At 70.8% G+C, this 57,173-nt stretch carries 47 protein-coding genes (2 of these 47 only partly in view); 20 read left to right on the forward strand and 27 right to left on the reverse strand.

What is annotated here, in order from left to right:
* Both ACWD2L_RS23055 and ACWD2L_RS23060 read right to left on the reverse strand, forming a co-directional pair.
* A protein-coding gene (locus ACWD2L_RS23055) for an MFS transporter (protein WP_451190960.1) crosses the window boundary here: on the reverse strand, nucleotides 1–531 show its 5' end (the start). It extends 903 nt beyond the left edge of the window; the window shows 531 of its 1,434 coding nt (coding positions 1–531); its start codon is at nucleotides 529–531; its stop codon lies off the left edge, out of view.
* Nucleotides 528–1,559, reverse strand: coding sequence for a nucleoside hydrolase (locus tag ACWD2L_RS23060; RefSeq protein WP_451190963.1), 1,032 nt, complete (start codon nucleotides 1,557–1,559; stop codon nucleotides 528–530). The genes ACWD2L_RS23055 and ACWD2L_RS23060 overlap by 4 nt, the downstream gene beginning before the upstream one ends.
* A gap of 216 nt (nucleotides 1,560–1,775) precedes the next feature.
* On the opposite strand from ACWD2L_RS23060, the gene ACWD2L_RS23065 reads away from it, so the two are divergent.
* Nucleotides 1,776–2,558, forward strand: coding sequence for a GntR family transcriptional regulator (locus ACWD2L_RS23065; protein ID WP_451190966.1), 783 nt, complete (start codon nucleotides 1,776–1,778; stop codon nucleotides 2,556–2,558).
* A gap of 19 nt (nucleotides 2,559–2,577) precedes the next feature.
* On the opposite strand, the gene ACWD2L_RS23070 is transcribed toward ACWD2L_RS23065, so the two are convergent.
* Complete coding sequence (locus tag ACWD2L_RS23070; protein ID WP_451190969.1) at nucleotides 2,578–3,486, reverse strand: LysR substrate-binding domain-containing protein; 909 nt, start codon at nucleotides 3,484–3,486, stop codon at nucleotides 2,578–2,580.
* Between the two features lie 195 nt (nucleotides 3,487–3,681).
* Between ACWD2L_RS23070 and ACWD2L_RS23075 the strand changes: the two genes are divergently transcribed.
* The 10 genes from ACWD2L_RS23075 to ACWD2L_RS23120 all read left to right on the forward strand — a co-directional run bounded on the left by ACWD2L_RS23075 (nucleotide 3,682) and on the right by ACWD2L_RS23120 (nucleotide 16,886).
* Complete coding sequence (locus ACWD2L_RS23075; protein WP_451190972.1) at nucleotides 3,682–5,007, forward strand: MFS transporter; 1,326 nt, start codon at nucleotides 3,682–3,684, stop codon at nucleotides 5,005–5,007.
* Nucleotides 5,008–5,071: 64 nt separating this feature from the next.
* On the forward strand, nucleotides 5,072–7,219 hold the full coding sequence (locus tag ACWD2L_RS23080; RefSeq protein ID WP_451190975.1) for an acetate--CoA ligase family protein: 2,148 nt from the start codon (nucleotides 5,072–5,074) through the stop codon (nucleotides 7,217–7,219).
* A 23-nt stretch (nucleotides 7,220–7,242) separates the two neighbouring features.
* Entirely contained in the window at nucleotides 7,243–8,388 is a 1,146-nt protein-coding gene (locus ACWD2L_RS23085) for an acyl-CoA dehydrogenase family protein (RefSeq protein ID WP_451190978.1), read from the forward strand.
* On the forward strand, nucleotides 8,385–9,155 hold the full coding sequence (locus ACWD2L_RS23090) for an enoyl-CoA hydratase/isomerase family protein (protein WP_451190981.1): 771 nt from the start codon (nucleotides 8,385–8,387) through the stop codon (nucleotides 9,153–9,155). Before ACWD2L_RS23085 ends, ACWD2L_RS23090 begins: the two co-directional genes overlap by 4 nt.
* Nucleotides 9,156–9,215: 60 nt before the next feature.
* Complete coding sequence (locus ACWD2L_RS23095; RefSeq protein WP_451190985.1) at nucleotides 9,216–10,481, forward strand: CoA transferase; 1,266 nt, start codon at nucleotides 9,216–9,218, stop codon at nucleotides 10,479–10,481.
* Nucleotides 10,482–10,488: 7 nt separating this feature from the next.
* Nucleotides 10,489–11,229, forward strand: coding sequence for a 3-oxoacyl-ACP reductase FabG (gene fabG / locus ACWD2L_RS23100; RefSeq protein WP_451190988.1), 741 nt, complete (start codon nucleotides 10,489–10,491; stop codon nucleotides 11,227–11,229).
* 56 nt (nucleotides 11,230–11,285) lie between these two features.
* Nucleotides 11,286–12,509: an acetyl-CoA C-acetyltransferase gene (locus ACWD2L_RS23105; RefSeq protein WP_451190991.1), complete on the forward strand. Its 1,224-nt coding sequence runs from the start codon at nucleotides 11,286–11,288 to the stop codon at nucleotides 12,507–12,509.
* Nucleotides 12,506–14,116: an acyl-CoA dehydrogenase family protein gene (locus ACWD2L_RS23110; protein WP_451190994.1), complete on the forward strand. Its 1,611-nt coding sequence runs from the start codon at nucleotides 12,506–12,508 to the stop codon at nucleotides 14,114–14,116. Before ACWD2L_RS23105 ends, ACWD2L_RS23110 begins: the two co-directional genes overlap by 4 nt.
* 76 nt (nucleotides 14,117–14,192) lie before the next feature.
* Nucleotides 14,193–15,284 (forward strand): sulfite oxidase, encoded by a 1,092-nt coding sequence (locus ACWD2L_RS23115; RefSeq protein ID WP_451190997.1) that lies wholly within the window; start codon nucleotides 14,193–14,195, stop codon nucleotides 15,282–15,284.
* Nucleotides 15,285–15,401: 117 nt separating this feature from the next.
* Nucleotides 15,402–16,886 carry an aldehyde dehydrogenase family protein gene (locus ACWD2L_RS23120; protein ID WP_451191000.1) on the forward strand — a complete coding sequence of 495 codons (1,485 nt, stop codon included), beginning with the start codon at nucleotides 15,402–15,404 and terminating at the stop codon, nucleotides 16,884–16,886.
* Nucleotides 16,887–16,968: 82 nt separating this feature from the next.
* On the opposite strand, the gene ACWD2L_RS23125 is transcribed toward ACWD2L_RS23120, so the two are convergent.
* The 3 genes from ACWD2L_RS23125 to phnA all read right to left on the reverse strand — a co-directional run bounded on the left by ACWD2L_RS23125 (nucleotide 16,969) and on the right by phnA (nucleotide 20,845).
* Nucleotides 16,969–18,114, reverse strand: coding sequence for a TIGR03364 family FAD-dependent oxidoreductase (locus ACWD2L_RS23125; RefSeq protein WP_451191003.1), 1,146 nt, complete (start codon nucleotides 18,112–18,114; stop codon nucleotides 16,969–16,971).
* A 50-nt stretch (nucleotides 18,115–18,164) separates the two neighbouring features.
* Nucleotides 18,165–19,463, reverse strand: coding sequence for an MFS transporter (locus ACWD2L_RS23130; protein ID WP_451191007.1), 1,299 nt, complete (start codon nucleotides 19,461–19,463; stop codon nucleotides 18,165–18,167).
* 101 nt (nucleotides 19,464–19,564) lie between these two features.
* Nucleotides 19,565–20,845, reverse strand: a complete 1,281-nt coding sequence (phnA, locus tag ACWD2L_RS23135) for a phosphonoacetate hydrolase (RefSeq protein ID WP_451191010.1) — start codon at nucleotides 20,843–20,845, stop codon at nucleotides 19,565–19,567.
* A 187-nt stretch (nucleotides 20,846–21,032) separates the two neighbouring features.
* On the opposite strand from phnA, the gene ACWD2L_RS23140 reads away from it, so the two are divergent.
* Nucleotides 21,033–21,971, forward strand: a complete 939-nt coding sequence (locus ACWD2L_RS23140) for a LysR substrate-binding domain-containing protein (protein WP_451191013.1) — start codon at nucleotides 21,033–21,035, stop codon at nucleotides 21,969–21,971.
* A 32-nt stretch (nucleotides 21,972–22,003) separates the two neighbouring features.
* Here ACWD2L_RS23140 and ACWD2L_RS23145 read toward each other — a convergent pair whose 3' ends face one another.
* Nucleotides 22,004–23,035, reverse strand: a complete 1,032-nt coding sequence (locus tag ACWD2L_RS23145; RefSeq protein ID WP_451191016.1) for a LacI family DNA-binding transcriptional regulator — start codon at nucleotides 23,033–23,035, stop codon at nucleotides 22,004–22,006.
* A gap of 212 nt (nucleotides 23,036–23,247) precedes the next feature.
* Between ACWD2L_RS23145 and ACWD2L_RS23150 the strand changes: the two genes are divergently transcribed.
* A complete protein-coding gene (locus tag ACWD2L_RS23150) occupies nucleotides 23,248–23,946 on the forward strand; it encodes a ThuA domain-containing protein (protein WP_451191019.1) in 699 nt (232 codons plus the stop codon).
* A complete protein-coding gene (locus ACWD2L_RS23155; protein ID WP_451191022.1) occupies nucleotides 23,931–25,067 on the forward strand; it encodes a Gfo/Idh/MocA family protein in 1,137 nt (378 codons plus the stop codon). Before ACWD2L_RS23150 ends, ACWD2L_RS23155 begins: the two co-directional genes overlap by 16 nt.
* Here the strand turns inward: ACWD2L_RS23155 and ACWD2L_RS23160 are convergent.
* The 7 genes from ACWD2L_RS23160 to ACWD2L_RS23190 form a co-directional block, all read right to left on the reverse strand.
* Entirely contained in the window at nucleotides 25,064–26,134 is a 1,071-nt protein-coding gene (locus ACWD2L_RS23160; protein WP_451191025.1) for an LLM class flavin-dependent oxidoreductase, read from the reverse strand. The two genes, ACWD2L_RS23155 and ACWD2L_RS23160, sit on opposite strands and share 4 nt — an antisense overlap.
* 91 nt (nucleotides 26,135–26,225) lie before the next feature.
* Nucleotides 26,226–27,422: an SfnB family sulfur acquisition oxidoreductase gene (locus ACWD2L_RS23165; RefSeq protein WP_451191028.1), complete on the reverse strand. Its 1,197-nt coding sequence runs from the start codon at nucleotides 27,420–27,422 to the stop codon at nucleotides 26,226–26,228.
* Nucleotides 27,419–27,976 (reverse strand): NADPH-dependent FMN reductase, encoded by a 558-nt coding sequence (gene ssuE / locus ACWD2L_RS23170; protein ID WP_451191031.1) that lies wholly within the window; start codon nucleotides 27,974–27,976, stop codon nucleotides 27,419–27,421. The genes ACWD2L_RS23165 and ssuE overlap by 4 nt, the downstream gene beginning before the upstream one ends.
* A 69-nt stretch (nucleotides 27,977–28,045) precedes the next feature.
* A complete protein-coding gene (sfnG, locus tag ACWD2L_RS23175; protein ID WP_451191034.1) occupies nucleotides 28,046–29,179 on the reverse strand; it encodes a dimethylsulfone monooxygenase SfnG in 1,134 nt (377 codons plus the stop codon).
* 60 nt (nucleotides 29,180–29,239) lie between these two features.
* A complete protein-coding gene (locus ACWD2L_RS23180) occupies nucleotides 29,240–29,320 on the reverse strand; it encodes a putative leader peptide (protein ID WP_386495781.1) in 81 nt (26 codons plus the stop codon).
* 101 nt (nucleotides 29,321–29,421) lie between these two features.
* Entirely contained in the window at nucleotides 29,422–30,711 is a 1,290-nt protein-coding gene (locus tag ACWD2L_RS23185; protein ID WP_451191037.1) for a sulfite oxidase, read from the reverse strand.
* A gap of 650 nt (nucleotides 30,712–31,361) precedes the next feature.
* On the reverse strand, nucleotides 31,362–33,350 hold the full coding sequence (locus tag ACWD2L_RS23190; protein ID WP_451191040.1) for a glycoside hydrolase family 3 protein: 1,989 nt from the start codon (nucleotides 33,348–33,350) through the stop codon (nucleotides 31,362–31,364).
* 264 nt (nucleotides 33,351–33,614) lie between these two features.
* Here ACWD2L_RS23190 and ACWD2L_RS23195 point away from each other — a divergent pair, with 264 nt between their 5' ends.
* Complete coding sequence (locus ACWD2L_RS23195; protein ID WP_451191042.1) at nucleotides 33,615–35,159, forward strand: FMN-binding glutamate synthase family protein; 1,545 nt, start codon at nucleotides 33,615–33,617, stop codon at nucleotides 35,157–35,159.
* A gap of 62 nt (nucleotides 35,160–35,221) precedes the next feature.
* Here ACWD2L_RS23195 and ACWD2L_RS23200 read toward each other — a convergent pair whose 3' ends face one another.
* From ACWD2L_RS23200 to ACWD2L_RS23210, 3 genes are all read right to left on the reverse strand, one after another.
* Nucleotides 35,222–36,439, reverse strand: a complete 1,218-nt coding sequence (locus ACWD2L_RS23200; protein ID WP_451191045.1) for an alpha-hydroxy acid oxidase — start codon at nucleotides 36,437–36,439, stop codon at nucleotides 35,222–35,224.
* A 46-nt stretch (nucleotides 36,440–36,485) separates the two neighbouring features.
* Nucleotides 36,486–37,184, reverse strand: a complete 699-nt coding sequence (locus tag ACWD2L_RS23205) for a GAF and ANTAR domain-containing protein (protein WP_451191048.1) — start codon at nucleotides 37,182–37,184, stop codon at nucleotides 36,486–36,488.
* A 73-nt stretch (nucleotides 37,185–37,257) separates the two neighbouring features.
* Nucleotides 37,258–38,016 carry an ANTAR domain-containing protein gene (locus ACWD2L_RS23210; protein ID WP_451191051.1) on the reverse strand — a complete coding sequence of 253 codons (759 nt, stop codon included), beginning with the start codon at nucleotides 38,014–38,016 and terminating at the stop codon, nucleotides 37,258–37,260.
* A 252-nt stretch (nucleotides 38,017–38,268) separates the two neighbouring features.
* Here ACWD2L_RS23210 and ACWD2L_RS23215 point away from each other — a divergent pair, with 252 nt between their 5' ends.
* Nucleotides 38,269–39,603 carry an NAD-dependent succinate-semialdehyde dehydrogenase gene (locus ACWD2L_RS23215; RefSeq protein WP_451191054.1) on the forward strand — a complete coding sequence of 445 codons (1,335 nt, stop codon included), beginning with the start codon at nucleotides 38,269–38,271 and terminating at the stop codon, nucleotides 39,601–39,603.
* A gap of 188 nt (nucleotides 39,604–39,791) precedes the next feature.
* Here the strand turns inward: ACWD2L_RS23215 and ACWD2L_RS23220 are convergent, their stop codons facing one another.
* Nucleotides 39,792–40,820 carry an asparaginase gene (locus tag ACWD2L_RS23220; RefSeq protein WP_451191057.1) on the reverse strand — a complete coding sequence of 343 codons (1,029 nt, stop codon included), beginning with the start codon at nucleotides 40,818–40,820 and terminating at the stop codon, nucleotides 39,792–39,794.
* Nucleotides 40,821–41,053: 233 nt separating this feature from the next.
* Between ACWD2L_RS23220 and ACWD2L_RS23225 the strand changes: the two genes are divergently transcribed.
* From ACWD2L_RS23225 to nhaC, 3 genes are all read left to right on the forward strand, one after another.
* The gene (locus ACWD2L_RS23225) at nucleotides 41,054–41,770 is read left to right on the forward strand and encodes a GntR family transcriptional regulator (protein ID WP_451191060.1); all 717 of its coding nucleotides are present in this window, start codon (nucleotides 41,054–41,056) and stop codon (nucleotides 41,768–41,770) included.
* Nucleotides 41,767–42,906 (forward strand): DmpA family aminopeptidase, encoded by a 1,140-nt coding sequence (locus tag ACWD2L_RS23230; protein ID WP_451191063.1) that lies wholly within the window; start codon nucleotides 41,767–41,769, stop codon nucleotides 42,904–42,906. The genes ACWD2L_RS23225 and ACWD2L_RS23230 overlap by 4 nt, the downstream gene beginning before the upstream one ends.
* 115 nt (nucleotides 42,907–43,021) lie before the next feature.
* Nucleotides 43,022–44,515, forward strand: coding sequence for a Na+/H+ antiporter NhaC (gene nhaC, locus ACWD2L_RS23235; RefSeq protein WP_451191066.1), 1,494 nt, complete (start codon nucleotides 43,022–43,024; stop codon nucleotides 44,513–44,515).
* A 3-nt stretch (nucleotides 44,516–44,518) separates the two neighbouring features.
* On the opposite strand, the gene ACWD2L_RS23240 is transcribed toward nhaC, so the two are convergent.
* The 5 genes from ACWD2L_RS23240 to ACWD2L_RS23260 all read right to left on the reverse strand — a co-directional run bounded on the left by ACWD2L_RS23240 (nucleotide 44,519) and on the right by ACWD2L_RS23260 (nucleotide 50,330).
* Nucleotides 44,519–46,150 (reverse strand): HAMP domain-containing sensor histidine kinase, encoded by a 1,632-nt coding sequence (locus ACWD2L_RS23240; RefSeq protein WP_451191069.1) that lies wholly within the window; start codon nucleotides 46,148–46,150, stop codon nucleotides 44,519–44,521.
* Nucleotides 46,147–46,908 (reverse strand): response regulator transcription factor, encoded by a 762-nt coding sequence (locus ACWD2L_RS23245; protein ID WP_451191071.1) that lies wholly within the window; start codon nucleotides 46,906–46,908, stop codon nucleotides 46,147–46,149. Before ACWD2L_RS23245 ends, ACWD2L_RS23240 begins: the two co-directional genes overlap by 4 nt.
* A gap of 130 nt (nucleotides 46,909–47,038) precedes the next feature.
* Nucleotides 47,039–48,736, reverse strand: coding sequence for a CotH kinase family protein (locus ACWD2L_RS23250; RefSeq protein WP_451191074.1), 1,698 nt, complete (start codon nucleotides 48,734–48,736; stop codon nucleotides 47,039–47,041).
* Entirely contained in the window at nucleotides 48,736–49,413 is a 678-nt protein-coding gene (locus ACWD2L_RS23255) for a DUF4956 domain-containing protein (protein ID WP_451191077.1), read from the reverse strand. Before ACWD2L_RS23255 ends, ACWD2L_RS23250 begins: the two co-directional genes overlap by 1 nt.
* Nucleotides 49,410–50,330, reverse strand: coding sequence for a VTC domain-containing protein (locus tag ACWD2L_RS23260; RefSeq protein ID WP_451191080.1), 921 nt, complete (start codon nucleotides 50,328–50,330; stop codon nucleotides 49,410–49,412). Before ACWD2L_RS23260 ends, ACWD2L_RS23255 begins: the two co-directional genes overlap by 4 nt.
* A gap of 156 nt (nucleotides 50,331–50,486) precedes the next feature.
* Here ACWD2L_RS23260 and ACWD2L_RS23265 point away from each other — a divergent pair, with 156 nt between their 5' ends.
* The gene (locus tag ACWD2L_RS23265) at nucleotides 50,487–51,455 is read left to right on the forward strand and encodes a WD40 repeat domain-containing protein (protein ID WP_451191083.1); all 969 of its coding nucleotides are present in this window, start codon (nucleotides 50,487–50,489) and stop codon (nucleotides 51,453–51,455) included.
* 75 nt (nucleotides 51,456–51,530) lie between these two features.
* On the opposite strand, the gene ACWD2L_RS23270 is transcribed toward ACWD2L_RS23265, so the two are convergent.
* The 4 genes from ACWD2L_RS23270 to ACWD2L_RS23285 all read right to left on the reverse strand — a co-directional run.
* Nucleotides 51,531–55,190, reverse strand: coding sequence for a S8 family serine peptidase (locus ACWD2L_RS23270; RefSeq protein ID WP_451191086.1), 3,660 nt, complete (start codon nucleotides 55,188–55,190; stop codon nucleotides 51,531–51,533).
* A 134-nt stretch (nucleotides 55,191–55,324) separates the two neighbouring features.
* Entirely contained in the window at nucleotides 55,325–55,819 is a 495-nt protein-coding gene (locus tag ACWD2L_RS23275) for a hypothetical protein (protein WP_451191089.1), read from the reverse strand.
* A gap of 231 nt (nucleotides 55,820–56,050) precedes the next feature.
* Nucleotides 56,051–57,154: a M20 family metallopeptidase gene (locus tag ACWD2L_RS23280; protein WP_451191092.1), complete on the reverse strand. Its 1,104-nt coding sequence runs from the start codon at nucleotides 57,152–57,154 to the stop codon at nucleotides 56,051–56,053.
* Nucleotides 57,155–57,167: 13 nt separating this feature from the next.
* Nucleotides 57,168–57,173: the end of a LacI family DNA-binding transcriptional regulator gene (locus ACWD2L_RS23285; RefSeq protein ID WP_451191095.1), read on the reverse strand. It continues 1,005 nt past the right edge of the window; 6 of the gene's 1,011 nt are visible here — the last part of the coding sequence; its start codon lies beyond the right edge, outside the window; the stop codon is at nucleotides 57,168–57,170.

The raw sequence follows: 57,173 nt of genomic DNA on the forward strand, positions 1-57,173 counted from the left end.
GGTGTCCGCGACGATGCCGCCGACCAGGCCGTCGAGCCCGCCGACGCCACCGTTGATGGCGGTGACGAGCCCGAGGGCCGGGCCGAACCTGGCGGGGCTCATGGTGTCGCGCAGCAGCATGTACGTGACGGGGAAGGTGGCACCGGAGGCGCCCTGGAGGATGCGTCCGGCGATGAGCACGGGAACGCTGGGGGCCAGGGCGGCGATCAGCGCACCGAGGCACATCGTGACCATCGCGGCCAGCAGGATGCGGCGGCGGCCCACGCGGTCGCTGAGCCGGCCGAGTACGACGCCCGCGACGCCGCCGACGAGGAAGAACAGGTCCTGGGCGCCCGCCACTTGGGACGCAGAGACGTCGAACTCCCTGGCGATCTCGGGGAGCGCGGGGGTGACCATGGAGGCACCGAGCTGGAACGCGATCACCGCGACGATGAGCGCAGTGAGCAGCAGTCCGCGCGACCGCCCGCCGAGGCCTGCGTCCCCGGCGGTCGCGGCGGTCGCCGCGGTCGTGGCGGGAGCCGGGCGGCTCACGAGAGGGCCCCGGATTCAGCAGCGGGCAAGGGGGTTCCGGCGGCGGGCAGAGGGGTTCCAGCCGGTGTGCCGAGGGAGACGATCCGGTCCACGAGGCGCTCCGGGAACGTGCCGTCGGTCTCCAGGAGTACGCGGGCGTTGGCCTCCGGCGTGCGGGGGTAGCCGCGGTACATGCCCCGGGTGTCGGTGACGAGTTCGCCGCGCGCGGGGCCCTGCGTGGCGTCGACGGTGACATGCAGCACGGGCGCCTGGACCGGCGCGAGCTCGCCGACGGCCATGGCCGCGGCCAGCGGGTCGTGGCAGGCGGATGCGCGGAACGGGAAGACGATCCGCTCGTGGAAGTCGAAGTAGACGTCGAGGGCGTCGGCGGCGAAGCGGGCGGCCGGGGTGCCGTGGGCGCGCAGCCGGTCCTGGTGGGCGGGGGTGAGGCGCTCGCGCATGGTCACGTCGAGGGGGACGATCGTCAGCTCCCACCCCGCGGCGAGGACGCGTGCGGCGGCCTCGGGGTCGTTGCCGATGTTGGCCTCGGCGCGGGGGCCGATGTTTCCGGGGTGGTGGACGGCGCCGCCCATCACCGTGACATGGCGGACGAGTTCGGGGAGCCGGGGTTCGCGCTCCAGGGCGTGGGCGAGGTTGGTGAGGGGCGCGGTGGCGAGGATGTGCAGGGCTCCGGGGGCCTCGTGCGCGGCGTCGATGATGAGCTGCACGGCGTCGCGCCGGTCGAGGTCCCCGGTGGGCGGCGGGAGTTGGATGTCGCCGATGCCGTTGTCGCCGTGCACGTGGGTGGCGTACGCGGGGTCGGTGCCGGTGAGATGGGTGGCGGCGCCGGCCGCGACGGGGATGTCGGTGCGGCCCGCGAGTTCGAGCACCTGAAGGGTGTTGATGGCGGCCTGTTCGGCGCTGGTGTTGCCCGCGACGGTGGTGACACCGCGCAGCTCCACGCCGGGGGTGCCGGCGAGGTAGAGGAGAGCGAGGGCGTCGTCGACGCCGGTGTCGCAGTCCATGAGCAGAGGCAGGGGGGCGTTCATCCGGGGGCCTTTCCGCGACAGGAGAGAGTTCGCATCCGACTCGATCCCAGTTGTCTGACAACTGAAGTTCTGCGATGGAGCGTAAATACGGATCGCCCCGCTGACAAGAGGTTGATTCTCGCTGTTGACCGGCGTATTGGCTCTGGTGCATGCTCGATGTGAACCCGCACCGGGCTCGGTGGATGTATGATCACTGCCACCCGGACAATGGTTGACATGACCGAGAGGCACCGCCCCATGACCGCACGTGCGGCTCACCGCCGACCGCCCCGCGTCGAGCTGTACGAGCGGATCGTCGCGGCGATCCACGACGGCACGTTCCCGCCCGGCTCCGTGCTTCCCTCCGAGCCGGCGCTCGCCGTGGAGCTGGGTGTGAGCCGCCCCGCGCTGCGCGAGGTGCTGATCCTGCTCCAGGAGGACGGCGTGATCACCCGCAAGCACGGGGTGGGCAGCCGGGTCAGTCATCAGCTGCCGCCGCGCGGCCTCGAACGCCTCTCACCCGTCGAGGACCTGCTCGACACCGCGCACGTCGAAGGCCGCCGGCTCGCCGCCGGCCGGGACCTGCCCACCGACTTCTCCGCCCACCACCTGCGGCTCTCCGGAAGCGACAGCACTTGGTTCTGGGAGACCCTGCTGACGGCGGACGGCGTGCCCGCGTGTTTCGCGCACGAGTGGGCGGCCGATGACGCCACCCTCGCCGAGGTCGTCCCCGAAGGACCGGCGCTCCTCGACCGCACGGCCGACGCGCGCCGTGACGGGTCGTCCGACCGCAGCATGAGCGCCGTCCTGCTCGCCGCCACCGACGCCCCGCTCACCGGCCGCTCCACGGTCGGCGCGACCCTGCTCGGCGAGGAGCGCGGCGCGGCGATGGAGCGGTCCGCGCAGACTCCGGCGACGCTCGTCACGCAGGTCGTGTCCTGGGGCAGCCGCCCGCTGTTCGCCGCCAAGTACCTCTACCCGGCGGGCGCCCCGCCGCTGCACGTCCGCCAGCGCCGCTGACCACGCGCGGGCCGCCGCCTCACGCGGTCGCCGCCCCCGGCGCGCAGTCCGCCGCGATCTCGTCCAGCAGACCGATCAGCGCGTGCAGCGCCGGATTCGGGTCGCCCGCCCGCCACGCCAGGGCGAGCGGCAGCGGCGGGATGTCACGGGCCGGGATGAGGACCACGCCGGGGACCTTGAGGTGGCCGGCGGAGGACGGCACGAAGCCGATGCCCACACCGGCACCGACCAGCGTCAGGATCGTGTGGGTGTCCGGCGCCTCCTGGATGATGCGCGGGCTCGACCCGTGGGCCAGATAGGCGCTGTGGATCAGTGCCACGATGCCCGCGCCCCGGTTGGTGGGATGGCTGACGACGGGCTCGTCCCGGATGTCGTCCATCCCGATGTCCTCGCGCGTGGCGAGCCGGTGACCCGCGGGGAGGGCCACCACGATGGCGTGCCGGCTCAGTTCACGGGCCTGGATGCCGGTGCCCGAGACCGGCAGCCGCATCAGCCCCGCGTCGATCTCGTCGTCGGTGAGCCGGGTCACCAACTCGCCGCCGTACAGCGGGCCGTGGATCTCCAGGCGGACCCGCGGGCGGTGTTCGCGAAACTTCCGGGTCATCAGGATCAGGACCTCGTGGGACGTGGGCCCGCTGAACCCGAGCCGCACCACCCCGGTCTGGCCGCTCGCGGCCCGGCGTGCGGCGAGCGGCGCCTCCTGCACGGCCCGCAGGGCCCGCCGGGCCTCCGTCAGGAACGCCTCCCCCGCCGCCGTGAGGGCCACCTGCCGGGTCGTGCGGCGCAGCAGCGCGACGCCGACCTCGTGTTCAAGGCGTTTGATCTGCTGGGACAGCGGCGGCTGCGACATCTGCAAGCGCTCCGCCGCCCGCCGGAAGTTGAGCTCCTCCGCGACCGTCACGAAGGACCGCAGGTGACGCAATTCCACGTGAACTCCCGTTTCCTCGCAGGTCATCGGCGATTATGTCGCGCTGCCGAATCAACGGTACGGAACTTTGGTGTTAGACGAAACCAGTCGGCAGCCATAGCTTCCCTGTGAGCGCGATCACGTTGTTTTTCCGCAGAGTTCCCCTGCCCACGCCCGGACGACGACGTCCGTGGCCGACCGGAAGGACGGGACGAGATGCCGAGCAGACGGCTTCCCGCAGAGGAGAAGATGGCCCGCAGAGCGGGCTGGGCCTCCTACCTCGGCTCGACGATCGAGTGGTACGACTTCTACGTCTACGGCACCGCTTCCGCCCTGGTGTTCGCCCCGCTGTTCTTCGCCGACGTGCCTCCGGCGATCGGTGTGCTGCTCTCCTTTGTCACCTTCTGGGTCGGTTTCCTGGCCCGGCCGCTCGGCGCGATCCTCTTCGGGCACCTCGGCGACCGCCTCGGCCGCAAGAAGGCACTGGTCGCGACGCTGCTGCTGATGGGTGTCAGCACGGTCGGCATCGGGTGTCTTCCGACGTACGGGCAGATCGGTGTGGCCGCGCCGATCCTGCTCACCGTGTTCCGTACCGTGCAGGGCATCGCGCTCGGCGGTGAGTGGGGCGGTTCCGTCCTGATCACCACCGAACACGCCAAGAAGGAACGCGGGTTCATGTTCGCGGCCTTCGCCCAGCAGGGCTCGCCCACGGGCCGCATCCTGGCCACCCTCTCCTTCCTCGCCGTCGGCCGGCTCTCCGACGATGCCCTCCTTGCGTGGGCCTGGCGGATCCCGTTCCTGGCCTCCGCCCTGCTGGTGATCATCGGCCTGGTGATCAGGCTCAGCCTGGAGGAGTCCCCGGCGATGGTGTCCCTGAGGGCCGCCGACCAGACCGTGAAGATGCCGGTCGTCACCCTGTTCCGGGAGCACTCGAAGCTGCTGCTGCTCGGTGTCGGCGCCGCGTTCACCGTCTTCGCCATCGTCTACGCACGTGACACCTTCGCCCTGTCCTGGGCGACCGGCGAGGTCGGCATGGGCCGGCAGGACTTCCTCACCGTCATCCTCGTCGCCAGCATCGTGCAGTTCTTCGTGCAGCCGCTCGGCGCCGTGCTGGCCACCCGCTGGGGTGTCCGCAAGGCCGTCACCGTCATCCTGGCCTGCCAGATCCCCACGATCCCGGTCATGTTCGCCCTCATCGGCACCGGCAGCTTCCCGCTCGCCGTGACCGGCGCGGTCCTCGCGACCATCCCCGACGTCATGTACTACGCGATCGTCGCGGGCATGTTCGCCCAGGCCTTCCCCGCCCACGTCCGCTACACCGGCATCTCCACGGCGTACGGACTCGCGGGCGTGCTCGGTGGCCTGGCGCCGGTGATCCTGCAGTCGCTGCTGTCCGCGTCCGGCACGATCGTACTTCCGGTCCTGTTCGTGGTCGTCCTCGGCGTCATCTCACTCATCGCGGCCCGCGCGTTCCTCACCCTGTCGGCCAGAACCATCGACAAGGAGCGGCAGACCGAAGCGCCTCCCGCTGTCGTCAACTGACCTTCCCCTCATCGCACTTCGCGTCGCAGTCCCGAGCAGTCCCGAGCAGTCCCGAGGAGAAACCGTGCAGCAGCACGCAGCCCACCCCCGCACCGACGACGCCCTGAACTCGCTCCTTCACCCCCGCTCCATCGCGATCCTCGGCGCCTCCGACACCCCCACCAAGCTGTCGGGGCGGCCCGTCGACTACCTCAAGCGGTTCGGGTTCACGGGCCGGATACTGCCCGTCAACGCCAAGCGCGATCAGGTGCAGGGCCTCACCGCCTACCGCGGCCTGGACGACATCGACGGGGACATCGACCTCGCCATGATCATGCTCTCGGCCGAGCAGTCCGCCGACGCCGTCCGCGCCTGCGGCCGGCGCGGCATCCCCGCCGCCATCCTGGGCGCCTCCGGCTTCGCCGAGGTGGGCGGCCGGGGCGTGGAGCTGCAGGAGGACCTGAAGGCGGCGATCGCCGAGAGCGGGGTGCGGGTCCTCGGCCCCAACTGCCTCGGCATGATCGCCTCCCGCGAGCGGGCGCTGCCCACCTTCACCTCCGCGCTCGACGAGGACGCCGACCTCGTCGAGGGCCCGATCGCCTTCCTCAGCCAGAGCGGCGCCTTCGGCGGTTTCGTCTTCAACGCCGCCCAGAACCTCGGCATCGGGATCTCCCACTACCTCAACACCGGTAACGAGGTGGACCTTTCGGTCGCCGAGCTGGTCGACGGACTGGTCCGCAGCGAGGATACGAAGGTGATCCTCGCCTACCTCGAAGGTGTCACGGGCGGCCGCCGTCTCCTGGACGCCGCCCGGGAGGCGCACGAGCGGGACAAGCCGATCATCGCCGTCAAGGTCGGCCGTTCCGAGGCGGGCGCCCGCGCCGCCCAGTCCCACACGGCCTCGCTCGCCGGTGAGGACGCGGTCTTCGACGGGGCGGTCGGCCAGTACGGCATCCTGCGCGTGGACGGCCCCGAGTCCATGCTGGAGGCCGCCCAGATCTTCGCCACCGGCCGCCGGGCGGCGGGCCGCAGGCTCACTTCGCTGTCCGTCTCCGGCGGCGCGGGCGCCCTGATGGCCGACGCGGCGGCGGGTCACGGCATCGAGGTCCGTGCCTGGGACGAGGAGTGGCAGCGCACCATGGCCGCCGCCATCCCCGTCTACGGGTCCCCGCGCAATCCGGTCGACCTCACCGGCAGCCTCATCGCCGAACCCGACATCCTGCGGCGCTCGTTGAAGGTCGCGGTCGAGCATCCGGGCACCGACATGATCGCCGTGCTGCTCGGCTGCGCGGACAACTGCGCCGACACACTCATCGAGGCCCTCGACGAGGCGTGCCGCTCCACCGAGCGCCCCTTCGTCGTCGTGTGGACGGGTGGCAGCGGCCGGCCCCGCGCCCGGCTGCGCGAACTGGGCATCCCCTGCTACACCGATCCCGCCCAGGCCGCCCGCGCCCTCGGCCTGCTCGCCGACTTCAGCCTGCGGCCCGCACTCCCGACCCCCGAGCGGCCCGCCGACGTCGACACGGAGGCCGCCCGCGCCGTCCTGACCCGTGCCCGCGCCGAGGGCCGCACCCAGCTCGACGAGTACGAGTCGACGCAGCTGATCGCCGCCTACGGCGTGTGTGCCGCGGCCTCACGACCGGCCGCGAACGCGGATCAAGCGGCTGCCGTGGCAGAGGAGTTGGGCGGCCCCGTCGCCGTGAAGCTGCTGTCCGAGCGGATCGGGCACAAGAGCGACATCGGCGGCGTCCGGCTCGGCCTCGACGGCGCGGAAGCGGTCCGCGAGGCCGCCGACGACGTGCTGCACATCGCCCGCGAGGCCGGTGTGGACGACGCCCGCGTCCTCGTCCAGCGGATGGCCGAAGGCGGCGGCACCGAGCTGATCGTCGGCGTCAAGAACGACCCGGTGTTCGGCCCGGTCGTGGTCACCGGGCTGGGCGGCATCCTCGTCGAGGCGCTCGCCGACAGCCGGGTCGCCGTCGCCCCGGTGGACATGGCGGGCGCCCGGCGCATGCTGCTGTCGCTGCGCGGCAGCCGGCTGTTCGGCGAGGTGCGCGGCAAGCCGGCCCGCGACGTCGAGGCCGCCACCGACACGATCACCCGCCTGTCCTGGCTGGCCGCCGACCTCACGGACGAGCTCGCGGAGCTGGACGTCAACCCGCTGCTGCTCGGCGCGGCGGGTGAGGGCGCCGTGGCCGTCGACGCGCTGGCACATCTGACGGCCCGTAACTGACTTACGTAGAAGGGAGATTGACGATGGAAGCCGAGGAGTTCCAGGCGGTCGTCGCCGCGGTCCACACCCTCGTACGGGAGGACGTCGTCCCGCGCGAGGACGAGATCGAGGAGACGGACGCCATCCCGGAGGACATCCGCCGCAAGGCCGTCGAGATGGGCCTGTTCGGGTACACGCTGCCGGAGGCGTTCGGCGGGCTCGGGGCGAGCCTGTCCGAAGATGTCCGGCTGGCCTTCGAGTTCGGGTACACGACGCCCGCGTTCCGCTCGATGTTCGGCACCAACAACGGCATCGCGGGCAAGGTCCTCGACAACGCGGGCACCGAGGAACAGAAGAAGCACTGGCTGCCCCGGCTCGCCGAGGGCGCCGTCGCGTCGTTCGCGCTGACCGAGGCGGAGGCGGGCTCCGACCCGTCGGGCCTGACCACCCGCGCCGTCCGTGCGGGCGACGGGTATGTCATCAACGGCAGCAAGCGGTTCATCACCAACGCCCCGCTCGCCGACCTGTTCGTGGTGTTCGCCCGCACCGGCGAGGACGCGTCCGGGACGAAGGGCATCTCCGTGTTCCTCGTCGAGGCGGGTCTTCCGGGCGTCACGGTCGGCCCGAAGGACGCCAAGACCGGGCAGGCGGGCGCCTGGACGGCGGAGGTGTTCTTCGACGACGTACGCGTCGACAAGGCGGCGCTCGTCGGCGGTGAGGAAGGCGCCGGCTTCGGCACGGCCATGCAGTCCCTCGTACGCGGACGTGTGCACATCGCGGCGCTGTGCGTCGGGATGGCCGAGCGGATCCTGGAGGAGTCCGTCGCGCACGCGGCGACCAGCAAGCAGGGCGGGCGACCCATCGGTGAGTTCCAGCTCGTGCAGGGCATGCTCGCCGAGATCCAGACGGGTGTGCTCGCGGGCCGGGCGATGGTCGTGGACGCCGCCGAGAAGTACGACTCCGGCGAGGACCGCAGGATCCGGCCCTCGGCCGCCAAACTGTTCTGCTCCGAGATGGTCTCCAAGGCCGCCGACCTCGCCGTGCAGATCCACGGCGGCATGGGCTACATGCGCGGCACCGTCGTCGAGCGCTGTTTCCGCGACGCCCGGCTCTTCCGTATCTATGAGGGCACCAGCGAGATCCAGAAGGTCATCATCGCCAAGCAGTTGCTGCGGGCGGCCCGGTCATGATCGAACCCGCCGTGGACGTGACGTGCGAGGGGCCGGTCCACACCCTCACCCTGAACCGGCCAGCGCGGCGCAACGCCCTCGACCTCGCCGACCGGCGCGAACTACTCGCCGCACTAAGGGAGTCCGAGCGGGACCCGGAGTGCCGGGCGATCGTGCTCACCGGTGCGGGCGAGGTGTTCTGCGCGGGCGGTGACATCCGCTCCATGTCGCAGGACCCGCTCGTCGCCCGCGAGCGCCTCGCCGTCGTGGGCGACGTGGCCCGCGCCCTGGTGTGTTCGACGAAGCCGGTGGTCGCCGCCGTGCGCGGAGGCGCGTACGGCCTGGGCCTCGGGCTCGCCGCCGCGTGCGACTACGTCGTGGCCGCCGACGACGCCCGGTTCGCCGCCTCCTTCGCCAAGATCGGGCTCACCGCCGACACCGGCCTCAGCTGGAGCCTCGCCCAGCGCGTCGGGCCGGCCCGCGCCAAGGAACTCGTCCTCTTCGCCGAGGACTTGGACGCCGTGGAGGCCGAGCGGATCGGCCTGGTCAGCGAGATCGTCGAGGGCGAGAAGGTGGATGTGCGGGCTCGGGAGCGGGCCGAGCGGCTCGCCGCCGCCTCCCCCGCGATGGTCGCCGCCACGAAGCGGATCTTCGCCCAGGAGGCGCAGGACCTGGGCGCGGTGCTCGACGCGGAGGCCGAGGCGCAGGTCGAACTGCTCGGCGGCGAGGGCTTCTTGGAGGGCCGGGCCGCGTTCCTGGAGCGTCGACGCCCGGTCTTCCCGGCCTGATGAGACCGGTCTTCCTGGCTTGATGAGACCGGTTTTCCCGGCCTGATGAGAGGAGAACAGATGCCTCACCCCACGACGTCCCGCCCCCTTGAGGGCCTGCGGATCGTCGAGCTCTCCAGCTACGTGGCCAGTCCGCTCGGCGGGATGACCCTCGCGCAACTGGGCGCAGACGTCATTCGCGTCGAGCCGCTGAACGGCGCGCCGGACCGCACCCGACACCCGCTCGCCGACAGCGGCACGAGCCTGTACTGGTCCGGCCTGAACAAAGGCAAGCGCGGCGTAGAGGTCGACCTGCGGAGCGAGGAGGGGCGCGAGCTCGTCGCGGACCTGGCCACCGGGGGCGGGCCGGGCGGCGGCATCGTGCTCGCCAACTCCGAGCGCCACCAGGCCCTTTCGTACGAGACACTGGCCGCCCGCCGCCCCGACCTGATCCACGTACTGCTCACCGGCCGCCGGGACGGGTCCGCCGCCGTCGACTACACGGTGCAGGCCGCGACCGGATTCCCCCAACTCACCGGCCCCGAAGGCACACCCGACCCGGTCAACCACCTGATGCCCGCCTGGGACGTCGCCGCCGGGCTCTACCTCGCCGTCGGACTGCTCGCGGCCGAACGACACCGGCTGCGTACCGGAGAGGGCCAGCAGGTACGTGTCGCGTTGGAGGACGTGGCCCTGGCGACGGCCGGAAACCTCGGCTACCTCGCCGAGGCCCAGCTCGACCCCACTCCGCGCGCCCGCGCCGGGAACTACGTCTACGGCACCTTCGGCCGCGACTTCGCCACCGCCGACGGCGGACGCCTCATGGTCGTCGCCCTCACCGACCGGCACTGGCAGGGCCTGTTGGGCGCCACCGGGCTCACCGACGCGGTCGACGCCGTCGGCCGCGCGCTCGGCACCGACCTCTCCGACGAGTTCGCGCGCTACACCCACCGCAAGGTTCTTGGCGAACTGCTCGCCGACTGGTTCGCGACACACACCCTCGCCGAGGCCCAGGAGGCACTGGCCCGCACGCGCGTGCTGTGGTCCACGTACCGCAGCTTCGCCGACCTCGCCGCCGACGACGCCCAACTGCTGCGCGAGAACCCGCTGATGGCACGCGTCGGCCAGGACGGCATACCCGCGCACTGGGCGCCCGGCTCCCCCGTCGTCATGGCCGACACCCAGTGCCCGCCCGCCCCCTCACCCACGGTCGGCCAGCACACCGACGACGTACTGCGCGACGAACTCGGTCTCGGTGACGCCGAGTTGGAGAAGCTCGGCGAGGCGGGCGTCATCCGTCCACGGCGAGCCGCGCCGCATCCGTTCACCATGACCACAGGAAGCTGAAGACACCATGGCTCTACTGGCCGACAGGACCGCAGTCATCACGGGCGGCGCCCAGGGCATCGGGCTCGCCATCGCCAGGGCCTACGTCCGCGAGGGCGCTAGGGTCGTGCTCGGCGACCTCAACCTGGACGCCGCCGAGGCCGCCGCCACGGAACTCGGCGGGCCCTCCGTCGCCCACGCCGTGCGCTGCGACATCACCGAGGCCGTCCAGGTGGACGCCCTGATCCGGGCCGCGATCGACACCTTCGGCTCCCTCGACGTCATGGTCAACAACGCCGGGATCACCCGCGATGCCACCATGCGCACCATGAGCGAGGACGACTTCGACCAGGTCATCGACGTACACCTCAAGGGCACCTGGAACGGCACCCGCAAGGCCGCCGCCGTGATGCGCGAACAGAAGCGCGGCGCGATCGTCAACATCTCCTCGCTGTCCGGCAAGGTCGGCATGGTCGGGCAGACCAACTACTCCGCCGCCAAGGCCGGCATCGTCGGCCTGTCGAAGGCCGCCGCCAAGGAGATGGCCCACCATGGTGTGCGCGTCAACGCGATCCAGCCCGGCCTGATCCGCAGCGCCATGACCGAGGCGATGCCGGAGAAGGCGTGGGACCAGAAGATGGCCGAGATCCCGATGCGGCGCGCGGGCGAGGTCGAGGAGGTGGCCTCCGTGGCGCTCTTCCTGGCGTCGGACCTGTCGTCGTACATGACCGGAACGGTGCTGGAGGTAACGGGCGGGAGGTTCATGTAGGCCCGGTCGAGTCACCGGCCCGTATCCGAACACCTCACCCCGATAAGGAGCACCCCATGCGTGAAGCCGTCGTCTGCGAACCCGTCCGCACCCCCATCGGCCGCTACGGCGGCATGTTCAAGTCCCTCACCGCCGTCGACCTCGGTGTCGCCGCCCTCAAGGGCCTCCTCGAGCGCACCGGTCTCAATCCCGAGGTCATCGAGGACGTCATCCTCGGCCACTGCAACGGCAACAGCGAGGCGCCCGCCATCGGCCGCGTCGTCGCCCTGGACGCGGGCCTGCCCGTCACCGTCCCCGGCCTGCACCTCGACCGCCGCTGCGGCTCCGGCCTCCAGGCCGTGCTGTACGCCGCCCAGCAGGTGCAGACCGGCGCGCACGAGGTCGTCGTGGCGGGTGGCACGGAGTCCATGAGCAACGCGGCGTTCTACTCCACCGACATGCGCTGGGGTGCGAAGGGCGCCGCCATCCAGCTGCACGACGGCCTCGCGCGCGCCCGCTCCACCGCAGGGGGCCGGCACTACCCGGTGCCCGGCGGCATGTTGGAGACCGCGGAGAACCTGCGCCGCGAGTACGCCATCGGCCGTGAGGAGCAGGACCGGCTCGCCCTCGCCTCCCACCAGCGCGCCGTGCAAGCGCAGACGGACGGTGTCCTCGCCGAGGAGATCGTGCCCGTGACGGTGCCCGGCCGGCGCCGCGGCGACGAGGGCACTGTCGTCGACACCGACGAACACCCGCGCGCCGACACCTCGTTGGAGTCCCTCGGCCGCCTCAAGCCGATCCTGCGTCACTCCGACGCGGAGGCCACCGTCACGGCGGGCAACGCGAGCGGGCAGAACGACGCCGCGGCGATGTGTGTTGTCACCACCCCCGAGCACGCCGAGCAGTTGGGGCTGCGTCCGCTCGTGCGCCTCGTCTCGTGGGGTGTGGCCGGGGTGCCGCCGAAAACGATGGGCATCGGTCCCGTCCCAGCGAGCGCCGTCGCCCTGGACCGCGCCGGGCTCAGCCTCTCCGACATCGACGTGATCGAGCTGAACGAGGCTTTCGCCGCGCAGGCGCTCGCCGTGATGCGTGAGTGGGGGTTCGGCGAGAAGGACTTGAAGCGCACCAATGTGCACGGCTCCGGAATCTCGCTGGGCCACCCGGTGGGCGCGACCGGTGTGCGCATGCTCGCCACGCTGTCGCGCGAACTGGACCGCCGCGGGGCCCGGTTCGGCCTGGAGACCATGTGCATCGGCGGCGGCCAGGGCCTGGCGGCCGTGTTCGAGCGGGTGGCGTCGTGACGACGTCGCTGGCGCGTGCGACCGCGCTCGTCGAGGCGCTGGAGGCGGTCGTCGGCAAGGCCTCCGCACGCCTCGCCGCGATCCCCGCGACCGACGACGACCAGACCATCCCGTACGACATCGCCTCGGTGTCCTCGGCGGTCGCCGCCGCCCGTCACCTCCTCGACCTGGGATCGCACAGTGAGGCCGAGGCGGACCTGGCGCTGCTGTTCGCCGCCGACACGGCCGCCGACCTGGCGGGCCGGACGGTCGGCCGCGAAGCCCTGTGGGGCTTGGACGGGTCGACGGCGCTCGACGGGGTCGCCGAGCACGTCGCGGCCGGGCGCGCGCCCGCGTTCCTCGACGCCGTCGCCGAGCGTGTCATCGCGGCCGGCGGCGAGGCGGCGCCGCGCCACCTCTCCGACGAACTGCAGCTGGTGCGCTCCACGTTCCGTGACTTCGCCGAGGCGAAGGTGAAGCCGGTCGCCGACCGGATCCACGCGGGCGACGAGGACATCCCGGCCGAGATCGTCGACGGCCTCTCAGAGATGGGCTGCTTCGGCCTTTCGATCCCCGCCGAGTACGGCGGCTTCGCCGAGGGCGGCGCGGACGAGCTGCTGAGCATGGTCGTCGTGACGGAAGAGCTGTCGCGGGCCTCGCTCGGCGCCGCGGGATCGCTCATCACCCGGCCCGAGATCATCGGTACGGCGATCGCGCGCGGCGGCACCGAGGAGCAGCGGCGGCGCTGGCTGCCGCGCATCGCGACCGGCGAGAAACTGTGCGCTGTCGCCGTCACCGAGCCCAACCACGGCTCGGATGTCGGTGGCATCACCACGACCGCCGTGCGCGACGGCGAGGACTGGGTCCTGAACGGCGTCAAGACGTGGTGCACCTTCGCCGGACGCGCCAACTACCTTCTGGTACTGGCCCGTTCGCACCCGGACCGTACGGTGGGTCACCGCGGCCTGTCGCTGTTCGTCGTCGAGAAGCCGTCGTTCCCGGGCCACGAGTGGAAGGTCACGCAGGACGGCGGCGGTTCGGCGGCGGGCCGTGCGATCCGCACGCTCGGCTATCGCGGCATGCACTCGTACGAGGTCACCTTCGACGGTTTCCGGGTCCCGGCGGGGGATCTCATCGGCCTCGACGAGGGCCTGGGCCGCGGCTTCTATCTGCAAATGCAGGCCTTCGCCAACGCCCGCCTACAGACGGCGGCCCGCGCGGTCGGCGTCATGCAGTCGGCCCTCGAACTCGCTCTGGAGCACGCGCGGCAACGCCCCGTCTTCGGCCACCCCCTCACCTCCTTCCAGCTCACCCGGGCCAAGCTGGCCCGCATGGCCGCCCACATCGCGGCCTGCCGCGCCTTCACCGCCACCGCCGCCCGTGCCATCACGGCGGGTGAAGGTGTCCTGGCCGCGGCCCAGGTCAAACAGCTCGCCTGCCGGGCCGCGGAATGGGTCACCCGGGAGGCCCAGCAGCTGCACGGCGGTTACGGCTACGCCGAGGAGTACGCGGTGTCCCGCCTGTTCGTCGACGCCCGCGTCCTGTCGATCTTCGAGGGGGCGGACGAGGTACTGGCGCTCCGGGTGATCGCCCGGCAGCTGGCGAAGGGAGCGCCCCCAACCACGTAAGGACATAGACCCCGCTTATGGGCTCATAGGGAACGAGTGGCTACCGGCCCGGACGCCACACACCGAAGCTACAAGCATGACGACAACCGACACGGCAACCAGCACAGTGCCCGGAGTGGTCAAGCCGACCTCGGCCGAGGTCATGGAGGACACCGGTACCGGGCTCGACTTCGGGACCAGGGCGGACCGGATGCCGGGCCACCTGACCCCCAACGACCGCTTCTTCGTCCGCAGCCACTCCCCCACGCCCCGGATCGACGCCGACCAGTGGTCCCTGCGGATCGGGGGCGACGCCGTGCGCTCGCCCGTCACCTTCGGCTACGCCGATCTGTGGCGGGCGTTTCCGCTGGTCTCCGTCACGCGCACGATCGAGTGCGCGGGCAACCGCCGTGTGCTGTTCGGCCGGCAGCACGGTCAGCGCATCGCGGGTACGCCGTGGGGCCGTGGCGCGGTCAGCACCGCCGAGTGGACCGGCGTACGGCTCCGTGACCTGCTGGAGGCGGCGGGGATCGGCCCGGACGCCCACGACGTCATGCCGGTGGCGCTGGACGAGTGCGGCGCCCGCCGCCCCATGCCGCTGGACAAGGCGCTGGCCGACGACACGATCCTCGCCCTGGCCATGAACGGCGAGCCGCTGCCACCCGACCACGGCTTCCCGGCCCGGGTCGTCGTCTCGGGTTGGCTGGGCGCGGCCAGCATCAAATGGGTGGGCCACATCGTGGTGTCCCGAACCCCGATCCACGTCCCCTGGAACACCGAGGACTACGTCCTCATCGGTCCCGGCCACCCGGCGCACGGTCCGGTCCTCGGCACACCCATCAACGAACTCCCGGTCACCAGCCTGGTGGAACTCGACTGGCCCGCACACCTGAATCCCGAGCCCCAACTCGTCCGCGGACGGTCCTTCGCCGGCGAGCAGCGCATCGCCTCCGTGGCGTACAGCATCGACCGGGGCCCCTGGCACGAGGCCCGCCTCACCGGCTCCCGGGAGGCGGGCGCCTGGACCCGCTGGTACTTCCCCTGGAACCCGGAGCCGGGCGAACACACCCTCTCGATTCGCGCCACGGACGACACGGGCCGCACCCAGCCCGCCCACGTCCCGTGGAACCAACTGGGCTACCTCAACAACCAGATCCTTGACCATCCGGTGCGCGTGGCCGCCGCCTGAGGACCCCACACATAGCAAGCCCCTATACCCGGTATTGGCAGATCACCCGTTGTTCACCCGCTGTTGGGCGGGCGAAGGTGGCCAGGACGTTCCCACCGGCTGCGAAGGAGCATGGGCATGGCTGTGGCACCGGGCGACACACGGTTCGAAGTGGCGGGGCATCTGACAGAGAACCACATCGGCGGGCAGTGGGTCGCGGCGCAGTCGGGGCTGCGGCGCCCCGATGTGAATCCGGCCGACTTCTCCGATGTTCTGGGGGAGTTCGCGGAGTCCGGCGGCGCCGACGTGGACCTCGCGGTCGACGAGGCCCGGCGGGCGCTCGACCACTGGCGCGGCATCGGGCCCATCAAGCGGGCGGTGTTCCTGACGAAGGCGCTGCGCGTCCTGGAGCGGCGTTCGCAGGAACTGGCGTACGCGATCACGCGTGAGCAGGGGAAGCTGCTCAAGGAGGCCACCGGTGAGGTCCAACGGGCCATGGCCGTCCTGGAGTTCACGGCCGGGCAGGCCCGTCTGCTGGGCGGGGTCACCGCCCCCGCGGAGGAGGAGCGCACGTTCGCGTACACCTTCCGCAAGGCGATCGGCGTGGTGGGGCTGATATCGCCGTGGAACTTCCCCCTCGCCATCCCGATGTGGAAGGTGGCGCCCGCGCTGCTCGCCGGCTGCACCGCGATCCTCAAGCCGTCGCCGCTGACCCCGCTCACCTCGGCGCTGCTCGTCGACGTCTTCCACGAGGCGGGGCTTCCGGACGGGGTGCTGAACCTGGTGCAGGGCGACGCGGCGGCCGGTGAGGCGCTCGTCGCCAACCCGGCCGTCGCCGGCATCAGCTTCACCGGCTCGCTGCCCGTCGGCACCGCGATCCACACGGGCGGCGCGGGACGGCTGCTGCGGACCCAGCTCGAACTCGGCGGCAAGAACGCGGTCGTGGTGTGCGACGACGCCGACCTCGACAAGGCCGTCGACGCGATCGTGCACGGCGCGTTCGGTCAGGCGGGGCAGCGGTGTTCGGCGACCAGCCGGGCCGTCGTCGACGTACGGGTGCGTGAGGAGTTCCTGGAGCGGCTCGTCGCCCGGGTCGCGCATCTGCGGGTGGGCCCCGGCTTCGACGCGGCGTCCGAGCTGTGCCCGGTGGTGGACCCCGCCCGTCTTGACGCGGCGCTCGCCGCCGTCGCGGGCGCGCAGCGCGACGGCGGCAAGGTGGTGTGCGGTGGCGGCCGCGCGGAGCGCCCGGATCTGCCGGAGGGCTGCTATGTGCAGCCGACCGTCATCAGGGACGTGCCGTGGGACGCGGAACTGGCCCAGGAGGAGGTGTTCGGTCCTGTGCTCGCGGTGGTGGACGCCGAGGACTTCGACGACGCGCTGCGGATCGCGAACTCGGTGAAGTACGGCATGTCCGGGACCGTGTTCACTGCCTCGCAGACCCGCGCGTTCGAGGCGCTGGAGCGCTTCGAGGCCGGGATGCTGCACGTCAACCGGCCGGGCGTCGGCGCGTACGCGCATCTGCCGCACGTGGGCGACAAAGCGAGCCAGTACGGACCGCCGGAGTGTTCGCCGGAGGTCTTCGACTTCTACACGGCTTGGCATTCGGCCTGTATCTCGTACTGAGGCACCTACCGAGTCCCCTGTGCTCGGCGAAAGGGCCGGTTCCTCCTCTCGGAGGGACCGGCCCTTTCGTCGGATACGCGGCTCAGCGCGTGGCCAGTGTCTCCTCCGCCAGGCCGAACGAGAGCGTCATGCCCGCACCGCCGACCCCGTTGACGACGGTGACGCCGGGCACGGGGTCGACCACCAACTCCGTGCGGCCGTCGCGCAGCGACGGGTAGAAGCCGACCCAGCGCTCGGTTACCTCCGCCTCCGGCGGCAGCGCGGCGAACGTGTCCAGGTACTCCAGGACCGCGTCGTCCACGGCGCCGTCCGCGAAGGGGCCGATCGTAGACCCGTAGGCGTGCGAGTCGCCGAGCGTGAGGCGCCCGTCCGCGGTCTGCGAGACGAGCACGTGGATGCCGTGCTCGCGGTGGAACGGCCGCTCCGCGCCCATCCGTTCGGCCAGCGCGCCCTGCGAGGGGCAGCCGTCGAACGCCGCGTAGTGGAGCAGGGTGAGGCCGCCGCAGAGCATCGGGCCGAGTGCCCGGCCGCCGGCGAGCGGGGCGGTGCGCATCATCTGGAGCTTGCAGCGGGTCAGGCCGCTGTCGGCGAACACCTCCGGGTACAGCGAGGCGAAGTCGTTTCCGGAACACACGAAGACCTGCTCGCAGTCCCAGTCGCCCGCGGTGGTGGAGACGGTGGGCATCGATATGCCGCGTACGTGGGTGCCGAATCGGAACTCGACGCCGTACTCGGCGGCCAGGAACTCGGCGACGGCGGGGATTGCCCTGCGCGGGTCGACGTTGACCTCGGTCGGGCTCCACATCGCGGCGCCCAGCCCGTCGCGGCGTACGAAGCCGGAGCGCTCCGCCGCCTCGTCGGCGGTGATCATCCGGGCGCCCTGGTCCCGAGCCGCGTCACTGAGCTGGAGGAACTCCTCCAGGACCGCGACCTCGTCGGGGTGCCCTGCCAGGTGGAGGGAGCCGGTCTCGGGCGCCCACAGGCCGGTCTTCGCGGCGACCTCCAGCCACACCTCGCGGCTGCGCAGCGCCCGCTCGTAGACCTTGCCGCGCTGCTGTCCGACGGACCAGATCATCCCGAAGTTGCGGATCGAGGCGCCGACCGCGAAGTCGTCGCGCTCGAAGACGACGACCTTGCGGCCTCGGCGAGCGGCGGCGAGTGCGTGGGCGAGCCCGACGATTCCGGCTCCGACGACGACGGTGTCCGCGTGCTGACGGTGACGGTTCATGTGTGTCTGCCTGCCTTTCGATACGGGGGACTTCCGGGACGGGGACGGTGTCACTGCGCGGCGGCCGTGCGCGGGCGGCGGTTCCAGTGCGGGATCATGACCGCGCCGGCCAGCGCGGCGGCGACGGAGAAGATGAGGAACAGGGCGGAGCCCGAGAGGAACCCGGGCAGCAGCCCGCCGAGGATCGCGCCGACCGAACCGCAGCCGTTGACCAGGCCCGCTGCGGTGCCGGCCGCCTCCTCGGCGCCGAAGTCCACCGCAGCGACACACGAGATCATCGAATCGGCGGCGTACACCGAGAGTCCGATCACGGCGAGCAGGGCGACCATGACACCGACGCTGTCGGTCGCGGTGAGCGGGATGAACAGGCCGAGGACCACGGTCAGTACGGCGAGGGACAGGACGCAGGCGGGCACCCGGCGGGACTGGAAGAGCTTGTCCGACACCCAGCCCACGGCGATCGGCGCGAGCACGCCCGCGGCGCCGAAGGCGATCGGGATGACCGTGGCCCCCACGTTGCCGACGTGCGGCAGCCGCTGGCTGACCAGTACCGGGCCCCACAGCAGGATCGCGTAGCGGGCCGGTTTGAGCAGGAAGTAGGCGGCGCCCAGGGTGAGCACCATGGGGTCGCGCAGAGTCTGGCGGTACAGGGCGAGACCGCCGCCCCGGGGCTTGTCGCCGGCCCCGCCCGGTTCCGCCTCCTGCTCGGGTGCGTTCCGCTGGAACAGGATGAAGAGCACCAGGACGACCGCGAGCGTCGCGGAGCCGCAGAAGAACGCCGCGTGCCAGCTGTCGAAGACGGAGTACGCGAGCCAGCCGAGGAACGGGGGCGCCGCGAGGCCGCCGAACGCGTAATTGGTGGACCAGAATCCGAGCACCCGGCCGCGCTCCGCGACAGGGAAGAAGGAGCCCATGTTCTTGCACAGCGGCGCCCAGCCCGCCGACTGGGACAGGCCCTGGATCACCATGGCGAAGCCGAAGACGAGCAGCGCGCTGGAGGCACCCATGAGCAGGCCCGCGCCGATCGCACCGACCATGCCGGTGATGACGACGACGCGCGGGCCGAACCGGTCGGACCACGCGCCCCACACGAACTGCCCGATGGCGTAGGCGGCGAGGTAGACCGCGTCGATGACGCCGAGGACGCGTTCGGACAGCGTGTGGGCGAGGACGGGGTCGTCCAGGATGCCCAGCTTGGCGACGGAGAACGCCTGCCGGACGAAGTAGAAGCCCGCGTACGCGATCCAGGTGATCGCGAAGATCCGCCAGCGCAGCCTCGGGCTCACCAGCTGTGGGTGGACGGTGCGTTGGGCCTCGCGGGTGGTGACAGGTGGGTCGGTTTCGGCCATGGGGAGTCCCCTCCTCGGCGGATCCGGATATGGCACGGCCCCGGCGCGCACCTCGGCGGCGCGCCGGGGCCGGAGTTCGAAGGCCGACTGCCCCTTCTCGGTCAGGCGGTGAGCGACTCCCCCGCCGCCGCGTGGCAGCCGATCCAGTAGGCGTCGAAATTGCGCAGCCGGTGCCCGGTCGGGAGCTGGACGGGCCGGTTGACCAGGACTGGGACGCGCTGTTCCGTCAGGCCGCCGTGCGAGCGCAGCGGCTCCTTGAAGCCGGAGATGTCGTGGCGGGCCGCGGTCGTGCCGAGCACGGTGTTGCGCTCGGAGATGACGACGAGGTCGCCGATCCGGTCACCGGGCAACTCGAAGCGCTCGCACGCCTCTTCGCGGGTGAGGACGGCGTCGACACCGTCGACCGCGGCGAGCCGCTCGCGCAGCGCGTCCGGGTCCGCGCCGTCCGGCAGGTGCACCGTCGCGTAGGAGCCGAGAGCACCGTGGTGGACGGTGTACGGATCGGTGATCGGCAGGATGACGCGGCTGGCGCCCTCGCCGGTCTCGGCGTCGAACCAGTCGGACAGGAACACGACGCGCGCCTCGCCCTCGGCGTCGGACTTGGCGTTCATGCCGTGGTCGGCGGTGACGACGAGGACGGCGCCGAGCGCGTCGATCCGCTCGAAGTAGCGGTCCAGCATGGCGTAGAAGCTGTTGGCGACCGGGGAGCCCGGGGCGTGCTTGTGCTGGATGTAGTCGGTCAGGGACAGGTACATCAGGTCGGGCCGGTCGCGCTCCAGGACGTCGCAGCCCGCGGCCATCACCAGTTCGCTCAGCTCCGCGCTGTACACGGAGGGCAGCTCGAAGCCGGTGGACTCAAGGACCTTCTCGATGCCGTTGTCGGCGAGCGTGACCTGGTCGGCCTTCTCGGCGGAGAAGCAGATGCCGCCCTCGGCGAGCCCGCTGCCCAGCAGGCGGCGCAGCTTGTCCTTGGCGGTGATGACGGCGACCTTGGCGCCGCCGCGGGAGAAGGCGGCGAAGAGGGTGGGCGCGCGCAGCAGTTCGGGCGCGTTCATCATGACTTCCTCGCCGGCGTCGGCGTCGTAGAAGTAGTTGCCGCAGATGCCGTGGACGGCGGGTGGCACGCCGGTGGCGATGGAGAGGTTGTTGGGGTTGGTGAAGGAGGGCATCGTGCAGGCGCCGCGCAGATCGCTGCCGCGCGCCAGCATGGACTCGGTGAACGGCATCAGTCCGTCCGCGATCGCCCGTTCGTGGTAGGCGTCCTCGCTGCCGTCGATGCAGACGACCACGACCGGACGGCCGGGGCGCGGGTAGCTCCGCCCGTTCACGGTGAGCCGGCCGTCGGCGGAGGTCTGTGATGTGGTGCCGGCGACAGGATTCATGTACGTCCACCCCTGTTGGTCGTAGGTGCGGGAGCCGGTGGGGCGTCCCTCGGTTCCATGGGTACCACCGGCTTTCGGGGGTGCAGAACCACGAAGTTCGCTATGACGGCCATAGCCGGACGGGCCGGGAGGGTGGTGTGCCGACGACCTGTCCGGCCGATCAGTAGTGGGCTACGCTCGCAGGCCTATGGAGCTCAACCTGCACCGTCTGTGGATCTTCCTGAAGGTCGTGGAGCACCAGGGGTTCTCCGCCGCCGCGCACGAGCTGTACATGAGTCAGCCCTCGGTCTCCAACCAGGTACGGCGCCTTGAGCAGACGCTGAAGGTGACACTGGTGGACCGCTCGGGGGCGCGGGCCCGGCCGACGGCGGAGGGCGAGGTGCTCGCCGCGTACGCGAAGCGTGTCTTCCTGCTGGCCGACGAGGCGGTGGCGGCGGTGCAGCAGGTGTCGTCGCTGGAGCACGGCCGGCTGATGGTGGGTGGCTCGACGACGGTCGGTACGTATCTCCTGCCTGCGCTGCTCGCCCGGTTCCGCGAGCGGTATCCCGGCGTGGAGTGCGATGTGTTCGTCGGCAACAACAAGGCCGTGGCGGAGCGCCTGTTGGCCGGTGACATCGGCATCGCGGTGGTGGCCGGCGGTCCCGCGGCGACGGCCCAGCTCCTCGTCGAGCCGGTGCTGGAGGAGCGCCTCGTCCTGGTGGCCCGCACCGGTCATCCGCTCGCCGTGCACACCGGACCGCTGGAGCCACGGCTCCTCGCGGGTGAGTGCTTCCTGATGCGCGAGCCCGGCTCGCACACCCGTACCGAGCAGGAGCGGGTCCTGGAATCGTGGGGCATCAACGAGACCGTGTCCCGGTCCGACGTCTGGGGCCCGGAGGCGGTCAAGCAGTGTGTCGGGGCGGGGCTCGGCGTCGCCCTCATCTCGGAGCACGCGATCGTGGACGACGTGGAACGCTCCGGCGCCCTCACCATCCTGCCCGTGTCCCCCGAGCCGAGCCCCCGCCCGGTCTCCCTGGCCCGCCGCCGGGACCGCCTGCTCTCCCCGGCCGAACGCGCCTTCGTCCAACTGCTCCGCTCCCCGGACGGGAGCTGGCCGCGTGAACTGGGCGCCACCGTAGTGGAGTAGCCACGACTACCCCTCGTGCACTCCTCAACTCCTCACTCCAGCGCGGACGTTGACTCCCGTACGACCAGTTGCGTCGCCAGTTCCACGCGGTGCGTGTCGGGCTGTTCGCCCCGCGACTGGCGCAGGACCGCGCGCAGGGCCGCGCGGCCCATTTCCTGGAGGGGCTGGGCGACGGAGGTCAGGGCCGGGACGGAGTCGCGGGCGAGGGCCGTGCCGTCGAAGCCGACGAGGCTGAGGTCCTCCGGCACCCGGATGCCGCGTCTGCGGGCCTCGCGCAGGACGCCGACGGCGATCGCGTCGTTGCCCGCGAAGATCGCGGTCGGCGGCCGGTCGAGGGCCAGCAGTGACGTCAGCCCCTCGATGCCGTGGTCGGCGCGGAAGTTGCCGTGCAGGACGAGGCCGGGGTCGGCCTCGACGCCGCGTGAGGCGAGCGCGGACAGGTGGCCGTGCAGGCGCGCCTGGTTGCACTCCATCGCCTCGGGGCCGCCGAGGTAGGCGATGCGGCGGTGACCGAGGTTCAGGAGGTGTTCGGTGGCGGCCTTGCCTCCCGCCCAGTTGGCGGCCCCTACGCCGACGACGTCGGCGGGCGGCGGGTTGTAGGAGTCGATGACGACGACGGGGATGTGTCGGCGCAGGAAGGCGGTGAGGCCGGACTCGTCGTAGGCCGAGGTCACGACGATGACTCCGGCGCGGCCCTCGTTGATGATGCGCTGCGCCTTGCGGCCGAGGTCGAGTTCGGTGGTGCGCTGTCGTCCGGTCGTGCTGACGACAACCTCGACGCCGGTGCTCGCGGCGTGGTCGAGGATGCCGTTGAGCAGCGCCGAGGGGTACGCGGAGTCGATCGCGTCGAAGGCGACCTCGACGACGTCGGGCCCGGAGGGCGCCCGGCGCTGGGACGGTGAGCGGTAGCCGGCCTCCTCGAGTGCGGCCAGCACCTTGGCACGGGTCTCGTCACCCACGTCCGCCCGGCCGTTGACGACCTTGGACACCGTGGCCGTGGAGACTCCGGTGCTGCGGGCGATGGCGGCCAGGGTCGGCCTGGCCGAGGAGGACGGGAGCGGCACGGGGCCTCCTGGGTCTCGAAATATTTTCGGTGACGGCAGCTTGTGACGCGGTGGCATCGGCGTCAACCCCAGGATCCAAATCATTGCGCCTGCGGGGCTCTTGACTGCCGCCATAGCCACTTCTACGGTTCCGGGGTCTCGCACAATATTCGAAATATTTCGGCCTCACGGCACGTAGCACCCCTTGCTTCTCCCGTAGTTGAAGGAGCTCAGTGACCAGCAGCAAGAAGGCACTCGTCGTACGCGGAGGCTGGGACGGGCACCAACCCGTCGAGGCCACCGACCTGTTCATCCCGCACCTCGCGGCAAACGGCTACGAGGTACGTGTCGAGGACTCGCCCAAGGTCTACGCCGACGCCGCGTACATGGTTGGCGTCGACCTGGTGATGCAGTGCATGACGATGTCCACGATCGAGCGGGAGGAGCTCGCGGGGCTGCGGACGGCCGTCGAGAACGGCACCGGGCTCGCCGGATGGCACGGCGGGATCGCCGACTCGTACCGGAACACCGCGGACTATCTGCACCTCATCGGCGGCCAGTTCGCCTGCCACCCGGGCAAGCACCCCGACGAGCGCAAGGGCGAGCAGGCCGACAACTACGTCCCGTACACGGTGAACATGCTCTCGGCCGCCGCCGAACACCCCATCACCGAGAGCATCGAGGACTTCGACCTCGTCACCGAGCAGTACTGGGTCCTCGCGGACGACTACATCGACGTGCTCGCCACCACTACGCAGAAGATCCGGGCCTGGGATCCGTGGCACCGGGAGGTCACCTCGCCGGCCATCTGGACCCGTAGGTGGGGCAAGGGCCGGATCTTCGTGTGCACACCGGGACATCACGTCGAGGACCTCCAGCACCCGAGCGTGCGCACCATCGTCGAAAGGGGCCTGCTGTGGGCGAGCCGTTGAACGCGGGCAAGCCGTTGAACGTCGGCATCATCGGGTGCGGCACCATCGTGGGCCAGTACCTGGCCAGTCTGCACAGGCTCAAGGACGTCAGGCTCGTCGCCGTGGCGGACCTGGACGCGGAGCGGGCGCGGGCAGTGGCGAAGGAGTGGGACGGGGACGGAGACGTACGCGCGGTCACCGTCGACGAGTTGCTGGCCGCCGAGGACGTCGACCTCGTTCTCAACCTCACCATCCCCGCCGCGCACGCCGAGATCGCCCTCAAGGCGATTGCGGCCGGCAAGCACGTCTACGGAGAGAAGCCCCTCGCGGCGACCACGGACGCGGCCCGCGGCGTACTCGAAGCCGCCCGGCAGGCGGGAATCGTCGTCGGCTGCGCGCCGGACACGGTGCTCGGCACCGGCATCCAGACCGCACGCAAGGCCATCGACGACGGCCTCATCGGCCGACCGGTCGCGGCCACAGCCACCATGGTCACCCCGGGCCACGAGCGCTGGCACCCCAACCCCGACTTCTACTACGCGCCGGGCGGCGGCCCACTCCTCGACATGGGCCCGTACTACATCACCGCCCTGGTCACCCTCCTCGGTCCTGTCACGTCGGTGATCGGCGCCGCGAGTCACCCTCGGTCGCAGCGGGAGATCGGCAGCGGGCCCCGGGCGGGCGAGCGGGTGCCGGTCGAGGTCGACACCCATGTCACGGGGGTCCTCGTCCACGAGTCCGGCGCGCTGTCGACGCTCGTGATGAGCTTCGACGCGGTCGCGACACACTCCGCGAACATCGAGGTCCACGGCCCGCGCGGCACCCTGGCGGTACCCGACCCGAACCACTTCGCAGGCGACACACGGCTGTTCCGCCTGGGCGCCGAGGCGTGGGAGATTCTCCCGGTCTCCGCCGGCTACGTGGGCTCCGGCCGCGGCTACGGCATCGCCGACCTGGCCACCACGCCCCCGACACACGAGCCGCGTGCGTCGGGATCGCTGGCTTACCACGTCCTGGACATCATGGAGTCCCTGCTCGGCTCGGCGGCGGGCGGGACCTCCGTCACCGTCTCGAGCCGCGCCGCGCGCCCGGCGGCGGCCCCGCTCACGGATCTGTCGCGTACGGGGGTGGGCGCACCTTAACCGCGGGGTCGGACATGCACGGGCTCCCAGGCGAACGGCGGGTCGGGGAGCTTGTGCCGGAGCACCGAGGCGACCTCGGACTGGAACAGTTCGAGGGAGGACCGGTGCTGAGTACCCGTCAGCCCGGCGCCGTCCGCGTGCAGATGCAGTACCGAGTGCCCGAACTGCTCGTGGTAGCGGTGGACCTTCTCGATGACCTGTTGCGGGCTGCCGATCAGGGCCGAGCTGCGCTCCACGAAGTCCTCCACCGTCTCGAAGACCACCGGCAGCCCGGACTGCCGCTGGAACGCCAGGGTCGACTCGAAGATCGGCCGGTACACCTTCAGCGCCTCCTGGGAGGTGCGGGCCACGAACAGGCCGGCCGTACCGGCGCCGATGGCGATGTCCGCCGGGTCGTGGCCGTAGTGCTCCCAGCGCTCGCGGTAGTGGCTGATCAGCTCGGCGTACGGCTCGATGGGGTTGGTGACGTTCGCGGAGAACAGCGGGTCACCGTAGCGGGCCGCGAGGTCCACGGACTCCTTGCTGGTGGCGCTGCCGTGCCAGACCCGGACCGGCTGCTGGTAGGGCCGCGGCCACACCTCGGCGTCCGTCAGCGGCGGGCGGAACCGGGTCGCCGCGGTGACCTTGTCCTGCCGCCAGAGCTTGCGGAACACCTCGTAACTCTCCGCGTTGCGGTCCCACTGGTCATCGGGTGTGACGTGGAACAGCTCGCGCTGGGCGCTCCCGTTGCCCTTGCCGATGATCAGGTCGAGGCGCCCGTCGGAGAGGTGGTCGAGCGTGGCGTAGTCCTCGTAGGCGCGTACGGGGTCGAGGAGACTGAGCGTGGTCACCGCGGTGAAGAGGCGGATGCGTCGGGTCAGCGCGGCGATGTGGCTGAGCACGACGGTCGGCGAGGAGGAGATGAACGGCCGCTCGTGCCGCTCCCCCACACCGAACCCGTCGAACCCCAGCTCCTCGGCGAGCACCGCGTTGTCGAGCACCTCGCGGAACCGGTCATGGGTCGACTTCTGGATGCCGGTGACCGGGTCGGGGCGGTGGGTGATCAGGGTGATGGCGAGGAATTTCACGCGGCCACCCGCTCGGCGGACGGCTGCCGCCGGCCACGGAAACCGTGGGAGGTGAGGGACACAGGGGTGCTCCGTTCGGGGTCGTCGTCCGTTACAGCAGGCCGTGCCGGGGTGGCCGGGTGCCGGACAGTACGTAGCGGCCGATGTGCTGGACCTTCCAGCGGGCCGGGTCGTGCAGGGTGTGGGTGCGGGCGTCGCGCCAATGCCGGTGCAGGTCGAGGGAGTTAAGGGCCGAGCGGGTTCCGGAAAGATCGAAGAGGGCACTGCCGGCTTCCACGGCGGTCTCGGCCGCCGTCACCTTCGCCGCGGCCACGGCGATCGAGGCCTCGGCCGCCGTGTCGTCGCTCAGGTCGGCGCGGGCGGCGTCCACGGTTCGCGCGGCGGCGGCGAGCAGCGCGTCGGCGGCCCGTACCCGGATGGCCAGTTCGCCGAATCGCTGGATCAGCAGCGGATCCTCGGCGGCGGTCGCGTGTCCCTCTTCCACGCTCTCGAACCAGGGGCGGCTCTTCGTACGGACGAATTCCACCGCCTCGCCCAGCGCACCTGCGGCGATTCCGGCGTCGATGGCTGCGTGCAGCAACTGGGCCACCGCGCCGTGCAGTTGTGGCCCCTGGAAGGTGAGGTGGTGGGGCACGACCCGGTCGGCGGGCACGGGAACCGACTCCAGCCGGACCGTTCCGCTGGCGGTGGTGCGCTGCCCCATGCCGTCCCAGTCGTCCTCCACCGAGAGTCCGGGCGCGTCCCGCGGCACGTACGCCACGTGCAGGGTGTCGTCGTCGGCGCGGGCCAGGACGGGGATCCAGTGGGCGAACAGCGCGCCGGTCGAATAGTGCTTGACACCGTCGAGGACGTACACCCCGTCCGGCTGTCGCGCGAGCCGGGTGCGAATGTCCTGCACGTGCCGGGTGCCCGCCTCCGACTGGGCGTTGCCGAACCGCCGCCCCCGCAGCACCTCGCCGAAGAAGAACTCCTGCTGCTCCCACGTGCCCTGCCGCCGCAGCACGTTGACATACACGAAGTGACTCTGCGGTATCTGCGCGAGGCTGGCGTCGGCGGCGGCCAGCAGCCGGAAGACCTCGGCGAGTGTCTCCGTGCGGACGTCCGCTCCGCCGAAATCCCGGGGCACCGACACACCGAGCAGTCCGGAGGCCGACAGCCGTTCCAGCTCCGGACGCGGGAGCCTGCGCGTCGCGTCCCGTTCGGCGGCCTCCTTGCGGAATTCCGCGGCGAGTTCGGCGGCGACGGCCAGCGCCTCCGTGTCGTCGACGAGCACGGGCACAGCGCTCATCCCGTGGCCGCCAGCAGCGCGGTGCGGCCACCAAGAGCGGCGGAGAACTGGTCGGTGACCTGGGCCAGCGCCTCCGCCGAGCCGGGCGCGACGGTCAGCCTGCCGTCGTCGCCCACCGTGATGTCCTTGTCGAGCGTGAACCAGCCCGGTGTGATGTGCGCGGGCCCCATGGAGGCGAGGACCGGACGCAGGGCGTAGTCGATGGCCAGCACATGAGCGGTGGAGCCGCCGGTGGCCAGTGGCAGCACGGTCTTGCCTGCCAGCGCGTACTGCGGGAGCAGGTCGAGCAGCGACTTCAGCAGCCCCGAGTAGGCGGCCTTGTAGACCGGCGTGCCGACCACCACGCCGTCGGCCTGCTCGAACAGGGCGGTGGCCTCGACGATCGCGGGATGCCGGAAGTCGGCGTGGAGCAGGGCCTCGGCCGGGATCGTGCGCACATCGAGCGGGATCACCTCGTGGCCCTGGCCCGCGAGCCGGGTGTCGAGTTCGCGCAGGAGGCGGCCGGTGCGGGAGGTGGGGGACGGACTTCCGGAGACGGACAGGACGGTGGCCATGGGGTCTTCTTTCTGGGCGCGGGGCGCGGAACGCGGGGTGCCGAGGCGGGCGGGTGACGGCGCGGTGGGTCAGGCGTGGGCCGGGACGGACTCGGCGTCCGTGTCCGCGGCCTGCGCCTCCAGCTCCCGTACGAGAGGCAGCACACGCTTGCCGAAGTACTCGACCTCTTCCTTGTAGTGCAGGAAGCCGAGCAGGAGGAGATCGACGCCGAGCCTCTTGTAGGCGACGATGCGCTCGGCGATCTGCTCGGGGGTGCCGATCAGTCCGGTGCGGAAGCCGTCGTTGTACTGGACGAGGTCCTCGAAGCTGGAGTCCTGCCACATGCCCTTGCCGTCGGCGCTGGAGCGTCCTGCCTGCTTCACGGCGTCGCGGAAGCCGTGGACGGCATCGGTGTCCGCCTTGGCGACGATCTCACGGAGTGTCTCGTGGGCCTCGGCCTCGGTGTCACGGGCGATGAGGAAGCCGTTGAGCCCGAACTTCGGTGGTGTGCGCCCTACTTGGGCGGCAGAGTCGCGGACGTCGTTGATCTGCTCGGTGACTCCGTCGAAGTCCTTGCCGTTGCTGAAGTACCAGTCGGAGACACGGCCCGCCATGGCGCGGGCGGCGGTGGAGTTGCCGCCCTGGAAGATCTCCGGATGCGGGCGCTCGGGGGTGTTCAGCGGCTTGGGCTTGAGGGAGAAGTCACGCAACCGGTAGAAGTCACCGGCCAGTTCGACGTGGTCCTCGGTCCAGACGGCACGCAGGGCACGGATGAACTCCTCCGCTCGGCGGTAGCGCTCATCGTGCTCCAGCCACGGTTCGCCCAGCGCGGTGAACTCTCCCTTGAACCAGCCGGACACGACGTTGACGGCGAAGCGGCCGTCCGACAAGTGGTCGGCCGTGGCGCCGAATTTGGCGAGAACGCCCGGGTGCCACAGGCCGGGGTGGACGGCGGCGATGACCTTGAGCCGCTCGGTTGCCAGCAGCAGGGCGAGGCTGAAGCTGGTCGACTCGTGCTGGAACTCGGCGCCGTAACTGGCCATGTAGCGGACCTGGCTGAGGGCGTATTCGAAGCCGTTGTTCTCGGCGAGCACGGCCAGTTCGCGGTTGTACTGGTGACCCCAGTCGGTGCGCTGCTCGATGGTGCTGGTGACGAGGCCACCGCTCACGTTCGGGACCCAGTAGGCGAAGCGGACGGGGTCGGTTCCCGGCGATACGGGCATGGAGATCTCCTGGCGAAGGCGCACACGGACAACGTGTGCGCGGGTTTTCCCGGGGTGTACTCAGACCCGACGGCGACAGCAGGAGCTGGAGACACGCGCAAGGTCGACGTGGCGCCGCTGCGTGAGGTCCTGTCGCTTCATGTCTTCGATCAAAGCAGCGGGAAGTCCGGGCGGTCAACGAGGCAAGGAGCCGATACCGCACCCTGCAATTCGGAATTCACACCGTTGTGACACGGCCCCCGTCACACCACCGTCACCGGATGTCGCACCACCGCGTCGAACAGGTAGCCCTGCGTGTTGGGCACCGCGACGTCCGGCTGGCTGCGGCCCGCGGTGTCGGTGGCGCGGGCCAGGACGTGTGTGGCGCCTGGTGTGTCGGGCGTCCAGGGGATGGACCAGCGGCTCCATGTGCCCGCGCGGGGCTTGTCGTGAAGCCGGGCCGGCCGCCAGCGGGCCCCGCCGTCGGTGCTGACCTCAACCCGCGCGACGGCGCCCGCGCCGGACCAGGACCGGCCGTGCAGCACCTGCCCCTCCCCCACGGGGAACCGGGCGCCGCCCGCCAGCTCGAAGGCGCTCTTGACCGTCTGCCGTGTCAATGGCGCGCTGCCGCCCTCCGGGTGGTCGGGGCCGAACAACCGGTAGAAGGTGGTGTTCCACGGCGAGAACAGCGGCTGCGCGGACACCTCGATGTCACCGACCCACTTGATCGACGCGATCCCCACCCACGAGGGCACCAGCACCCGCACCGGATGTCCGTGGTCGTAGGGCAGCGGCTCGCCGTTCATCTCGTACGCGAGCAGGACGTCGTCCAGTGCCTTCGCCAGCGGCAGCGGCCGCCGCACCCGGCCGAGGTTCTCCCCTTCGCTGACGTACTCGGCGTCCAGGCCGCGCGGTTGTACGTCGACGGCGTGGGACGACAGCCCTGCCTTCCGCAGTACGTCGCCCAGGCGCACCCCGCGCCAGCGCGCGACGCCGACCGCGCCCAGCGTCCACGCGGTGCCGCTGACGGTCTCGCCCTGCTGGGAGGTGTAGTAACTGCGGCCGTTCCCGGCGCACTCGACGAAAGCGGTCCGGGTCACGGCGGGCAGCGCGCGCAGATCGTCGTAGCCGAACTCCACCGGTCTGTCCTGACCGGGCGTGCCCCGCAGCCCGCTGCCCCACAGCCGCAGCCGCCACTCGTGTGCGTCCAGGACCGGGGTGGCCGTGTGGTTGCGCACGAAGAACCGCTCGATGGGGGTGTGGTGACCGGTCCCGCGCAGGGCCTCCCAGCGTGTCTCGGCGTTGGTGCCGCGCCGGATGAACCACTCGGGCGGCAGCGGTTTGACGATGGGCGCCTCGGCGGCGTGGGCCGGTCGCGGCGCGGGAAGCGCGGTCGCGGCGGCCGTGGCGGCGAGCAGAGTGAGCAGCCGGCGGCGGCTGACCCCGTCCGCGCGGGCCTCCCCGGCCAGCCACTGGCCCAGCCTGCGCCGGTCGTAGGCGGGTTCGTCGATGCGGGGCGCGGAATGACGTGAAGGCACGGCGGATTCGGGCATGGCGGGACCTCGTGATCAGCGGAGAGGCGGAGGTGCGCGGGACGTCCGGCGGTCGATGCACCGCACCCAACAGGGCCGCGTCACAGTGCAGTTGGGTGCCGGCCGGGAGGGCGAGTGATCAGCCGGGGAACCGACACAGTGCGGCGGCGACGCGGACGAGGTCCACGGCGCGGCGACGCGTCAAAGGCTCCAGCGGCGGCATGGCGCGATGCAAGCACGCGACGCGCGAGGGTGTCAACGGCGCCGTGCGGCACGGCAGTTGGAAAGCCGCGCGCCCACCGGCCGGGTCATGGTCGCCCCCGGCGCATGCGTGGACACATTTCGGGCATGCGGGCAGTGGCGGTTTGCCGCCGGGCGTGGGGGAGGGAAGCTCCCCTTCCCTCCCCCACGCAGACGCCCTGCACCGGGCGGAGGGCCCCGGAGGCCGGTCCGCTCAGCACGTGACAGGGCGTGAGCTGGAGCCGCCGAGGTCGACGACGCGGCCCCAGCGGCCCATGGTGTACGCATGTATACGCAGCGGGCCCAGGGGCTGGGGGCCATAGCTGCGCATCGGCGACCGCTGCAACCGAACGTACAACCGTTACCGACAGTTCGTCAGGCCATCCGAAGGACAACCTTTCCGGGCCTCCACGCGTCGGCGTCAGGCGGTATCACCAACGGTGGTCGAGGCCGAACCCCCGCTCGTACAGCGGATGCGCCGTGTCATCGGGTACGTCGCCCTGTTGCGCCTCCACCTCCTTCATGGAGGACGGCAGCTCGAAGGGGAGCCTGCCGTTCGGGGCGCGCTCGCCGAAGACCGTGTCGAGGAGTACGCCGTCGGAGACGCCGAAGTTGGCGACGACCGCGTCTGCGGCTCGGGCGACGTTCGTCAGGATCAGCGGGCGGTCCAGTTTGGGGACGGCGACCGTCTGGGTGCCGCTGTCCGCGGCCTTGCGCAGGGCCTGGTACGCGGGGTCGGTGGCGGGGAACTCCAGGCCCGTGAGGTCAGAGCCGGCCCTGGGGTCCGCGAGGCGTACCACCGCGAGATCGGCGTCGGCCGGGTCGTCCACCACCCGCAGGCCGCGCGCCTTCGCCTCGTCGGCGGAGACGCCGTGCAGGTAGACGGTGCGGACCTGGTCGCGGCGCGCGGGCAGGGTCCGGTCGACGTTCTTCAGCAGGGTGAGCGAATCGGCCTGCGCCTTGTCGCCCACTGCCTGGAATCCGGCGTTGCCGACCAGGCGTCCGGCCGCTTCCTCGTCCACGTACGGGTCCTCGAACAGGCCGAGCCGGAACTTCTGCTCCAGCACGCGCCCGGCCGCCTCGTCCACCCGTCCCTCGCCGACCAGTTTCTGCCGTACGGCCTGGACGACGTACGAGGGTTGGTCGCTGCCGCCGATCTGGTCGACGCCCGCGTTCAGGGTGAGCGCCGTGCGCTGGAGGATGGTCCGGTCCTCGACGCCCCAGGGCATGCCGACGCCCCAGGGTCCGATGAAGGACGCCGGGGGCCGGGTGTCCCGGCACTGCTGCGGGCAGTCGCCGGTGATGCCCCAGTCCGAGACGATGACACCGTCGAACTTGTAGGTGCCCCGCAGAAGGTCCTTCAGGAGGTACGAGTTGAAGCCCGCGCCCACCTGGTCCAGCTTGTGGCCCTTGTAGGTGAGGTCCTTGAGGATGGAGTACGTGGGCATGACACCGGAGGTGTGCGCGGCGAACGCGCCCTTGAACGGTGTGATGTGGTCCGCGAAGTTCTTGCCGGGGAACGTGGCGTAGCGGCCGTAGTGGTAGTGGCTGTCGTAGCCGTTCGTCTGGGCGCCGTAACCGACCCAGTGTTTGGTGACGGTGGCCGCGCTGTCCGGGCCGAGGCCGTCGGCGCCGTGCTGCACTCCCTTGACGTAGGCGTTCACCTGGCGGCCCGCGGTGTCGGGGTCCGAGCCGAAGGTGCCGTTGATGCGGGTCCAGCGGGGCTCGGTGGCGATGTCGGCCTGCGGCGACAGGCCTTCGGTGATGCCCACGGCCCGGTACTCGCGGCGGACGATGTCACCGAGCCGCTCGGTGAGGCGCGGGTTGTGAGCGGCGGCGATGCCGATGGCGTCGGGCATGGCCGTGGTACCCGCGCCCGCGACGGTCTGGCCCTCGACGACGGCGAACCCGTTGCGCGGGTCGGTGGATATCACGGCGGGGATGCCGAGGCGTTGCCTCTCGGCGATCGCCTGCACGGTGTTGTTGGCCGCGGCGACCTTCTGGGGCGACTTCGACAGGCGGGTGATGGCGGTGGTGACGTGGCTGTCGCCGACGAGTTGGGCCGTCTTGGCCGCGTCGTAGCCGTCGCCCGATGTGGGGAGGGTGCCGTGGACGAGGAGACCGGCCTTCTCCTCAAGGGTCATCCGCGACAGCAGGTCACGGGCGCGGGCGGGGGCGCCGAGGCGCCAGTCCTCGTAGCGGGTGAGGCGGCCGTCGCGATTCAGGTCGCGGAAGCGGATGCCGTCCTTGGCCAGGATCGGTACGCCGCGTGATTCCAGATGGGGTGGGGCGGAGGGTCTTCCGTGGGCGCCGGCCGGTGCGGTGAGCATGCCGGGCTGGGCGATGAGGGCGACGGTGGTGATGGCGGCCCCGACGGCCACTCTTCGTCGGCCGCTCGTGGGGTGATTACGTGAACGCATGCGTTCCTCTCCATCGAGGTCCACTTGAGCGCGTGCAAGGCCTCCCGCAGCCGGTTCACCGCCTGGCAGGCGGTGGCCGGGGAGGACCACGTCTTCATGCTGTGAAGCGATACATCACCGGAGCGCCTTCAAAGTAGGTTGCAGCTTCAAGCAATACAAGAGCTGTGACAGCCAAAGCGCTCCGCACCGTGACACCGGTCCGACCTCCCCGATCCGCGACCTCTACGATCAGGTGGCGTTTGCGGAGTCGAGGAGAGGAACGTCATGCGTGCCCGGAACATTGGTGCGGTCGCGGCCACCGCGTTGGCGGTGGTCGCAGCTCGCGACCTCGTACAGAAGAAGCACGCACTGCTGCGGAACTTCCCCGTGGTCGGGCACGCCCGGTACCTGCTGGAGACGATCGGCCCGGAGCTGCGCCAGTACGTCGTGACGTCCAACGACGAGGAGCGGCCCTTCAGCCGCGACCAGCGCAGCTGGATCTACGCGTCGGCGAAGGAGCAGAACAACTACTTCGGGTTCGGCACCGACAACGACGTCGAGCACGTACAGGGCCACGCGTACGTCAAGCAGCGCACGTTCGCCGGGGCGCTGCCCGATCTGCACGACCCGCAGGCCCCGCTGCCCTCGGCGAAGGTGCTCGGCGGGCCGCGGGGGCGCGCCAAGGCGTTCCGGCCGGCGAGTGTCGTCAACATCTCGGCGATGAGCTTCGGTTCGCTGTCCGGCGCGGCGATCACGGCGCTCAACAAGGGCGCGGCGCTGGCCGGAACGATGCACAACACCGGCGAGGGCGGCCTCTCCTCGTACCACCGCGGCGGCGGTGACCTCGTCCTCCAGATCGGCACGTCGTACTTCGGCTGCCGCGACGAGGACGGCGCCTTCAACCTCGACAAGCTCAAGGCCGTGGTCGACAGCGCTCCCGTCAAGGCGCTGGAGATCAAGCTCTCGCAGGGTGCCAAGCCGGGGCTCGGCGGGATGCTGCCGGGCCCGAAGGTGACCCCCGAGATCGCCGAGATCCGCGGCATCCCCGCCGGCAAGGACTGCGCATCGCCCTCGCGGCACACCGCGTTCCACGACGTTGACTCGCTGCTCGACTTCGTGGAGCTGCTCGCCGCCGAGACCGGTCTGCCGGTCGGCATCAAGAGCGCCGTCGGCGAGATGAGCTTCTGGGAGGAGCTCGCCACGCTGATGGCGCGCGGTGACCGCGGCGTCGACTTCGTGACCATCGACGGCGGCGAGGGTGGCACCGGCGCCGCTCCCCTGATCTTCAGCGACTCGGTGTCGCTGCCGTTCCGGATGGGCTTCTCGCGCGTCTACAGCACGTTCGCCGAGCGCGGCCTGACCGACCAGCTCACGTTCATCGGCTCCGGCAAGCTCGGGCTGCCCGAGAACGCCGCGGTGGCCTTCGCCCTGGGCGTCGACATGATCAACGTGGCCCGTGAGGCGATGTTGTCCATAGGCTGCATCCAGGCGCAGAAGTGTCACACCGACAAGTGCCCCACCGGCATCGCCACCCAGGACCCGTGGCTCGTGCGTGGTGTCGACGCGCCGTCGAAGGCGACGCGCGCCGCCATGTATCTGCGCACCCTGCGCAAGGAGTTGCTGAAGGTGTCGGGGGCGGTCGGCGTCGCCCACCCGTCGCTCATCACGCCCGATGACATCGACATCATGAACGGCGACTACGAGGCCCGTACGCTGGCGAGCGTCTACGGCTACAAGGCCGGCTGGGGCGAGCTCGGCACGGACCTCGCCGAGGAGATCACCGAACTCCTCACCGCGCAGCCGCAGTTGGAGCCCAAGCCGGGGGTCTGAGCCCGCCCCGTCCGACGGTGACCTGGAGACACGTCACCGGTCACCGTCGGACGGCCTCCACGTCAGCCCGTGTGCCGCGTGCGCAGCAGATGCGGTCCGAGATCGGCGATCGACGCCGCCCCGATGAGCTGCATCGTCACCTCGATCTCCCTGGCGAGCAGTTCGACGGCTCGCGACACACCTTCGCGGCCGCCCGCCATCAGCCCGTACAGGTAGGCACGCCCGATGAGGGTGAAGTCGGCTCCGGCGCAGAGGGCGGCGACGATGTCGGCGCCGGACATGATGCCGGAGTCGAGGATGATCTCCACGTCGTCGCCGGCCTCGGCCCGTACCTCGGGCAGGGCGTGCAACGAGACGGGTGCGCGGTCGAGTTGGCGTCCGCCGTGGTTGGAGACGACGAGGCCGTCGGCCCCCGCGTCGAGCGAGCGGCGCGTGTCCTCGGCCGTGAGGACGCCCTTGACGAACAGCTTCCCCGGCCACTGGGACCTGATCCACTCCAGGTCCTCGATCGACAGGGTCGGGTCGAACATCGAGTTGATGATCGACGGCAGGTCCTGGCTGGTACCGGAGAGCGAGGCGAAGCTGAGCGGGTCGGTGGTGAGGAAGTTGAACCACCACTCGGGCCGGTACGAGGCGTCGAGCACGGTCTTGAGCGTGAGCCTGGGCGGGATCACCATGCCGTTGCGGGTGTCGCGCAGCCGCTGCCCGGCCACCGGTGTGTCCACGGTGACCAGCAGTGTGTCGAAGCCGCTCGCGGTGGCCCGCTTCAAAAGGTCGAGCGACCTCTGCCGATCCTTCCAGAGGTACAGCTGGAACCAGCGGCGTCCTTCCGGTGCGGCGGCTGCGACCTGTTCGAGCGAGCGGGTGCCCATGGTGGACAGCGAGAACGGGATGCCCGCCGCCGCGGCGGCGGTCGCTCCGGCATCTTCTCCCTCGGCGTGCATGAAGCGCGTAAAGCCGGTGGGCGCGATCCCGAACGGCAGCTCGGACGGCGCGCCCGCGATCTCTGTGCTCAGGTCGACCTTCTCGGTGCCGTGCAGAATGCGCGGCAGGAGCACGACGTCGTCGAAGGCCCTGCGGGCCCGACGCACCGTCAACTCGCGCTGCGCCGCGCCGTCCACGTAGTCGAACGCCGGGCGGGGTGTGCGGCGCCTGGCTATCGTACGAAGGTCCCACAGGTCGGCGGCCTTCCCGAGCCGGGCGGCGCGCCTGTCGGGGTTGAAGCCGTCGAACCTCAGCAGGGGGCGCAGCTCGGAGATCTGGGGCAGACGGTGTTTCAAGGTGGCTCCTGCGATACGTGAGAATTGCGGTGCCTGGCGGCACACATCAGCAGGATGGCATGTCCAGGGTGGCGTAGTGGTGGACGACGTCTCGTGCGACGTCTTCGAGCGGGCGGTTGTGGGTGAAGGCGTAGGCGCGCAGCCGGATGAGTGCCTGGTCGAGGGGGACGCCGAGGTGGACGGTCAGGGCGCCGGTCGCTTGGTGGACGACGGCTCGGTGCAGAGGCAGCGGCTGGTCCGACCGCATGTCGTGGATGCCCGCGGGGGTGGTGAGGATCGTGACGGCGCCTTCGGCGAGGGCGAGGAACTGGCGCATCTGGGGGCGGGTGAGTGGGCCGGGGGCGGCGCGGTGGCCGGTCAGGGCGCCGAGTCGGGTGGCCCCGAGGTGCAGTGGTACGGCGTGGACGGCGCGCGGAGGGGCGTCGCGGGCGGCGGGCAGCAGGGCGGGCCACCGCTCCTCGGGCACGGTGTGCAGGTCGGGGACGAGGACGGGATCGCCGGTGCGCACGGCGTCATGGGTGGGTCCCTCGCCGAGGGTGAACTCGAGGTCCGCGAAGGCGATTCCGGCCGCGTGGGACGGGTCGTACCAGACCAGTTCGAGGCCGGAGTGGTTGAGCAGGCAGAGAGTGATGCCGTCGAGGCCGAGCGCGTGCGCGCAGGAGGCGGGCGCGAGTGCGCTCAGTCCGTGGCCGGAGTGGGTGGCGGCGGCCAGGAGAGCGGGGATGTCTGGAGCATCTGCGGACACCGGGTGTGCACTCCTCGGCTTGGGCGGTGGGCTGCCGGTGGCGTGAGCCGCAGGACGTTGGCGGCGGGGACGTTCAAGGACGCTGCTGTCTGGCCGGGGGCGGTGCGAACACCTCGGCGGGGACCTGGCCCTCGACGACGCGCAGGCACAGCTGGGTGAGCGAGGTCCGCTGGGAGCGGGCGTAGGCCCGCAGGCACTCGAAGGCGATGTCGGGTGAGATGCTGAGCCGGGCCCCGAGGGCGCCCTTGGCCTGTTCGATGGCGATGCGGCTGTTGAGCGCGGTCTGCAACTGGCCGACCCGCTCCGCCTGGTCCACGGAGAGGCGGTGGTGCAAGATGCCGATGGTCGCCGCGTCGGCCAGCGCCTGCCCCAGGCGCAGGGACGCCGGGTGGAGGGCCCCGGGGCGGGTGTGGAACATGTTGACCGATCCGATCACCTCCTCGCGCAACCGCAGTGGAAGCGCGGCCGCGGTCGTGAATCCGGCCGCGCGGGCGGCCTTGGTGAAGCGTGGCCAGCGGTCGGCGATGGTGGGAAGCGTCAGGTCCACGGGGCCGATCTGCTCGTGGCCCAGGCAGCATTCCTTGCACGGCCCCTCGTCGAACTCGACCTGGACCTCTTCGAGTTGATGGGCGGTGTGGGTGGACGCGGTCACGTCGACCAGCCGCTCCTGGGCGTCGACCATGACGACCCCGATCGCCGTCACGTCCAGCAACTCGCGCATGTGGTCGGTCAGTACGTGCAGAAAGTCCACCAGGTAGAAACCGTCCTGGAGGGTGTCGGCCAGCTCCAGGAATGCCCGCGCGAGACGTTCGTCCCGCTCCCCCTGTTCCATCACACAGCCTCCTTCTGCCGCGAATCCCCGTCGGCCGGGCCGGCCCGTCGCGGCTCTTCCAGTGTCCCGCACATCCCCACAGGGCCGGAACCGGATGGACTGATTACACGGAATCGACCACGTCGAACTCCGGTCGGCCGCCGGAGCCCGCGGCGCCGCGGAGCCGTAGGGTTCTTCCCAGTCGGCCTCGCGGCACGTGAGGACCGCATGCCGACCTCGTTCCTTGCCCCCTCGCACTTTTCTGGAGATTCGATGTACGCAGTCACCGACCCGGCCACCGGCGAGATCGTCGAGACCTACTCCACCGCCACCGACGCCGAGGTGTCCGCGGCCGTCGACGCCGCGCACCAGGCCACCGCATGGGGGCGCACCAGCACCGTGGCCGACCGCGCCGCGCTCCTGCGCCGCCTCGGCGACCTGCACGCGGAGCACCGCACCGAGCTGGCGGACAGCATCGTGCGGGAGATGGGCAAGCCGCGCGACGAGGCGGAGGGCGAGGTCGACTTCTGCGTGGACATCTACCACTACTACGCCGACCACGCCGAGGAGTACCTCGCCGACGAAGCGGTGAACGTCACCTCCGGCCCCGGCCGCGCGGTCGTCCGCCGCAGCCCGGTCGGCGTCCTCCTCGGCATCATGCCGTGGAACTTCCCGGCCTACCAGGTCGCCCGGTTCGCCGCCCCGAACCTCGCCCTCGGCAACACCATCGTGCTCAAGCACGCCCCGCAGTGTCCCGGCACGGCGGCGCTCCTGGAGAAGCTGTGCGGCGAGGCGGGCTTCCCCGCAGGCGCGTACGTCAACGTCTACGCCACCAACGAGCAGATCGCCGACGTCATCGCCGACCCGCGCGTGCAGGGTGTCTCGCTCACCGGTTCGGAGCGGGCGGGCGCGGCGGTCGCCGAGATCGCCGGCCGGAACCTGAAGAAGGTCGTCCTCGAACTGGGCGGCTCCGACCCGTTCGTCGTACTGTCCGCCGACGACCTCGACGCGGTCGTGGAGTCGGCAGTCGCCGCCCGTCTCGACAACACCGGCCAGGCCTGCAACGCCGCGAAGCGCTTCGTCGTCGTCTCCGGTCTGTACGACGCGTTCGTGGAGAAGTTCGCCGCCCAGCTCCTCGCGCGCCAGTCCGGCGCACCGCTGTCGTCCGTGGCCGCGGCCGACAACCTGGAGCGCCAGGTGGCGGCGGCCGTCGCCGAGGGCGCCACGCTGCACTCCGAGGGCAAGCGCGACGGCGCGCACTACCCGGCGGGTGTGCTCACCGGTTTGACGACCGAGCACGCCACGGCCCGCCAGGAGCTGTTCGGCCCCGTCGCCATGGTCTTCAAGGCCGCCGACGAGGACGACGCCCTGCGGATCGCCAACGACACCCCCTACGGCCTCGGTTCGTACATCTTCACCACCGACGCCGACCAGGCGCAGCGGGTCGCGGACCGTATCGAGGCCGGCATGGTCTTCATCAACGGCGTCGGCGCCGAGGGGGCCGAGCTCTCCTTCGGCGGCGTCAAGCGCTCCGGCTTCGGCCGCGAGCTGGGGCGTCCGGGCATCGAGGAGTTCGTGAACAAGAAGCTCATCCGCACGGTCGCGTAGGCGTCCGAAGAGGCGCCGACCGGAGAGATCCGGTAGGCGCCCGGGCTGTCGGGCACGCGCGGCCCCCGCACTCTCTCGTCAGTGAGGGCGCGGGGGCCGCGCGCTGCACCGAGCACCGTGGCCGCTCTCGCGATGAGGTCCGGCTCGATCCGTGCACAGCGGGCGCTACGGGCGCCCGGCCAGGCGGTTCATGCTCGCTGCGCGGCGGTGTCGAGCACCGCCGACGGCCGTACCGCACCGACGGGTTCGCCGTGCCCGAGGACGGGGGCCTCGGTCAGCGCCGCCAGTTGGGGATCGGTGTCCACGTCGACGCCGAGGTGGCGCAGCGCGGCGGTCATCACCACGGGGCGCGGCCGCTGCGAACCGTCCGCGATCTTCAGGGCGACGGCGGAGCCGTCCGGGCGGGCGAGCGCGTAGACGCCTTCCGCCCCGTCCTTGGCCACGACGCCGGGGAGCGCCCGCATGAGGGTGGTGACGTCGCGGCCGGTGCCGCCCACGTACTCGGGGTGGGCGTTCATCGCGGTGGCCACCCGGTTCTCGGGGGTGCCGTCGGCCGCGGCCGCGAGCCTCGCGAAGGCGCGCGCCAGGCCGGTGAGGGTGAGCGCGAACAGCGGGGCGCCGCAGCCGTCGACACCGACCGAGGTCGACTTCTCCCCCGCGAGATCCTCCAGCGCCTCGCGCAGGGCGACCTGCAGGGGGTGGCCGGGGTCGAGGTAGTCGTCGAGGGACCACCCCGCCGCCACACACGTGGCCAGCATCGCCGCGTGCTTGCCCGAGCAGTTCATCGTGATCCGGCTGGGGCCGAGCCCCGCGGCGAGGTGCGCGGGCTGCGCGTCGACGCCGATGGGCAGGGCGGCGGTGCACCGCAGGGCGTCCTCGGCGAGCCCCGCGCCCGCGAGGATCCGGCGTACCCCGTCGAGGTGGAAGGCCTCGCCCGAGTGGCTGGCGCAGGCGAGGGCGAGGAGTTCGCCGTCGAGGTCGAGGCCCGCGCGGAGCATGCCGACGGTCTGGAGCGGCTTGTTGGACGACCGCGGGTACATGGGGCTGTCGACGGGTCCCGCCGCGAGCACGGCGGCGCCGTCCGCGTCGAGCACCACGACCGACCCGTGGTGCACGGACTCGAGGAAGTCACCGCGCCACACCTCCGCGAGCACGGGCCACTCCGGCCGCGGAGCCGGTGACACGGGCGTGGACTTGCTGGGGACTGCGGCGGTCATGAGTGTCCTTCGACGGTCGGTGGTGCGGAGCCCCGGCGGTGGACGCCACGGCCTTTCAAGTGTCGACAGTTATCAGTTTCGACGGAAAGTGTCGACAGTTGTCCGCGATGAAAGACGATCGCCGAGAACCCTTGACAGGGAGTTCGGGGCGCCTGTCCACTGACGTCTGTCGACACTTTGGCCACACGTTTCGGCTGCTCAACGCCCGTCGCTCTTACTTCTCGGAGGTTCCCGTGACCGGACTGGTCCACCGCCGCCTGGCGGGACAGGTGGTCGAGATGCTGCGCGAGCAGATCCTCACCGGTGTACTGCCGCAGGGCTCCCGCCTGAACGAGGTGGAGATCGCCCGCGATCTGGGCATCAGCCGCAGCCCGCTGCGCGAGGCCATCGGTCAGCTGGTGAGCGACGGGCTGCTGGTACACGTGCCCAACAAGGGGGCCGCCGTACTGACGGCGGGCCCCGAGGACGTGGCGGCGCTGTTCGAGCTGCGCTCGGCGCTCGAATGCCGCGCGGCGCGCCTGGCCGCGCTCCGCAGGCAGCCCAAGGAGGTCGACCGCCTGCGCAAGGTGTGCGTGCGCTCCCGCACGGCGCGCGAGACGGGACGCAAGCTCCCGTACGACCTGGACCTCGAGTTCCACCGTGCGCTGATGGAGGCCGCGCACAGCCCCCGGATCGCCGAGCAGGTGTGGCTGGTGCAGCAGCAGGTGATCGTGCTCCGCAGCGGCCTTCTGTCGCGGCCCGCCCACACGGAGGCCTCGCTGACCGACCACGAGGCGATGGCCGAGGCGGTCGCGGACGGCGACGACGATCTCGCCGCGAGCCTGATGGAGGCCCATCTCTCCCTGGTGGAGACCGAGTTGCTGCACTCCATGCGGTCGGACACGCAGCACGCGGACCTCGGCGAGGTGGCCACTCCCGCGCGCCGCGGCGGCCGAGCGGAGGCGACGTGACGCATCGACCCCGCCCCCGCGCGCTTGGGATCGCGCCGGGCACACTGCCGCCCGGCCCGTCGAATTCCCTGACCGACGTACGAGGTGTCCGCGTGGGGCACCTCACCCTCCACCATGACGACGAGGAGCAGCCGGCGCGGACGGGTGTCACCGTCGTCGTCCCCGCCCCCGACTCCCTGTTCCGCCACAAACCGGCCGCGGGCCTGGAGGTCGTGAACGGGTTCGGGAAGGCCGCCGGGCTCAGCCAGGTCGTCGAACTCGGCGTACTGGAAACGCCGTTGGCGCTGACGAACACGCTCGGCGTCGGAGCCGCCTTCGAGGGCCTGGCCCGGCACGCGCTGCTCGACCACCCGGAGATCGGTGTCTCCACGGGCACCGTCAACCCGGTGGTCCTGGAGTGCAACGACGGCTGGCTCAATGACATTCGCGGGCTCCTCGTCCGCCCGGGTCACGTCCTCGACGCGCTGGCCGCGGCGTCCGACGGACCCGTGGCGGAAGGTGCCGTCGGGGCGGGCACCGGCATGGTGTCCTTCGGCTGGAAGGCGGGCATCGGTTCCAGTTCCCGGCTCGTCGACGCCGGCGACGGCGACGGCAGCTTCACCGTGGGCGTCCTCGTCCTCGCCAACTTCGGACAGGCGGCGGACCTGACGGTGCTCGGCGCCCCGATCGGCCGGCACCTCACACCCGAACAGGCGGCGGAGCAAGCCGAGTTCGCGCGTGGGGCGGGCTCCTGTGTCGTCCTCGTCGCCACGGACGCCCCGGCGGACGCCCGCCAGCTGCGTCGCATCGCCAAGCGCGCCTCGGTCGGCCTGGCCCGTACCGGCGGCATCGTCCAGCACGGCAGCGGCGAGTACGCCCTGGCCTGGTCCACGACGAACCGCACACCCCACGTACCGTCCGGGCCGGTCCGCACCTCCTCGACCCTCGCCGAAGACGGCCCCTTGATGGACCTGATGTTCCGGGCCGTGTGCGAGGCGACGGAGGAGGCCGTCCTCGGCTCCCTGTTCGCCACCCGCCCGGTGACCGGCATCCGGGGCCACCACGCGCCCGCGCTTCCCACGGACCGCGTGGCCCAACTGCTGCGACATCCCGAGCCGTTGGCCCAGCACCGACCGCCGCCGGAGCCCACTCCGTAGGAGTTCCGCGCGCCCTCCCCCACAACCCCCAGACATCGGAGCAGGACTCCGGCCGCCAGGCACGCCCGGCGGCCCGGCCCGACCTGCCCGCCACCACCCCGGAAAGAGCGAACCCATGCCCGAAACCGCTCCGGTCGCGGCGCCGCGCCGGACCCCCACCTTCCTTCAGGCACTCGCCCCGATCGCCGTGATGATCGCGCTGCTCGTGGTCGGGACGGTGTGGCTCGGCCTCGATCCCGTGATCCTGCTCATCGTCGCGTCGAGCTTCGCCGGGGTGTACGCGCTGTGGTTCGGCCTGAGCTGGGAACAGATGCTCACCGGCATCCGCCGCAAGATCGACTCGACGATGCCGGCGCTCCTGATCCTGATCTCGATCGGCATGCTCACCGGCACCTGGATGATCAGCGGAACGATCCCCATGGTCGTGGACTTCGGGCTCCAGGTGATCGAACCGCACTGGATACTCCCGGTGTCGTTCCTGGTCACCGTGGTCGTCTCCACGCTCACGGGAACGTCGTGGGGCTCGGTCGGCACGGTCGGTGTCGCGCTCATCAGCGTGGCGGGCGGTCTTGGTGCCTCGCTGCCCATGACGGCCGGGGCGATCGTCGCGGGCGCCTACTTCGGCGACAAGATGTCACCGCTGTCGGACACCACCAACCTCGCGCCGGTCGTCGCGGGCGCCAACCTCTTCGAGCACATCCGCCACCTCCTGTACACCACGGTGCCCGCCGCGGTGGTGTCGCTGATCGCCTACTTCTTCCTCGGCCTGAGCATGCACACGGATTCCTCGCAGGGCGCGGGCAAGCAGACGGAGGAACTTCTGGGCTTCCTGGACAAGGCGTTCACGTTCAGCCCGCTCCTTCTGCTGCCGCCGCTCGTGGTCCTCGTCGGAGCGGTGCTGCGCAAGCCGCCGCTGCCGACGATCATCCTGTCCTCGATCGTCGCCGCGATCCTGGGCGGCGTGGTGCAGGGCTTCTCCCTGTCCGAGCTGAGCGCCGCCGCGTCCGAGGGCTTCAGCAGCGACATGCTCGTCGCGCACGGCTGGGACGCGCAGGCCATTCCGGAGGCGGCCCGGACCCTCCTCGACCGCGGCGGGCTGTCCTCCATGACGGGCGTGGTCCTCATCGGCCTCGCCGGCTTCGCGTTCGCCGGCATCATCACCGAGGCCGGCTTCATGGACGTCCTGATCGCGCGCCTGCTGCGCCGCGTCCGCCGCACCGGAGGCATCATCCTGGCGACGGTCGGGTCGTCGATCGGCGTGGCACTGGCCACCGGCACCTCGTACCTGACGATCCTCATCCCCGGCGAGGGCTTCAAGCAGGTCTACGCCGACAAGGGCCTCGCCCCGAAGAACCTCTCCCGCACCCTGGAGGACTCCGGCACGGTGATGGTTCCGCTGATCCCCTGGAGCGAGGCCGCGATGTACATGTCGACGACGCTGGGCGTGGCGACGATCACGTACGCGCCCTACGCCTTCCTCTGCTACCTGGGCGCGGTGTTCGCGGTGATCTGCGGATACACCGGCATCGGTATCGCGCGCAGCGGCACGGGTCCGGCTCCCCGGACACCGGCCACGGAGGAGACGACCGCCACCACTCCGGTCTCCTGACGCTCACTCCGCGGGGGACGCCGCGACGTTCGAGTTCGGCAGGAGCAGCCGGAAGGTGCAGCCGGTGCCCGGGTGGTTGTCCAGTTCGAGACGACCGCCGTGCGCCGCCGTGATGGCGGAGGCGATGGCAAGTCCGAGGCCGGATCCCGGTTCGGGTGCGGCCTCGGAGCCCGGTGCCACCGATGCGTCGCACGGCGTCGGCGGGGTGGCCCGGTAGAAGCGGTCGAAGACACGGTGTGCCTCGTCGGGGCCGATACCCGGGCCGCTGTCCGCGACCTCGACGACACACACGGGTGTGCCGGGTGGCAGTGTCGCCCCGCTTCCCATGCCCTGTTCGGCGGGGGTGTGCGCGGCGCCGACACGGACACGGATGCCGGTGTCGGCGGGGGTGTGCGCGCAGGCGTTGGAGAGCAGGTTGCCCAGGACCTGGGCGAGCTGGTGGAGGTCACCGGGCGCCTCGACGATGTCGAGGTCGCGTTCGGAGTCGGAGTCGGAGTCGGAGCCGACGGTGCGACCGCCGAGGGGTTCCAGGGTGATGGCGCGTCGGGGGTGGCGTATCGCGGTGGTCGCGATGGCGTCGGCCGCCAGGGAGAGGAGGTCGACGAGTTCGCGGTGCATGGTGGGCGTGCGGATGTCACCGCCCTCACCGAGCTTGGCGAGGAGGAACAGGTCGTCGACGAGGCGACTCATCCGGTCGGCGTTGTGGGAGATCAGGGTGTGTGCCTCGTGACGGCGCCGCTCCGTCATGTCGGGTGCGTCGAGGAGGAGTTCGGCGAAGCCCTGGATGGCCGTGAGCGGGGTGCGCAATTCGTGCCCCGCGTCCGCGAGGAAGCGGCGCAGCTGCTGTTCCGAGGCCTCGGTGCGGTGCAGTGCTGTACGCAGGCGGTCGAGCATGGTGTTGAGGGCCAGGCCCAGCCGGCCGACCTCGGTGTCCGGATCCGTTCCCGGGACGTTGAGTTCGAGGGCGCCGTCGGTGATGTGCTGGGCGGTGTGCTCGACTCTGGTGAGCGGACGAAGCCCCAGGCGGACCGCGCCGTTGCCGAGGACGACCACCCCGACCGCGACGGCGACGCCGAGGCCGAGGCTGACCCACAGGAATTTGGTGGTGGCGCCGTCCACGGTGTCCAGGGGCAGCGTGACGACGGCGCGCATGTGGTCGGGCCCGGGGTAGGAGATCGCTCGCCAGCCGGAGCCTGCGCCGTCCTCGGCCGAGACCGTGCCCGGCTGCCGCGTGGACAGGTGCAAGTCGGCGGCACATTGCGGGAGTTGGGGGCCCGGCCCGTCGCTGCTGCCCAGGGAGTCGGCGACCAGCCGGCCGTTCTCGTCGTAGAAGTGGACGCGGTAGTCGGAGGGCAGCGCGTTGTCCGACCTCGGTGGCCGTCGCAGTGTGCCGTCGGTCCTGATGTCCTCATAGGCCCCGCGCGGAGGACGGAAGTGGAAGAGCTGGCTGTCGACCTGGTCGGTGAGCCAGCCCCGGAGCACGGTCAGGGCGGCCAGCTGGCACAGCAGGACGGCGCTGGTGGCCAGCAGCCCCGCGATCAGTACGAGGCGGCTGCGCAGGGACCGTGGCCACCGGAGGCGCAGGAGCCGCAGCCGTTTGCGCGGAGAGCGCGGGCCCGGGCGCGGACGCCTCACCGTGTCACCGTGTCGGACCCGTCACGCGGCAGACGCAGGCAGTATCCGACGCCGCGCACGGTGTGTATCAGCGCGGGGCCGTCCTGGTCGATCTTGCGGCGCAGGTTCTTGACGTAGGTGTCGACGATCCGGGTGTCACCGGAGAAGCCGTACCACCACACCTGTTGGAGGATCTCGGCCTTCTCCATGACGCGTTCGGGATGGGACAACAAGCAGGCCAGGAGGCGGAATTCAGTGGGTGACAGTTTCAGCGGGCGGCCCGCGCGACGCACCTCGCGGGTGTCCTCGTCCAGGCTGAGGTCGGTGTACCGCAAGAGTGGTCTGACACCGGTGGCGGAGGCGGAGGCGGAGATCCCCGTGCGGCGCAGGATGGCGCGGATGCGCAGCAGCACCTCCTGGACATGGAACGGCTTGGTGACGTAGTCGTCGCCGCCCGAGCTCAGGCCGATGATGCGGTCCTCGACCTCGGTCCGTGCGGTGAGGAACAGCACGGGCGTGTAGATGCCCTGGGCGCGCAGGGCGCGGGTGACCTGGAAGCCGTCGGTGTCGGGCAGCATCACGTCGAGGACGATCAGATCGGGCCGACGGCTGCCCGCCTCGGACATGGCCTCCTGCCCGCTGGACGCGCTCGCCACGGCATAGCCGGCCGCGCCGAGCGCGGAGGTGAGCAGGGTGCGGATGCTGGCGTCGTCCTCCACGACCAGGACGGTGTGTGCGGCGCCGGGTGTGCGCGCGGGTGGCTGCTGCTGGACGTTCATTCAGACGGACCCTAGGCAGGATTCCTGTGCGCGATGAGCACACATGCGGGCATGACTGAAGATTTCCGGCATCCCGGGCAGGGTGCTCCGCAAAGGGGCGGCCCGGGGTGCCGGAGATCTCCTCAGCGGGTCAGCCGGCCACCTTCTTGTCCTTGGCCAGTGCCGCGCTCCGGTCGGTGACGGTCTTCTGGAGCGTGGCGACAGCGGCGGCGAACTCCTTGGGATCGGCGCCCGCCTTACGGGCCTGAGCCGCGATGTCCTTGAGGTCCTTCGCCGCCGTACCCGAGCCGTAGAACTTCTCGTACAGCTCGCTGTACGCCTTCCGGTAGACACCGTCGAACGCGTCGGTGTCGAGGAACCTCGACTTCAGGACGTGCTGCATGCGCCCACCCATTCCGCCCATTCCTCCCTTGGCGTCCGCGTCCCCGCCGACCGCCTTGCCGCCGGCCGCCTTACCGTCGGCCGCCCCGGCGGGCGCGCCTTCCTGCTTCCCCCCGGGCATGCCGCCACCCATGCCGACCGAGTCGTCGGGACCGGTGGTGGCGTCGCCACTGAAGGTCATGTTGTAGTCCCAGCCGAGGACGGAGAACTTCTTGGTGTCCAGGTCGTAGGAGAGCAGATAGTTCTTGCCCGGGCCCGCCATGTCGTCGAAGTTCAGCAGCAGGTTCTGCGAGGCGACGTACTTGGCGAACGAGTCGACGTCGACGTATGTGTCGAGGTCGCGCGCGAACTCGCTGTCCGAGGCCTTGTTGACCCACTTGATGAGCTTCATGACCGGTTCGAGGTCCTGGCTGCCCTTCATGTTCAGCTGCTTGAAGGACGCCTCGTAGTCGCTGGGGTCGTCGCCCTTGTACTCGAAGCTGCCATTCGCCCGTGCCTTGTAGACCACGGCGTTGCCGTCGGACACGTCGTCGCCGTAGTCGGTGTCGGGAGCCTCGACCATGAGGCGGGCGGCGGCGGGACGGTTGTTCACCTTCACCTTGGTGAAGGCGTACCGCTCGGCCTTCTGCCCGCTCTCGTCGGTCAGGGACAGCGCCAGCGCCTCGTTGGCCGGGACCTGGTCGTTGCTGCCGGGGCGCAGCGAGATCTCCCGCTCGCCCTGGTAGGCGCGGCCCTCGACGTACTCGTCGACCTTGACGAGCAAGGGCAGCTCCTCGGGCTTCTCGGCGGACAGGTTGAACTGCATCATGCCGCCGCCCTTGCCGCCCTGGCCTCCGGCGGCTTGGCCCTTGCCCTCGGCGGTCTGGCCTTTGCCTCCGGCGTTCTGGCCTTTGCCTCCGGCGGTCTGGCCCCGGTCTCCGGTCTTCTGCCCCGTGCCGGTGGCGGCCTCCTTCCCGGGAGCGCCACCCTGAGCGCCACCGGGAGCACCGCCCGGCGAGCCCCCCTGCCCTCCCGAGGGCATGTCCCGGCCGCCGCCGGGCATGCCCTCGGCGCCGCGCAGGGACGACAGCGTGGAGTTGCCCTTCAGGCGGATCCCGACGTCGTTGAGGTACACGCCGTCGATCGTGAGGTCGGCCTCGATGTAGTCCTTGGTGCCGTCGTCCTTGAACTCCTTCATCATCTTGTCGAAGTCGGTCTGCTGGTAAGTGAGTTGGATCGAGTGCGACGCCGAGGTGTCGTACAGGTCCACCGTCCCCTGGACGTTGTCCGTGATGGCGTCCGCCTCGACGCGCGAGGACGATGTCACGTACGGGGAGATCCGAGCGTCACCCAGGAACCAGACCATCGCGGCGAGCCCGACGCCCAGCGCCGTGACCGGCTTCCAGTGGTGGCGCAGGCGCACGGGCAGCCGGTCCCGCAGCCGCCGCCCCGCCTTGGCGGACGGCATCACAGGTCCGTCGTGTCGTAACCGGTCAGGACGGTGACCCGCTGGCCGGAGGTGCGTTCCTGCAGGGCGTTGACCAGGTCGCCGGGCTCGGCGCCCTTCTTCAGGCGCACGGTGTAGAAGATCTCGTTCAGCGCGCCGCCGCGGATGGTCTCGGTGCTGACCAGCTCGAACTCGCTGGTGTACTTGATGAGGACGTCACGCAGCTGCGGGGTGTGGTCCTCGCCGGCCGGGACCTGGACCTTGACCACCTGGCGCTGCACGTTGAGGGCGAACCAGTTGAACTTGTGCATCACGAGGATGACGGCGCAGATCACGACGGCGCCGACCGCGGCCAGCGTGTAGAAGCGGGCGCCGCAGGCCATGCCGATGGCCATGGCCAGAAAGATGAAGCCGACGTCCCTGGTCTCCTTGACCGCATTGCGGAAGCGGACCACGGACAGGGCGCCGACCAGTGAGAAGGCCCGCGCCAGGTTGGAGCCGACGACCAGCATGATGAGCGCGACGATCATGCCGACGATGACCAGCGTCTGCACGTACGACTGGCTGTAGGACACGTTCCGGTGCGTGTACCGGTACGTGTAGCCGATCACCGTGGACAGAATGAACGACAGCGCCATCGCCGCCACGACATCGGCCACGCTGAACGTGCCGCTGAGTTCCTGCAGATCGAAATTCACTGTGCTCCTACCTTCAACGACGCATCGTGCTGCGCCGGCCGCTGCTTCAGCGACTGTTCTTCAGTGGGGGTGACAGGCGGGTGGTCCGCCTCGTTGACGTGGAAGACCGAGCGCGGGGCGAGCCCGAACGCCTCGATGGACTGCACGTACTTGGAGATCCGTACGAGGTTGAGGTTGCGCCGCGCGGCCAGGTCGGTGATCCAGGTCGGCGTGCGCTCGTTCACCTTGATCTCCATGACCGACAGGTGCGGCGGGACCGTGAACCGGTTCTCAGGCGTGGGGGTGCCGAAGTGGAAGTCCCGGTCCCGGCCGCGGATGCGGCGGTCGAAGGTGACGCGAAGGCCGGTGTCGGCCTCCCGCCCGACCAGCGCCTCGCGCTGGTAGCCGGTGATGGCGGTGGGCCGCAGGTTCGCCTGGACGACGAGAGCGAGGACCTCCTGGATGAAGGCGCTCTCCTTCGGCGAGTGCTCCGGCGTCCCCCGCTCGTCGCACAGCTGCCGTGCCGCGCCGTAGGGGAGCATGATGCGCCGCTTCTGCGTGACCCGGTTGACGCGCTGCTTGATCTCCACGCAGACCATCGAGTCGTCGGTGACGCCGTCGAGGTTGCCGTAGTGGCGGATGCGCAGCTTGCGCCGGAACTTCAGACCCTCGATCTTCTCCCAGTAGAAACGCAGCTGGGGGCTGTCGTAGTAGAGGCTCCAGACCCCGTACCCGCCGACCGGGCTGTGCAGATCGGCGTCCATCCGCTCGGCCAACTCGTCGCGGATCTCGGCCGCTTGGTCGACGGGAACCAGGTACTTCAACTCGAACCGGTTGAACGCGTGCAGCCGACTGGCCACGTGCAGTGGCTCCTCGCTCCCCTGCTCCCCGCCTCCCCGCTGCTCACGCGCCGCGGCTGCCTTGGACAGGAACACCATGCGCCTCCTTGCTCATACGTTGCGGACCGACCGGCCAGGCACACGCAACCAACGGCACATGAGGGGCTCATGAGAATCTCGGGTGTATTCCAGGAGTCTTCCGGATGACGGGAACTTGAACGGAAGACCACACGAACGCCGTGGCAGGCTGGCGCGATGCGCAGGATCTTGGGTTACGCAACGACACTGGTGGCATCCGTGCTGCTCCTGGCGGGAGCGGGCGCGGGCGCCGCGCCCGCCTCCGTCCCGGGTGAGGACGGGTTCACCATCAAGGACTCTCGGATCACCGAGTCGAGCGGTCTCGCGGCCTCCCGGGCGCACCCGGGCATCTACTGGACGCACAACGACGGCGACGACGGCACCTACCTGTACGCGGTCGACGGCAGGACCGGCGAGACGGTCGCCAGGATCACATACACCGGCGTCGGCAAGCCGCACGACGTCGAGGCCGTCTCGGTCGGCCCGGACGGCCACCTCTACGTAGGCGCCATCGGCGACAACGACAAGGAGGAGGACCACGTCTGGATCTACCGCCTCAAGGAACCCTCGACCCTCTCCGACCGGACGGTGGCGGCCACCGAGTACCACGTGGCGTACGAGGACGGGGCGCACAATGCCGAGTCGCTCGCCGTCCACCCGGAGACCGGCCGCGTCTACATCGTCACGAAGGACAAGGAAGGCGGCGCGCTGTACGCGGCCCCCGAAAAGCTGAGCACCGACGGCGACAACCCCCTCGGCAAGGTCGCCGACATCGACCTGTGGGTGACGGACGCGGCCTTCTCCCCCGACGGTACTCGGCTGGCCGTCCGTGGAGACGACGGCATCATGTACGCGTGGAAGCACGGGAAGCCGTCCCACCCGCGGGCCCTGGACGTGCCGAAGCAGAAGCAGGGCGAGGCGATCACGTTCACGACGGACGGCAGGACGCTGCTGTACGGGAGCGAGGGCAGGAACAGTGGCGTGGTGGCAGAGCCGGCGAAGGCCGGCGCGGCGATCGTCGCCGAGGCCGACGGCCTCAGCGGTGTGCAACTCACCGGCGCCGTGATCGGTGTCGCCGCCGTGGTGGCGCTGCTGTTCGTGGGCGGCCGCAGGGTGTGGCTGCGCAGAAGGCCAAACGACCGCTGAGAGCCGAGTGGGGCCCAGCGCGACATCCCTTCGCGCTGGGCCCCGGTTCTCCTTCCGACTTGTCCGGATGGACGGCTACTTCACGGCCGCCGCCCTGACGAGCTCCTGCGACACCGAGCCGCCCTTGTCGTCCTTCGCCGTCGCCCGCAGCGACAGCGAGGTGGCGTCCTTCGGCACCTTCAGCGTGCCCTTCCAGGAGGCGCCGGATCCGGAGAGGGACACCGGCTTCCAGGTCTTGCCGTCGTCGTAGGACACCTTCAGGGTGCCGCCGCCGATGGTGCCGGTGCCGGCCGCGTCCTTGACGTACTCGGCGGACAGGCCGACCGGCAGGCGCTTGCCGGAGCGGATCTTTCCGGCGAGGTCCGTGTCGATGTCGTAGTTGAGGTTGATCAGCGGCAGGAACGTGTACGTGTCGTCGGGCGTGGTGCCCGAGCGGAACGTCCACTCGCTGTGCGAGGTGCTGCGGATGCCCCACACGGCCGGGTCGAGTTCCGTGTCGGTGACGACCTTGAACGGCTGCTCGGATCCGTCGGTGACACTGAACTGGGCGGTGCTGTCCGGGTGTCGGCCCGCGCTCTCACCGTTCACGAAGGCCTCGGTGGACTGCTTCATGCCGGATTCCGAGTTGTACGGGTCGCCGAAGCCGGTGTGGTCCGGGCCCGAGTCACCCCAGCCGGGGATGTTGAAGCTGAGCGAGTCGCCTATCCGCTGCTGGCCCCAGCCGAGACCACTGCCCCCGTAGGGGTGCCAGACGGGCTTGAACCAGTTCAACTCGGTGCGCTTGCCCGGCCGGTAGGACACCTGGCCACTGCGCTCCTCCAGGGACCCGACGTTGACGGACTCGTGCCACTTCTGGTCCGGCTCGACGGAGACGTAGTCGGTCCGGTGTCCCGGGAAGTTGAACCGCTCCTGGAACCCTCCCGCGACCGGGAAGGACCGGTCGATCGAGTGGCGGAACTCGCTGCCCGCGGCCTTCTTCGCGCCGTAGAAGGTGGTGTCGACGGTGGCGAGGTCGTCGAAGTGCGGAGCGAAGAGCAGGCTGCGGTCCGGGATCGCGTCCTTGTAGCCCTTCGACAGGTCGTAGGAGTACGTGGCGTTGTCGACGCCCGTCATCTTGACGCGCTCACCGCGCTTCTGCTTGGCGAGCAGCCGCGCGAAGTCGGCGTTGGTGACACTCGCGATCTGCAACGGCCGGTCGGTGTCGTCGTCGTTGTAGAAGCCGGTGTTCAGGCGGCCGGCGTCGTCGTCCGTGACGAACAGCGCCTTGGCGCCCGCGTCTTGGGCGGACTGCGCGATCTGTGCCGGGGTGCGGGTCCCGTCGATGTGCACGAGAACGCCCTTGCCGGTCACCTTCTTGCCCTGGTAGTCGGCGGGGGCCCCGGCGCCCGCGTTCACCAGCGCGAGCCTGCTGGAACCCTCGACGAGCGTGGAGCCGGGCTGCTCCCACACCTCGTCGACGCCGTCGACGGTGATGCGCGGCTGGGCCTCGCGCCAGGTGGTGCGGTACGCGTAACTGCCGTCGCTGACAGGGCGGGTGGGCAGCGCGTACAGCGTGTCGTACTGGATGGGCAGCTGCACCATGCCGAACATGTCGGTGCCGCCCGCCTTGCGGTCGTACTGCACGAGCGTCTGGTGCGGGTCGGTGTCCTTCGAGACACGTGTGGCGACCTCACGCAACTTGGTGCCGTCCAGCGTGATCTCGCGGTCCCCGTCGACCTTCACCTCGGGATCGGACAGGTAGGCCGTGCCGAGGGAGTCCTTGCCGTGGGCTCCGCGTACGTCCAGGAACGAGTCCAGGTAGTACGTGCCGGGCTTCAGGCGCAGCTCGACCGTGCCGGAGTCGTCGACCGTCGCGGGCTGCGGCTGCGTGTTCTCGGCGAGCTGCTGGTACATGAGGTCGGCCGCGGCCGGCTTGCCGTCCCGGTCCTTCACGTGGACGGTGAGCGTGTACCGCTCCTCCTCCTTGACCAGGCCGAAGGCGGTGTGCGCGACGGCCGAGCCGCCCGAACTCGCCACGATCTGACCGCTGTTGGTGCCGACGGCGGCCTTCGAGCCGTCGCCGGTGACCGTCGTGGAGGCGGTGCCGTGCGCGGGCACGGTCAGCTTGGAGTCGGCGAGCTTCGCGACGCCGTCGGTGGCTCCCTGCACGGCGAGGTCCAACTCCACGGTCTCGGCCGACGAGTTGGAGTACGTGAGGGTCTTGGTGACCGGCTTGTTGCTGTCGTACGGCCAGCGGTAGGAGCCGAGGTCGGCGCTGCCCGTCGCGGTGACCTTCGCGGCGATCGCGTCGGGCACGGACACCCGGCCGGAGCCGATGGCGTACGCCGAGTCGGAGAGCTGCTTCGACGACGACATCAGCCCGTTCTTGAGCTGGGCGGGCGTCCAGTCGGGGTGGGCCTGCGCGAGGAGGGCGGCGACACCGGCGATGTGCGGTGTCGCCATCGACGTACCGCTCATGGTGGTGTAGCTGCCGGAGCCGTCCACCAGCGAGGAGCGGGCCGCGAGGATGTCCACGCCGGGGGCGGAGAGGTCGGGCTTGAGGCCGTCGTCGCCGAGGCGCGGGCCCTGGCTGGAGAACGCGGCACGCTCGTCGCCCGCGTCGACCGCGCCGACGGTGAGCGCCGAGTCGGCGGCGCCGGGCGAGCCGATGGTGCCGGGGTTGTATGCGTTGCCCGCGGCGACGACGAAGAGCGCGCCGGTGTCCGCGGTCAGGGAGTTGACGGCCTGCGACATCGGGTCGGTGCCGTCGCTGCCGGTGTCGGAGCCGAGGCTCATGGAGACGACCTTGGCCTTGATGTCCTTGGCCGCCCACTCCATACCGGCGATGATCTCCGAGTCGGTGCCGTAGCCCTCGTCGGAGAGGACCTTGCCGACGGCGAGCGTGGTGTCGGGCGCGACCCCCTTCTCCTTGCCGTCGGACGCGGCGCCGGATCCGCCGACCGTGGAACTGACGTGTGTGCCATGGCCGTTGCGGTCGGCGACCTCCTGCCCCTCGATGAAGGACTTGGACTCACTCACGCGGGAGGCGAGATCGGGGTGGGTGGCGTCGTACCCGGTGTCCAGGACGGCGACCTTCACGCCCTTGCCGGTGAGCCCGGCCTCCCACGCCTTCGGGGTGCCGATCTGGGCGTTGGACTCCGCCATGTCGCCCTTGACGCGGCCGTCGAGCCAGACCTTGCCGATGCCGCCCGTATAACCGGCCTTGGTGGTCAGGTCGTTCCAGAAGGTACGCCCCTTGTCGGCGTCGAGGGCCGCGCCGCCGATGCTGCCGAGCTTGCGGGTGCGGTCGGCGCCCTTGGGGGTGGCGGCGGTGCTGCGCGCGCTCTTGCCTGCGTAGGTGACGATGAGCGGGGTGGCGTCGGCCTTGGTGTCCGCGAGGCCCTGCTCGATGAGGCCGCTCACGTCGAACAGCCGGTCGTCGAGCTTCCCGGAGGCGAGGTAGGGGGCCGCCTCGTCCGGTACGACACGTATCTCACCGTCGGTGACCTGCGTACGGACGAGGCCTGTGGCATCCTTGGGCCTCTTGACGTCGACGGTCTTCTGCCCGCCGCCGATGTCCGTCACGGTCACCTTGTCGCCGGTCACCAGTGTCACGGTGTGCGCGGCCCGGGCCGCCTTCGTGGACTGGGGTCTCGCCTGGTCCGGCGCGGCGTGCGCGCCGCCGGCGGGCAGCAGCGCGAACGCAAGACCGGCCGACAGCAGAGCCACGCCGCGTCGCGCGGTGCCTCTTGCCATAGTTGCCTCTTCTCCTGGAACCATCGGGTGCGGGGTGCGCTCCGAGAGCTGAGAAGAGTGTCAACTACCTTGCGGGGTGCCGTGATTGCCTTACGGTGGCGGGTTGGCGCCACGGCACCTATCCGCCACCGGGCTCAGTTCTGCTTCACCGGCGGGCAGTACCCCGTGTCCTCGCCGATGGAGTTGATCTCCGCGTTGGGACGCGGGTCGCCCGCGTAGTTGATCTGGTCGGTGCACTTCGTGTCGGGGTCCTTCGGCGTGCCCGACGGCTTGTCGGACTTCTCGGGCTCGGGGCAGGTGCCCGTGTCCGAGCCGATGGAGTTGATCTCCGCGTTGGAGCGCGGGTCACCCGCGTAGTCGATCTTGTCCGTGCACTTCGTGTCGGACGTGGTGGGCGCGCCCGAGGACGCGCCCGCCGTCGCGTCGGGCTGCGGGTTGCCCGCGGTCTCCGACGAGCCGTCCGCGGAAGAAGTCGCGCTCGCGGATGCGCTTGCGGAAGCGTCCGATGACACACTCGACGACGCGCTGGACGGCGCGCCCTCGGTGCCGTCGTTGCCGTTGCACGCCGTCAGCGACAGTCCGAGGGCCACGGCGGTCAACGTCAGTACCGAGATCTTCCGAGTGCGCATGGTGGTGTCCTCCGCGTGGGGCCGTCGCTCCTGGGAGCGGCGGGCGAGTGAACCGGGCTCTTGTTCGCCCGTGTTGCCTTCCGCCCCCTCAGACGGCTTGCGCGGTTCCTCCAGTTGCTTCTTGATCGCGGTCAAGACACGTTCGTGACATGACAGTCGCAGCTTGGTGATCTTGGGCGCAGGAGAGGCACAGAAGAGGCGCAGGAGAGCGGAAATCCCGGGCCGGGTCCGTCAGGCGACGCCCCGCCAGGTCTCGAGGAACCTCAGCATCGCCTCGGCGGCACTCGTGATGCCGGAGACGGAACATGTCTCGTCCGTGACGTGTGCCTGGTCCGGGTCGCCCGGCCCGTAGAGGATCACCGCCGGTGAGTTCAGCTTCTCCGTGAGGACCGAGGCGTCGGTGAAGTATGTGGCGTATTGAGGTCCCCGGCCCGGATCGGTCGACTCGGTCGGCTGCAAGGCCCCCGTCAGCGTCCGCACCAGCTCGTCGGCGGGATCCGTGGCGATGCTCGGGAGGTCGAGTACCGCCTCGATGTCCGGCTCGGGGCCCGCCAGTCGGCGGATCGCCGCGACGGCGTCGCGCGAGGCGAAGCCCGGGACCGTCCTGATGTCCACCATCAACTCGGCGCGATCGGGGACCAGGTTGGGCTGGACGCCGGCGTGGAACGTGCCGACATTGACGGTGGCCGCGCCGTGCGTCCCGCTGTCGGGCCAGCCGTCGTGGCCGTGGATGCGGGTGGCCGCTCCGGCGAGGGCCGCGAGGGCGTTGACACCGAGTTCGGGCCGGGAGCCGTGGGCGCTGCGACCGTGCGCGGTCAGGCGGAGCCACAGCGCGCCCTTGTGCCCCAGGAAGACCTGGTTGCCGGTGGGTTCGGCGACGAGCACGACGGGACTTGCGGCCAGGTCGTCGAGTTGGGCCGCGCCGTCGCAGCCGGTCTCCTCGCCGAAGGTGAGCACCACTTGTACGTTCGCGTCGGCGTGGCGGGCGGAGTGCTCGATGACGGCGGCGAGGATGCAGGCCACGCCTGCCTTCATGTCGCTGCTGCCGCGCCCGAGCAGCCGGTCGTCACGGATGTCACCGCTCAGCGGGTCGAAGGACCAGCCCGAGGCGTCGGCGGGGACGGTGTCGAGGTGGCCGGTCAGGGTGAGGGGTGTGCCGGTTCCCTTGCGGGCCACGAGATTGGCCCGGCCCGGTTCCCCCCGCCCCTCCTCGACGCGGACGGTGAAGCCCGCCTCGCGCAGGAGTGGGGCGAGGAGTTGAGCGGTGGGCTTCTCGTTTCCCGCTCGGGTGTCCAGCCTGACGAGCTGCTGGGTGAGGGCCACGGGGTCGAGCACGCGGTGTCTCCTGTCAGGT

It is taken from the genome of Streptomyces sp. NPDC002754 (genome assembly GCF_053592315.1).

What these genes read in the sequence shown, in the direction of transcription:
- ACWD2L_RS23105 (WP_451190991.1), top strand. Translation starts at nt 11,286, where the DNA reads ATGCGTGAAGCCGTCGTCTGCGAACCCGTCCGCACCCCCATCGGCCGC.
- nhaC (WP_451191066.1), top strand. Translation starts at nt 43,022, where the DNA reads ATGCCCGAAACCGCTCCGGTCGCGGCGCCGCGCCGGACCCCCACCTTC.
- ACWD2L_RS23185 (WP_451191037.1), bottom strand. Translation starts at nt 30,711, where the DNA reads ATGCCCGAATCCGCCGTGCCTTCACGTCATTCCGCGCCCCGCATCGAC.
- ACWD2L_RS23075 (WP_451190972.1), top strand. Translation starts at nt 3,682, where the DNA reads ATGCCGAGCAGACGGCTTCCCGCAGAGGAGAAGATGGCCCGCAGAGCG.
- ACWD2L_RS23190 (WP_451191040.1), bottom strand. Translation starts at nt 33,350, where the DNA reads ATGCGTTCACGTAATCACCCCACGAGCGGCCGACGAAGAGTGGCCGTC.
- ACWD2L_RS23065 (WP_451190966.1), top strand. Translation starts at nt 1,776, where the DNA reads ATGACCGAGAGGCACCGCCCCATGACCGCACGTGCGGCTCACCGCCGA.
- sfnG (WP_451191034.1), bottom strand. Translation starts at nt 29,179, where the DNA reads ATGCCCGTATCGCCGGGAACCGACCCCGTCCGCTTCGCCTACTGGGTC.
- ACWD2L_RS23125 (WP_451191003.1), bottom strand. Translation starts at nt 18,114, where the DNA reads ATGAACCGTCACCGTCAGCACGCGGACACCGTCGTCGTCGGAGCCGGA.
- ACWD2L_RS23140 (WP_451191013.1), top strand. Translation starts at nt 21,033, where the DNA reads ATGGAGCTCAACCTGCACCGTCTGTGGATCTTCCTGAAGGTCGTGGAG.
- ACWD2L_RS23120 (WP_451191000.1), top strand. Translation starts at nt 15,402, where the DNA reads ATGGCTGTGGCACCGGGCGACACACGGTTCGAAGTGGCGGGGCATCTG.
- ACWD2L_RS23260 (WP_451191080.1), bottom strand. Translation starts at nt 50,330, where the DNA reads ATGGTGTTCCTGTCCAAGGCAGCCGCGGCGCGTGAGCAGCGGGGAGGC.
- ACWD2L_RS23275 (WP_451191089.1), bottom strand. Translation starts at nt 55,819, where the DNA reads ATGCGCACTCGGAAGATCTCGGTACTGACGTTGACCGCCGTGGCCCTC.
- ACWD2L_RS23095 (WP_451190985.1), top strand. Translation starts at nt 9,216, where the DNA reads ATGCCTCACCCCACGACGTCCCGCCCCCTTGAGGGCCTGCGGATCGTC.
- ACWD2L_RS23090 (WP_451190981.1), top strand. Translation starts at nt 8,385, where the DNA reads ATGATCGAACCCGCCGTGGACGTGACGTGCGAGGGGCCGGTCCACACC.
- ACWD2L_RS23130 (WP_451191007.1), bottom strand. Translation starts at nt 19,463, where the DNA reads ATGGCCGAAACCGACCCACCTGTCACCACCCGCGAGGCCCAACGCACC.
- ACWD2L_RS23220 (WP_451191057.1), bottom strand. Translation starts at nt 40,820, where the DNA reads ATGACCGCCGCAGTCCCCAGCAAGTCCACGCCCGTGTCACCGGCTCCG.
- ACWD2L_RS23060 (WP_451190963.1), bottom strand. Translation starts at nt 1,559, where the DNA reads ATGAACGCCCCCCTGCCTCTGCTCATGGACTGCGACACCGGCGTCGAC.
- ssuE (WP_451191031.1), bottom strand. Translation starts at nt 27,976, where the DNA reads ATGGCCACCGTCCTGTCCGTCTCCGGAAGTCCGTCCCCCACCTCCCGC.
- ACWD2L_RS23115 (WP_451190997.1), top strand. Translation starts at nt 14,193, where the DNA reads ATGACGACAACCGACACGGCAACCAGCACAGTGCCCGGAGTGGTCAAG.
- ACWD2L_RS23085 (WP_451190978.1), top strand. Translation starts at nt 7,243, where the DNA reads ATGGAAGCCGAGGAGTTCCAGGCGGTCGTCGCCGCGGTCCACACCCTC.
- ACWD2L_RS23165 (WP_451191028.1), bottom strand. Translation starts at nt 27,422, where the DNA reads ATGAGCGCTGTGCCCGTGCTCGTCGACGACACGGAGGCGCTGGCCGTC.
- ACWD2L_RS23250 (WP_451191074.1), bottom strand. Translation starts at nt 48,736, where the DNA reads ATGCCGTCCGCCAAGGCGGGGCGGCGGCTGCGGGACCGGCTGCCCGTG.
- ACWD2L_RS23265 (WP_451191083.1), top strand. Translation starts at nt 50,487, where the DNA reads ATGCGCAGGATCTTGGGTTACGCAACGACACTGGTGGCATCCGTGCTG.
- ACWD2L_RS23215 (WP_451191054.1), top strand. Translation starts at nt 38,269, where the DNA reads ATGTACGCAGTCACCGACCCGGCCACCGGCGAGATCGTCGAGACCTAC.
- ACWD2L_RS23210 (WP_451191051.1), bottom strand. Translation starts at nt 38,016, where the DNA reads ATGGAACAGGGGGAGCGGGACGAACGTCTCGCGCGGGCATTCCTGGAG.
- fabG (WP_451190988.1), top strand. Translation starts at nt 10,489, where the DNA reads ATGGCTCTACTGGCCGACAGGACCGCAGTCATCACGGGCGGCGCCCAG.
- ACWD2L_RS23180 (WP_386495781.1), bottom strand. Translation starts at nt 29,320, where the DNA reads ATGAAGCGACAGGACCTCACGCAGCGGCGCCACGTCGACCTTGCGCGT.
- ACWD2L_RS23245 (WP_451191071.1), bottom strand. Translation starts at nt 46,908, where the DNA reads ATGAACGTCCAGCAGCAGCCACCCGCGCGCACACCCGGCGCCGCACAC.
- ACWD2L_RS23195 (WP_451191042.1), top strand. Translation starts at nt 33,615, where the DNA reads ATGCGTGCCCGGAACATTGGTGCGGTCGCGGCCACCGCGTTGGCGGTG.
- phnA (WP_451191010.1), bottom strand. Translation starts at nt 20,845, where the DNA reads ATGAATCCTGTCGCCGGCACCACATCACAGACCTCCGCCGACGGCCGG.
- ACWD2L_RS23270 (WP_451191086.1), bottom strand. Translation starts at nt 55,190, where the DNA reads ATGGCAAGAGGCACCGCGCGACGCGGCGTGGCTCTGCTGTCGGCCGGT.